General features: G+C 61.8%; 45 protein-coding genes and 3 riboswitches. Of the genes, 14 read left to right on the top strand and 31 right to left on the bottom strand.

Annotated features, from left to right (window positions below; translation table 11 throughout):
- Positions 1 to 897, bottom strand: an 897-nt coding sequence (locus tag ABK249_RS29820) for a cobyrinate a,c-diamide synthase (protein ID WP_348864726.1), incomplete at its 3' end; no start/stop codon positions are given.
- On the bottom strand, positions 894 to 1,679 hold the full coding sequence (gene cobA / locus ABK249_RS29815) for a uroporphyrinogen-III C-methyltransferase (RefSeq protein WP_348864725.1): 786 nt from the start codon (positions 1,677 to 1,679) through the stop codon (positions 894 to 896). The genes cobA and ABK249_RS29820, both read right to left, overlap by 4 nt.
- Positions 1,680 to 1,726: 47 nt before the next feature.
- On the opposite strand from cobA, the gene ABK249_RS29810 reads away from it, so the two are divergent.
- Complete coding sequence (locus ABK249_RS29810; RefSeq protein WP_348864724.1) at positions 1,727 to 2,842, top strand: cobalt-precorrin-5B (C(1))-methyltransferase; 1,116 nt, start codon at positions 1,727 to 1,729, stop codon at positions 2,840 to 2,842.
- Here ABK249_RS29810 and cobM read toward each other — a convergent pair.
- From cobM to cbiE, 3 genes are read right to left on the bottom strand one after another with little or no spacing between them, the layout of a single operon-like run.
- The gene (gene cobM, locus ABK249_RS29805) at positions 2,812 to 3,600 is read right to left on the bottom strand and encodes a precorrin-4 C(11)-methyltransferase (RefSeq protein ID WP_037154260.1); all 789 of its coding nucleotides are present in this window, start codon (positions 3,598 to 3,600) and stop codon (positions 2,812 to 2,814) included. The genes ABK249_RS29810 and cobM overlap by 31 nt on opposite strands.
- Positions 3,597 to 3,983: a cobalamin biosynthesis protein gene (locus ABK249_RS29800; RefSeq protein WP_348864723.1), complete on the bottom strand. Its 387-nt coding sequence runs from the start codon at positions 3,981 to 3,983 to the stop codon at positions 3,597 to 3,599. The genes cobM and ABK249_RS29800 overlap by 4 nt, the downstream gene beginning before the upstream one ends.
- Positions 3,980 to 5,233 (bottom strand): precorrin-6y C5,15-methyltransferase (decarboxylating) subunit CbiE, encoded by a 1,254-nt coding sequence (gene cbiE, locus ABK249_RS29795; protein WP_348864722.1) that lies wholly within the window; start codon positions 5,231 to 5,233, stop codon positions 3,980 to 3,982. The genes ABK249_RS29800 and cbiE overlap by 4 nt, the downstream gene beginning before the upstream one ends.
- A 1-nt stretch (position 5,234) precedes the next feature.
- Between cbiE and ABK249_RS29790 the strand changes: the two genes are divergently transcribed.
- Complete coding sequence (locus ABK249_RS29790; RefSeq protein ID WP_348864721.1) at positions 5,235 to 6,002, top strand: cobalt-precorrin-6A reductase; 768 nt, start codon at positions 5,235 to 5,237, stop codon at positions 6,000 to 6,002.
- Here the strand turns inward: ABK249_RS29790 and ABK249_RS29785 are convergent.
- The 7 genes from ABK249_RS29785 to ABK249_RS29755 all read right to left on the bottom strand — a co-directional run bounded on the left by ABK249_RS29785 (position 5,966) and on the right by ABK249_RS29755 (position 14,201).
- Positions 5,966 to 6,730: a precorrin-3B C(17)-methyltransferase gene (locus tag ABK249_RS29785; protein ID WP_348864720.1), complete on the bottom strand. Its 765-nt coding sequence runs from the start codon at positions 6,728 to 6,730 to the stop codon at positions 5,966 to 5,968. The genes ABK249_RS29790 and ABK249_RS29785 overlap by 37 nt on opposite strands.
- Positions 6,727 to 7,479, bottom strand: a complete 753-nt coding sequence (locus ABK249_RS29780; protein ID WP_348864719.1) for a precorrin-2 C(20)-methyltransferase — start codon at positions 7,477 to 7,479, stop codon at positions 6,727 to 6,729. The genes ABK249_RS29785 and ABK249_RS29780 overlap by 4 nt, the downstream gene beginning before the upstream one ends.
- Positions 7,476 to 8,105, bottom strand: a complete 630-nt coding sequence (locus ABK249_RS29775; RefSeq protein ID WP_348864718.1) for a precorrin-8X methylmutase — start codon at positions 8,103 to 8,105, stop codon at positions 7,476 to 7,478. Before ABK249_RS29775 ends, ABK249_RS29780 begins: the two co-directional genes overlap by 4 nt.
- Positions 8,102 to 9,415, bottom strand: a complete 1,314-nt coding sequence (gene cobG, locus ABK249_RS29770; RefSeq protein WP_348864717.1) for a precorrin-3B synthase — start codon at positions 9,413 to 9,415, stop codon at positions 8,102 to 8,104. The genes ABK249_RS29775 and cobG overlap by 4 nt, the downstream gene beginning before the upstream one ends.
- Positions 9,412 to 12,696 carry a cobaltochelatase subunit CobN gene (gene cobN / locus ABK249_RS29765; RefSeq protein WP_348864716.1) on the bottom strand — a complete coding sequence of 1,095 codons (3,285 nt, stop codon included), beginning with the start codon at positions 12,694 to 12,696 and terminating at the stop codon, positions 9,412 to 9,414. Before cobN ends, cobG begins: the two co-directional genes overlap by 4 nt.
- A gap of 75 nt (positions 12,697 to 12,771) precedes the next feature.
- Positions 12,772 to 13,809: a cobalamin biosynthesis protein CobW gene (cobW, locus tag ABK249_RS29760; RefSeq protein WP_348864715.1), complete on the bottom strand. Its 1,038-nt coding sequence runs from the start codon at positions 13,807 to 13,809 to the stop codon at positions 12,772 to 12,774.
- Complete coding sequence (locus ABK249_RS29755) at positions 13,806 to 14,201, bottom strand: DUF1636 domain-containing protein (protein WP_348864714.1); 396 nt, start codon at positions 14,199 to 14,201, stop codon at positions 13,806 to 13,808. Before ABK249_RS29755 ends, cobW begins: the two co-directional genes overlap by 4 nt.
- A 105-nt stretch (positions 14,202 to 14,306) precedes the next feature.
- Positions 14,307 to 14,510, bottom strand: a riboswitch (cobalamin riboswitch).
- 59 nt (positions 14,511 to 14,569) lie between these two features.
- Positions 14,570 to 14,767: riboswitch (cobalamin riboswitch) on the top strand.
- Between the two features lie 37 nt (positions 14,768 to 14,804).
- Between ABK249_RS29755 and ABK249_RS29750 the strand changes: the two genes are divergently transcribed.
- From ABK249_RS29750 to ABK249_RS29735, 4 genes are read left to right on the top strand one after another with little or no spacing between them, the layout of a single operon-like run.
- Positions 14,805 to 14,981 (top strand): CbtB domain-containing protein, encoded by a 177-nt coding sequence (locus ABK249_RS29750; RefSeq protein WP_037154283.1) that lies wholly within the window; start codon positions 14,805 to 14,807, stop codon positions 14,979 to 14,981.
- Between the two features lie 12 nt (positions 14,982 to 14,993).
- Positions 14,994 to 15,761: a CbtA family protein gene (locus tag ABK249_RS29745; RefSeq protein ID WP_037154286.1), complete on the top strand. Its 768-nt coding sequence runs from the start codon at positions 14,994 to 14,996 to the stop codon at positions 15,759 to 15,761.
- Complete coding sequence (gene cobO / locus ABK249_RS29740; RefSeq protein WP_348864713.1) at positions 15,758 to 16,372, top strand: cob(I)yrinic acid a,c-diamide adenosyltransferase; 615 nt, start codon at positions 15,758 to 15,760, stop codon at positions 16,370 to 16,372. Before ABK249_RS29745 ends, cobO begins: the two co-directional genes overlap by 4 nt.
- A gap of 4 nt (positions 16,373 to 16,376) precedes the next feature.
- Positions 16,377 to 17,834, top strand: coding sequence for a cobyric acid synthase (locus ABK249_RS29735; protein ID WP_348864712.1), 1,458 nt, complete (start codon positions 16,377 to 16,379; stop codon positions 17,832 to 17,834).
- On the opposite strand, the gene cbiB is transcribed toward ABK249_RS29735, so the two are convergent.
- A complete protein-coding gene (cbiB, locus tag ABK249_RS29730) occupies positions 17,818 to 18,783 on the bottom strand; it encodes an adenosylcobinamide-phosphate synthase CbiB (RefSeq protein WP_348864711.1) in 966 nt (321 codons plus the stop codon). The genes ABK249_RS29735 and cbiB overlap by 17 nt on opposite strands.
- Here cbiB and cobD point away from each other — a divergent pair.
- Positions 18,782 to 19,795, top strand: a complete 1,014-nt coding sequence (cobD, locus tag ABK249_RS29725) for a threonine-phosphate decarboxylase CobD (protein ID WP_348864710.1) — start codon at positions 18,782 to 18,784, stop codon at positions 19,793 to 19,795. The two genes, cbiB and cobD, sit on opposite strands and share 2 nt — an antisense overlap.
- On the opposite strand, the gene ABK249_RS29720 is transcribed toward cobD, so the two are convergent.
- Genes ABK249_RS29720 through ABK249_RS29710 form a run of 3 tightly spaced genes read right to left on the bottom strand, consistent with a single transcriptional unit; the run spans position 19,788 to position 23,682 of the window.
- Positions 19,788 to 20,795: a P1 family peptidase gene (locus ABK249_RS29720; RefSeq protein WP_348864727.1), complete on the bottom strand. Its 1,008-nt coding sequence runs from the start codon at positions 20,793 to 20,795 to the stop codon at positions 19,788 to 19,790. The two genes, cobD and ABK249_RS29720, sit on opposite strands and share 8 nt — an antisense overlap.
- 5 nt (positions 20,796 to 20,800) lie before the next feature.
- Entirely contained in the window at positions 20,801 to 22,342 is a 1,542-nt protein-coding gene (gene amaB / locus ABK249_RS29715) for an L-piperidine-6-carboxylate dehydrogenase (RefSeq protein WP_348864708.1), read from the bottom strand.
- 56 nt (positions 22,343 to 22,398) lie between these two features.
- Positions 22,399 to 23,682, bottom strand: a complete 1,284-nt coding sequence (locus ABK249_RS29710) for an NAD(P)/FAD-dependent oxidoreductase (RefSeq protein ID WP_348864707.1) — start codon at positions 23,680 to 23,682, stop codon at positions 22,399 to 22,401.
- 99 nt (positions 23,683 to 23,781) lie between these two features.
- Between ABK249_RS29710 and ABK249_RS29705 the strand changes: the two genes are divergently transcribed.
- Complete coding sequence (locus ABK249_RS29705) at positions 23,782 to 24,705, top strand: LysR family transcriptional regulator (protein ID WP_037154308.1); 924 nt, start codon at positions 23,782 to 23,784, stop codon at positions 24,703 to 24,705.
- Positions 24,706 to 24,759: 54 nt separating this feature from the next.
- Positions 24,760 to 24,996 carry an Lrp/AsnC ligand binding domain-containing protein gene (locus ABK249_RS29700; protein WP_037154402.1) on the top strand — a complete coding sequence of 79 codons (237 nt, stop codon included), beginning with the start codon at positions 24,760 to 24,762 and terminating at the stop codon, positions 24,994 to 24,996.
- A gap of 56 nt (positions 24,997 to 25,052) precedes the next feature.
- Here ABK249_RS29700 and ABK249_RS29695 read toward each other — a convergent pair whose 3' ends face one another.
- The 3 genes from ABK249_RS29695 to purU form a co-directional block, all read right to left on the bottom strand.
- Positions 25,053 to 25,250: a hypothetical protein gene (locus tag ABK249_RS29695; RefSeq protein ID WP_037154310.1), complete on the bottom strand. Its 198-nt coding sequence runs from the start codon at positions 25,248 to 25,250 to the stop codon at positions 25,053 to 25,055.
- 424 nt (positions 25,251 to 25,674) lie between these two features.
- Complete coding sequence (locus ABK249_RS29690; RefSeq protein ID WP_348864706.1) at positions 25,675 to 28,323, bottom strand: aminotransferase class III-fold pyridoxal phosphate-dependent enzyme; 2,649 nt, start codon at positions 28,321 to 28,323, stop codon at positions 25,675 to 25,677.
- A 74-nt stretch (positions 28,324 to 28,397) separates the two neighbouring features.
- Positions 28,398 to 29,282: a formyltetrahydrofolate deformylase gene (purU, locus tag ABK249_RS29685; protein ID WP_227704582.1), complete on the bottom strand. Its 885-nt coding sequence runs from the start codon at positions 29,280 to 29,282 to the stop codon at positions 28,398 to 28,400.
- 437 nt (positions 29,283 to 29,719) lie between these two features.
- Between purU and ABK249_RS29680 the strand changes: the two genes are divergently transcribed.
- Entirely contained in the window at positions 29,720 to 31,555 is a 1,836-nt protein-coding gene (locus ABK249_RS29680) for an alpha/beta hydrolase family protein (RefSeq protein WP_348864705.1), read from the top strand.
- Here the strand turns inward: ABK249_RS29680 and ABK249_RS29675 are convergent.
- From ABK249_RS29675 to ABK249_RS29655, 5 genes are read right to left on the bottom strand one after another with little or no spacing between them, the layout of a single operon-like run.
- Complete coding sequence (locus ABK249_RS29675; RefSeq protein WP_348864704.1) at positions 31,523 to 33,949, bottom strand: glycoside hydrolase family 2 protein; 2,427 nt, start codon at positions 33,947 to 33,949, stop codon at positions 31,523 to 31,525. The two genes, ABK249_RS29680 and ABK249_RS29675, sit on opposite strands and share 33 nt — an antisense overlap.
- Positions 33,946 to 34,929, bottom strand: a complete 984-nt coding sequence (locus ABK249_RS29670; RefSeq protein ID WP_348864703.1) for a DUF1839 family protein — start codon at positions 34,927 to 34,929, stop codon at positions 33,946 to 33,948. The genes ABK249_RS29675 and ABK249_RS29670 overlap by 4 nt, the downstream gene beginning before the upstream one ends.
- 4 nt (positions 34,930 to 34,933) lie before the next feature.
- Complete coding sequence (locus ABK249_RS29665; protein WP_348864702.1) at positions 34,934 to 35,842, bottom strand: amino acid--[acyl-carrier-protein] ligase; 909 nt, start codon at positions 35,840 to 35,842, stop codon at positions 34,934 to 34,936.
- Between the two features lie 54 nt (positions 35,843 to 35,896).
- On the bottom strand, positions 35,897 to 37,078 hold the full coding sequence (locus ABK249_RS29660; protein WP_348864701.1) for an acyl-CoA dehydrogenase family protein: 1,182 nt from the start codon (positions 37,076 to 37,078) through the stop codon (positions 35,897 to 35,899).
- Positions 37,078 to 37,329: an acyl carrier protein gene (locus tag ABK249_RS29655; RefSeq protein WP_037154331.1), complete on the bottom strand. Its 252-nt coding sequence runs from the start codon at positions 37,327 to 37,329 to the stop codon at positions 37,078 to 37,080. Before ABK249_RS29655 ends, ABK249_RS29660 begins: the two co-directional genes overlap by 1 nt.
- A 180-nt stretch (positions 37,330 to 37,509) precedes the next feature.
- A riboswitch (TPP riboswitch) is annotated at positions 37,510 to 37,641 on the top strand.
- 94 nt (positions 37,642 to 37,735) lie between these two features.
- Between ABK249_RS29655 and thiC the strand changes: the two genes are divergently transcribed.
- On the top strand, positions 37,736 to 39,547 hold the full coding sequence (gene thiC / locus ABK249_RS29650; protein ID WP_037154333.1) for a phosphomethylpyrimidine synthase ThiC: 1,812 nt from the start codon (positions 37,736 to 37,738) through the stop codon (positions 39,545 to 39,547).
- Positions 39,548 to 40,345: 798 nt separating this feature from the next.
- Here the strand turns inward: thiC and ABK249_RS29645 are convergent.
- Positions 40,346 to 41,392, bottom strand: a complete 1,047-nt coding sequence (locus tag ABK249_RS29645) for a lysine-2,3-aminomutase-like protein (RefSeq protein ID WP_348864699.1) — start codon at positions 41,390 to 41,392, stop codon at positions 40,346 to 40,348.
- A complete protein-coding gene (gene epmA / locus ABK249_RS29640) occupies positions 41,389 to 42,459 on the bottom strand; it encodes an EF-P lysine aminoacylase EpmA (RefSeq protein WP_348864698.1) in 1,071 nt (356 codons plus the stop codon). Before epmA ends, ABK249_RS29645 begins: the two co-directional genes overlap by 4 nt.
- A 177-nt stretch (positions 42,460 to 42,636) precedes the next feature.
- Here epmA and efp point away from each other — a divergent pair, with 177 nt between their 5' ends.
- The 3 genes from efp to ltrA all read left to right on the top strand — a co-directional run bounded on the left by efp (position 42,637) and on the right by ltrA (position 45,135).
- Positions 42,637 to 43,206, top strand: coding sequence for an elongation factor P (gene efp, locus ABK249_RS29635; protein ID WP_037154339.1), 570 nt, complete (start codon positions 42,637 to 42,639; stop codon positions 43,204 to 43,206).
- Positions 43,207 to 43,537: 331 nt separating this feature from the next.
- Positions 43,538 to 43,669 carry a hypothetical protein gene (locus ABK249_RS29630; RefSeq protein WP_265105677.1) on the top strand — a complete coding sequence of 44 codons (132 nt, stop codon included), beginning with the start codon at positions 43,538 to 43,540 and terminating at the stop codon, positions 43,667 to 43,669.
- Positions 43,670 to 43,875: 206 nt separating this feature from the next.
- Positions 43,876 to 45,135 (top strand): group II intron reverse transcriptase/maturase, encoded by a 1,260-nt coding sequence (ltrA, locus tag ABK249_RS29625; RefSeq protein WP_227702662.1) that lies wholly within the window; start codon positions 43,876 to 43,878, stop codon positions 45,133 to 45,135.
- Between the two features lie 91 nt (positions 45,136 to 45,226).
- Here the strand turns inward: ltrA and ABK249_RS29620 are convergent, their stop codons facing one another.
- The 5 genes from ABK249_RS29620 to ABK249_RS29600 all read right to left on the bottom strand — a co-directional run bounded on the left by ABK249_RS29620 (position 45,227) and on the right by ABK249_RS29600 (position 52,894).
- Positions 45,227 to 46,669: an efflux transporter outer membrane subunit gene (locus tag ABK249_RS29620; protein WP_037146700.1), complete on the bottom strand. Its 1,443-nt coding sequence runs from the start codon at positions 46,667 to 46,669 to the stop codon at positions 45,227 to 45,229.
- A gap of 130 nt (positions 46,670 to 46,799) precedes the next feature.
- Positions 46,800 to 49,898, bottom strand: a complete 3,099-nt coding sequence (locus ABK249_RS29615; protein WP_348864697.1) for an efflux RND transporter permease subunit — start codon at positions 49,896 to 49,898, stop codon at positions 46,800 to 46,802.
- Between the two features lie 44 nt (positions 49,899 to 49,942).
- Positions 49,943 to 51,142: an efflux RND transporter periplasmic adaptor subunit gene (locus ABK249_RS29610; RefSeq protein ID WP_348864696.1), complete on the bottom strand. Its 1,200-nt coding sequence runs from the start codon at positions 51,140 to 51,142 to the stop codon at positions 49,943 to 49,945.
- A gap of 164 nt (positions 51,143 to 51,306) precedes the next feature.
- Positions 51,307 to 51,909, bottom strand: coding sequence for a TetR family transcriptional regulator (locus ABK249_RS29605; protein WP_348864695.1), 603 nt, complete (start codon positions 51,907 to 51,909; stop codon positions 51,307 to 51,309).
- Between the two features lie 34 nt (positions 51,910 to 51,943).
- Complete coding sequence (locus tag ABK249_RS29600; protein WP_227704570.1) at positions 51,944 to 52,894, bottom strand: phosphoribosylaminoimidazolesuccinocarboxamide synthase; 951 nt, start codon at positions 52,892 to 52,894, stop codon at positions 51,944 to 51,946.
- Positions 52,895 to 53,256: the final 362 nt, after the last annotated feature.

Here is a 53,256-nt window from a genome sequence, read left to right as displayed (position 1 = left end):
CGGATAGCGACCTGGCAGCCAGCAGACGTCGCAATCGGTAGAAGGAGCCTCGTCGGCCAATGGTGAGAATGGCACCACCTCTGCGCCGGCTTCACGCCAGCCGCGCATCAGGTGTGGATAGAGAAAGGTGAAGGCAGCATCCCGCGCCAGCGCGATGCGCTGTCCGGGCGGCGGCAGCGCCTTTGCTGGCGAACCAGGCGGGATGTCGAAGGGTTCTGCGGCAGCGTAAATCGCATCGAGATCGAGGGAGGCTTCCATGGCATCGGCAAGCCGTTCGATATGTGCATCCATTTCAGGGTGTTCGCTCGCCTGCACGAGGCCGAGATGCCGTTCCGGCAGGATCAATGTCGGATCGCGCAGGATCGTGCCGACAACCGGCAGGCCGATTGCCTCGATCGCATCGCCGGAGAGCTTCCTGTGCCGCTCGCTGCCGGCACGGTTCAGAATGCAGGCGGCGATCTTCACCTGCGGATCGTAGTGCGTGAAACCATAAGCGATGGCTGCGGCAGTCTGCGACTGGCCGGAGACGTCCAGTACCAGCAGGACCGGCAGACCGAAGAGACGGGCGAGATCGGAAGCCGCGCCGGAGCGGTTTTTCTCGCTAACGATACCGTCGAAAAGGCCCATGGCGCTTTCGATCAACAGCAGTTCCGCATCATCCGCCTGTTGCCGCGCGAGATACCGAAGGAGATCCGGTGCCATGGCCCAGCTATCGAGGTTGAGGCCGGGCACATGAGTTGCAGCCTCATGAAAGCCGGGATCGATATAATCCGGTCCCGTTTTGATGCCGCGCACTTTCACGCCACGGCGGGCAAAGGCGCGCAGCAGGCCGATCGTGACGCTGGTCTTGCCGGAACCAGAGCGCGGCGCGCCGATGATGAGTGCGCGGGCAGTCATCGGTGCTGACCTGAAAGGGCTGTCTGCATCGAGACGATCCTACCGATGACGATCAAAGCCGGTGCGGCAAAGTTCTGGCGCTCAATCTCAGCCTCGACCGTGGCGAGCGTCGCGATCATCGAGCGTTCCCCCGGCATGGTGGCGGCCATCAGCACAGCCACCGGCGTTTCGGATGGCAGACCGCCCTCCATCAGCAGCTGCGCAATCGTGCCGATCGCGCTCACTCCCATATAGACGACGATCGGTTCGCCGGTTTTCGCCAGCGCTTTCCAGTCCAGGTCACCTGGGGTGCCGGCTGCATGTCCTGTAGCAAGCGTGATCGCGCGGCTGATGCCGCGCATGGTGGCGGGGATATTGGCCGCTGCCAGTGCGGCGAGCGCCGAGGTCATGCCGGGCAGGATACGGAAAGAAATGTTCTCCCTGGCGAGCGCTTCCGCTTCTTCGCCGCCACGCCCGAAGACGAAAGGATCACCGCCTTTCAGACGCAGCACGCGTTTTCCTTCCCGCGCGAGCTCGATGAGTTTCGTGGTGATATCGTCCTGCGCCACCGATGGTTTGCCGCCCCGTTTTCCCACAAAGATCAGATCCGCCGTTTTCGCCAGCAACAGCACGTCCTCGGAGACCAGGGCGTCGTGGACGATCACATCCGCCTTGCCGATCGCATCCGCTACTTCCAAAGTCAGGTAGCGCGGATGGCCCGGCCCGGCACCTGCGAGCCAGACATGGCCCGGCTGAAAGACGGGCGCCTCTATGATGGCCTGGATGTTTTCATTCAGATGCATATGCAAACCTTTTGCCGGCATTCGCCGGTCGGGCTATAGAAACGGCCATGGAAACGGATGGCAAGAACCTGCGCCGTGGCTGGACCACGGGAACCTGCGCGGCGGCGGCCAGCAAAGCTGCCTGCCTTGCGCTCGTTTCCGGCAGATTTCCGGACATGGTGGAGGTGACGCTGCCGGGCGGCCAGCGGCCGAGCTTCGCGTTGGCCATGGAGGAGACGGGCGAAGGTTTCGCCAAAGCCGGCATCGTCAAGGACGCCGGCGACGATCCGGACGTCACGCATGGGGCGCTCATCATGAGCACCGTGCGTCGCGGTGCTGCCGGCAGCGGCATTAGCTTCAAGGCTGGCAAAGGCGTGGGAACGGTGACGCGCCCCGGCCTGCCTCTGCCGCCAGGCGAGCCTTCTATCAATCCGGTGCCGCGCAAAATAATCGCCGAGGCGATCGCAGAGGTGGCGGGCGGCGAGACCGATTTCGAGGTGGAGATTTCGGTCGCTGATGGCGAGAAGATCGCGGAAAAGACGTTGAACGGCCGGCTCGGCATTTTGGGCGGTATCTCGATCCTCGGCACGACCGGTATCGTCATTCCCTTTTCCTGTTCGGCCTGGATCCATTCCATCTGGCGCGGCATCGATGTGGCACGGGCGGCGGGTCTCACTCATGTCGCCGGCTCCACCGGCAACACGTCGGAAAAGGCGGTGCAGGCCCATCACGACCTGCCCGAAATCGCGCTGATCGACATGGGCGATTTCGTTGGCGGCATGCTCAAATACCTGCGCGACCATCCCGTGCCGAAAGTCACCATCGCCGGCGGCGTCGCCAAGACGACCAAGCTCGCCCAAGGCATGCTCGACGTCCATTCCAAGCGCGGCCTTGCCGACCTCGAAGCTTTGGCCAAGGTCGCGGCAGAAGCCGGTGCGGCGCCCGAGCTTGTCGAGCGGATTGCGGCTGCGAATACTGTTGCCGAAGCCTTCGCACTCGCGGGCAAAAGTGGATTGCCGCTTGGCGACCGTACCGCGAATCTTGCCTGGAAAACCGCTGCCAAGGTGCTCCGCGATCCGCAGATCGCGCTGGAAATCCTGGTCTATAATCGCGAGGGCCGCTTGGTGGGCCAGGCGCCATTTACACCTTCGGATCATTCGGAATCTCTGCCTTTGTCCGTCTGAGGCCAGCCGGGCCGGAAGCGGCGTACATAGTCGGCGTTGTAAAGCTGGCTTTCGGCAAAATCCGTCGAACCAAGCCCCTTGCCGACGAAAATCAGCGCCGTGCGTTCTGCCGGTTCCTCAGCAAGTTTCGCCTTTATGTCGGCCAGCGTGCCCCGGACGATCCGTTCTTCCGGCCAGGAGGCGCGCACGACGATCGCCACCGGACAGTCCGGCCCATAAAGCGGCATCAGTTCAGCGACGATCTGGTCAAGTGCGTGGATGGCGAGATGGATCGCCAGCGTGGCGCCCGTCGCCCCGAAAGCCGCCAGTGTCTCGCCTTCCGGCATTTTCGACGCACGTCCGGAGACACGAGTCAAAACAAGGCTCTGTGTCACTTCCGGAATGGTCAGCTCGCGCCTGAGCGCTGCTGCCGCCGCAGCAAATGACGGTACGCCGGGCGTCAGCGTGTAGTCGATGCCGTGTTTTTTCAGCCGGCGGATCTGCTCGGCCACCGCGCTCCAGACGGAGAGGTCACCGGAATGCAGCCGTGCCACGTCCTTGCCTGCCTTGTGGGCCGCGACGTATTCCGCCTCGATATCATCGAGCGAGAGGGAGCCTGTGTCGACGATCCGCGCATCCTGCGGGCAATAGTCGAGCAGTTCCTTCGGCATGATCGAACCGGCATAGAGGCAGACCGGCGACCGGGCGAGAATGTCCCTGCCGCGAACGGTGATGAGGTCGGCAGCGCCTGGGCCGGCGCCGATGAAATGGACGGTCATGGATGGTCCTTCGAGCGGGCAAGCGCGCACGTGGCGCCGTTGGCGATCAGCCGAGGCATGATAAGTTCCGAAGTCTCGCCGGCGAGAGCGAGGGCTGCCGCTTCGGAAAGGCTTGGTGTCGCAGTCTGCGCAAGGCTGTGTTTCGACACGGTTTTCGTTCGAGTTTCCGCTTGCTTCAGCGCGTGTTCATCAAGAATATGCATGGGCAGGCCAAGCTTGGTCGCCAGATCAATAATGCCCGGTTCATGCCGCTTGATTTCGCCGGTAGCCAGCGCCGTTACTGATTCACGTGAAATACCAGCCTCGATGCAAGCGGCATCCAGTGCGGAAAGCACAGCTTCCGCTGACGTTCCTTTCCGGCAGCCAAGTCCCGCGACGATCATCTCTGTTCTCCCGGTTTTGTCCATCGCCATTGGGTGACCGGCATGGCGGGCCGCCAGCCGGTCATGCTGCCGATCGGTGCGGCGCGCGATATCTCGATCCGGATCAGCTCGCCAGCCAGGCGGGCATGCGCGGCGAGGAGGACCGCTTCCATTTCCAATGTCACGGCGTTGGCGGCCAGCCGCCCGCCGGGTTTCAATGCATCGATGGCCGCATCGAAGACGCCCACCTCACTACCCCCGCCGCCGATGAAGATCACATCGGGCATGGGAAGACCGGCCAGCGCGGCCGGTGCTTCACCTTCGACAATCTTAAGCCCCGGCACACCGAAGGCAGAAGCATTTCGCTTGATGCGTGCTGCCCGTTCCGGATCGGCTTCGATCGCGATGGCTTGCAGCGAAGGATCGGCCAGCATCCATTCTATACCGATCGAGCCGGAACCGGCACCGATGTCCCAAAGCAGTTCGCCGCGCCGGGGGCTGAGTGCCGAAAGCGTCAGCGCCCGGATTTCCCGCTTGGTGATCTGCCCGTCATGCTCGAAAAGTGCGTCATCCAGTCCGAAGCCGCGCGGCAGAATGCGGGCGCCGGCTTCTGCCTTAACTTCGACCGCGACGACATTGAGAGGATTGATATCCTGCAATGCAAATTCATTTGCGGCTGCAGATCGGATGCGCTCGCCTTCTCCACCCAAAGCCTCCAGCACCGTCAGTCGCGATGGGCCGAAGCCTGTCTCTGTCAGGAGAGAGGCAAGTTCGGTTGGTCCTTTTTCATCCGAGGTCAGCGCAATGACGCGTCGGCCGGGGTGCAGGAGCTGTCGAATCAGGTCGAGAGGGCGTCCATGGAGCGATACAACTTCGATCTCCTGGAGCGGCCAGCCGAGCCGAGATGCCGCCAGCGAAAAGGACGAGGGTGTTGGATAGGTGATGAATTCTTCTGCTGGAACGTGTCGCGAAAGTGTGGCGCCGACTCCGAAAAAGAAAGGATCCCCCGATGCCAGCACACAAACGTTCTGTCCACGCAGTGCCATGACATCGCGCATTGTCGGATCGAAAGGCGCCGGCCACGTGCGCGCCTCGCCGGCGATCAAGGGTGCGGCCAATTCCAGATGCCGTTTGCCGCCGAACACTATCGAGGCGGAAGAAACTGCAGAACGCGCACTCTCGCCGAGACCCTTCACGCCGTCCTCGCCGATGCCGACGATGGACAGCCAGCAGCTTTGGTTTAAAGCTCTACCTGCTGATTCAGGAGGCATAATGAAACACTCCATCCTCATTCTCGGCGGCACGGCGGAGGCCAGAAAACTGGCGGCAGGGCTCGCCGGTGATCCGCGCTTCACGACCGAACTTTCGCTGGCCGGCCGCACGCGCGCACCGGCAGAACAGCCCGTGCCGGTACGGATCGGCGGTTTTGGCGGTGCGGAAGGCCTGGCTGCCTATCTGCGGGACAAGGGTATCACGATCCTGATCGATGCAACCCACCCCTATGCGGCGCAGATCTCCCGTAATGCGGCAGAGGCTGCGAAGCGGGCGGATGTGCCTTTGATTGCGCTCCGCCGTTCTCCCTGGCGCCAGCAGCAGGGTGACCGTTGGATTGAAGTCGCCAGTATTCATGAGGCTGTCACGGCATTGGGCAAAAGCCCGAGAAAAGTCTTCCTCACCCTCGGCCGGCAGGAACTTCTGCCTTTCGAGGCGGCGCCGCAGCATCATTACCTCATCCGCAGCGTCGATCCCGTTGAACCGCCGCTTGCTGTGCCGCATGCGATCTATCTGACGGAGCGCGGCCCGTTTGCCGAAACGGACGAGGCACGGTTGCTGAAAGAGCAGGGTATCGAGGTGATCGTTGCCAAGAACAGCGGCGGGCCTTCGAGCTACGGCAAGATCTGCGCCGCCCGTGCGCTCGGTATCGAGGTGATCCTCGCGCGCCGTCCGGATTTGCCGGATTTGCCGTCGGTGGAGACCGTGGAGGAGATGCTCGCCTGGCTCGATCATGTCTCGGCGCCCTTGAAAGAACGCGGCGAATAAACGATCGGCCGCTGGCCTTCCCGCTCGATGATTCGGGTTTCCGCCGTCCCGACGATCACACAGGTCGCCATGTCGGCCATGCCGCTTTCGGCCTCGGAAAGGGGCACGATCCGGATCGTTTCGTCCGGCCGACCCGCTGCCCGGCCGAAGATTACCGGAACCTCGCCCGGCAAATGCCGGCGCAGCAGGGCGAAGGCGTCGCCGAGCTGGTGCGGCCGTGCCTTGCTGACCGGATTGTAGAAGGCCATGACGAAACCGGCTTCTGCCGCCGCAATCAGTCTCTTCTCGATGATTTCCCAGGGCTTCAGGTTATTGGAGAGCGAGATGGCGCAGAAATCATGTCCCAGCGGCGCGCCGGCCCTGGCTGCTACCGCCAGCATGGCTGTCACCCCCGGCACGACGGAAAAATCGATACTGCGCCATTCGACCGGGCCTTCATCGATCGCTTCGCAAACCGCCGCCGCCATAGCGAAGACGCCGGGATCGCCGCCGGAGATGACACAGACTCTGCCACCTTTGGCGGCCATCTCCAAAGCGGCCCGGGCACGCGCCAGTTCCTCGCGGTTGTCGGATGCATGGCGCCGCTGGTCCGGCCGAAGGTTCAGTCCGTAGATATAGGGAAAATAGCCGAAGAAATCTTCCGCTGCCGCCACGGCTGCCAAAGCTTCCGGCGTCATCTGATCCGGATTGCCTGGCCCAAGGCCGACGACTGTCAGCGAACCGCTCATCGGTCGTCTCCCGGCCGCGCCTTCCAGCCGGGAACCAGCACGATCGAGAAATAGGGCGCCGGGCTCTCGTCACGCTCTTCCAGTTTCTGGGCCGCGCCGTTCGCCATGGTGCCGCGTTCCACGTAGAGCGCGCCGGACAGTTTCCCAACCGACGCGAGCGCACGGCGGATCTTCGGCAAGTTGCGGCCGACCTTCATGATAACAGCGCCGTCCGTATTTGCCAGGCGTTCGGCCAGCTTTTCCTCGGGAAGCGTGCCCGGCAGCACGCTCAAGATGTCGTCGCCTTGAACCAGCGGCAGGCCCGTCATCGACCAGCAGCCGGACATGGCGGTGACGCCTGCCACGACTTCCGCCGGATAGCGGCTCGCCAGCCGCACATGCAGGTGCATGTAGGAGCCGTAGAACAGCGGATCACCTTCGCTGAGCACAGCCACATTTTTCCCAGCGTCGAGATAGGCGGCGATTTCCTCCGCCGAGCGGTCGAAGAAGTCGGAGATCGGACCGCGATACTCCGCCTCATCCTTGCTGGTCTCGGTCGTCACCGGATAGACAAGCGGCAGTTCCAGCGTGCCCGGTCGGACATGGGCTCCTACAATGGCGCGGCCATTGCCCGTGCTGCCCTTCTTGCAGAAGAAGGCGATGACATCCGCCTGGCTGATGGTGCGCGCCGCCTTCAGCGTCAGCAGTTCCGGATCGCCCGGCCCCGTGCCGACGCCGGTGAGCTTGCCTTTGAGGACCACCGCGTTCAAAGGCCTGCCCTCGCAAGCGCGTTGACGCAGGCCGCCGTCATCGCTGAACCGCCCATTCGTCCGCGTACGATAGCGTAAGGGATGTCGAGTGCCGATTCCATCAGCGCTTCCTTGGACTCTGCCGCTCCCACGAAACCGACCGGCATGCCGATGATCGCGGCCGGGCGCGGCGCGCCGGCATCCAGCATTTCGAGCAGGCGGAAGAGCGCCGTCGGCGCATTGCCGATCGCCACCAGCGCGCCTTCCATTTCATCCCAGAGGTCCAATGCGGCAGCCGATCGGGTGTTGCCGATCGTCCTGGCAAGCTCGATCGTGCGGCTGTCTCGCAGCGTGCAGATCACATCGTTATCGGCAGGCAGCCGGGCGCGGGTGATGCCATGCGCAACCATTTCGGCGTCGCAGTAGATCGGCCTGCCGTCATAAAGCGCGCCACGCGCCCGAGCGACGAAATCCTTCGAAAAGTGGAATTGCTGCGCCGCCTCAACAAGCCCGCAGGCATGGATCATGCGCACGGCGATTTCGGCCTGTTCAGCGGAAAAGGCGGAAAGATCGGCTTCCTGGCGGATGATCGCGAAGGACTTTTCGTAGATCGAGTCGCCTTCGCGAATATAGTCATAGTTGTTCATGGTCGTCCTGACGTTACAGCCGCAGCGAGCCGATCAGTTCCGAGTCGGGCTAGGCAGGCGGCGGAATTTTCCCCTTCGCGTCGTTCGATCCGAACGAGATCGGCGATACGGCGAAGAGAGGCGCTGGTATTGGCAAAAGAGACGGAGGCAAAGGGCGGTTCGGCTGCTTTGCCCCGCCCGATCAGGGAAATGCCGTCGGCCGTCCCGCAGAGGGTCAATGCGGAGGGCTCCGGATGGGCGCAGCCTTTCGGGCAGCCCGTAACATGCAGCTTGAATGACCCGTCGAGCAAGTCGGCGCATTCGGCTGCGGCCTCAGACGCAATGTCGTGGGTTGCGATCGTCGCCGACGTACAGGCCGGGCTTCCCGGGCAGGCGGCGATATGTCCCCGCGGGTCGGCGGAGGACGTGATGAAGCCATTCTGAACTGCGAAATCGGAGAGCGCTTCGCAGGCTTCATGCGTTCCGAAGAACAATAGCGAGTGATCCAAGGCGGGTTTCAGGAATTTGATCCCCAGCCGCTCGGCTTCATCGCAGAGTGCGATGAGGTTTTCAGCCTTTGCCTGGCCGAACGCGGGACCGAGGCAGATGGCATGGAAGCCGTTCGAAAAAGCAAACAGGCCGAAGGGCGAGACCGAGGGTTGCGCATCCGCATTCACCGGAAGCCCGTTTGCAAGATCGTGGCCTCGTGCTTTGTTTCCCATCGCTGCGAGCTTCTGAAGCAAAGAAATGGCAGTCGCGATGGCGCCGGCGTCGTCGAGCACTCCGCAAATCTTACCCTTTGTCTCCGGTCCGCCGAGCAGCAGTTTCCAGCGGGTGCTTTCGCCGGATCGAACGGCGACCAGCCGGATATCCGCCAGCAGATGGGAGAGCCGCAATCTGCCATGCCCGTCTACCACGAGGCACATCTTTGGTGCGAGACCCTCGATGCCGCGCGCAGCTTGCCGGATTGCTTCGGCAACCGGTCTCGGATCGACGATTTCGGTTTCATCCAGACCGGCAAAGGGGGGAACCTCGACCGCAAGTCCTTCACGCAAGGGCAGATTCAGCGCCCGGACTTCCGTGTCCAACATCGGAGCGGAGATTTCCGTCAGTCCGCGAGCCTGGAGATTTCCCCGGGCGGAGATATCAAGAATGCCGTTGCCGTGACGCTGTGCCAGCCTGCAGAGTTCAGCCAGTTGCCCCGGCGAAATCGCATCGATCAGCGCGATGCGGGCCAGAAGCCCGTCACCGGTCATCATCGGAGCGGAAAGCGCCGGGCAGGCGCCGCGTCGCATGTCCAAAGCTTTGCGCTCGAGCGAGGGCGCGGTCATGCCGACCTCTTTGTCAACATCTCGAGTTCGGCGTCGATCGCATTCCGGCGCGGGTGCCAAAGGCCGCGGCGGAGCGCCGAGCGGAAACGTTCGCCCATGTAGCGCGCACCTTCGGGGTTCTGCGAGAGCAGGAAATCGCGTACTGCTTCGTCACCGAGATAGGCATCGTAGGTTGCGTCGATCAGCGATTGCGGGATAGCACGGGTGGTCTCGGCAAAGCCGATCAACCGATCGACGGTTTCCACCAGTTCGGCCGCACCACGCGGCCCGTGGCGCATCTGGCCTGCGATGAAGCGCGGATTGACGGCGCGAGCGCGCACCACACGGGTCACGGCTTCCGAGAGCGAACGGGCCTTCGGCTTCTGCGGATCGGTGGTATCGAGCGCGATCACATCCGCCTTGCCGCCAAGTGCCGCGACCGCTGCCGAAAACCCGCCGATGAAAGCAACGTCCGCCGAACCGTCCAAAAGATCACGGCCGGGGTCGTCACCAGTATGGACAAGCAGGTCAGCGCTTCCAACGCGTTCGGCGAAGCGCCCGGGTACGGCCGAAGCCTCACCCTCCGCCCCGCCGAAGGCATGGCTGGTAGCGTCGAGATAGAGGTGGCCGAGTTCCTCGCGCTCATTCCATGTGCCGTCTGCGAGCTTTTCCTCAATGCCGGAACCATATGTGCCGGGGGCAGAACCGAAAATGCGTGGCGGCACATGGCCAAGCCTGCGGGCTTCCTCGGCCAGCGGGTTGTCGCCCGGCGCTTCCTCGCGGGCCGCGATCGCCCGCATGGCGGCGTCCAGCAGCGCGATCAGCGCCGGGAACATGTCGCGAAACAGGCCGGAGATACGGAGCGTCACGTCGACACGCGGACGGCCGAGCGCTGCCGGTGGCAGGACGTCGATGCCGGTCACGCGCCCAGTCGCCGTATCCTGTACCGGCTTTGCGCCCATCAGTGCCAGAGCCTGGGCCACTTCTTCGCCGCCGCTACGCAGGGAAGCGCTGCCCCAGAGATCAAAAACAAGGCTTTTGGGCCAGTCGCCGTGATCCTGCAGGTAACGCCGAAGAATCTCGTCCGCGGCGCGTTTGCCAAGCTCGAAGGCAGTCGGCGTCGGCAGCGTGCGCGGATCGCTGGCAAAGAGGTTGCGGCCGGTCGGCATGACGTCGCGGCGGCCGCGTGCCGGGGCACCGGACGGGCCGGGGCGGATATGTCTGCCGTCAAGCGCGTCGATCAAGGCTTGCCGCTCGGTTTCGGCACTCAGGATCCGTAACGGATCGTTATCATCCTCCGCCGCCTCGCCGAAGACATGCTGGCCGTCCTTGATCGCGAAATCCTTGAGATCGCAGAGAAAGGCGTCGATACGGGTCAGGGCCGTGTCGGGATCGTCGTCGCCGGAAACGCCGGCTTCGGAAGCCAGGCCGGTATTGCGCGCGGTCTCGACGATCAGCTTTGCCAGCCGGTCACGGCGGCGGCGGTCGAGCCCGTCTGCCTGGGCATATTCATCGACCAGCAGTTCGAGCCTCCTTTGTTCGCCGGACAATCCGGCATCGGTCAGTACCGGTGGCAGATGGCCGATGGTGACGGCGGAAATCCGTCGCTTGGCGACCGCTGCCTCGCCCGGGTTGGAAACGATGAAGGGATAGATGACCGGCAGGTCACCGGTCACGATCTCCGGAAAGCAATCCTTCGAAAGGGCAACCGTGTTGCCCGGCAACCATTCCAACGTACCATGGGCACCGACATGCACGATCGCATGCGCGCCGAGCGTCTCGCGCATCCACTGGCCAAAGGCTACCAGCGCATGGCGTGGCGGCAGATCCGGGTCGTGATAATCGGCCCGGCGGTCTGCGTTGCGGCCGCGATCCGGTGCCAGCGCTACGATGATATTGCCGAAAGTCGCTGTACGGAAACGGAAGGCGCCTTCTTCAAGCTCTGCGTCGGGCGGCCCCCAGGCGGTTTCTGCGCCTGGAGCCGGGTGATAGGCGGAGAGCGGATAAGAACCGGCTTCCTGGTTTAGCAGGTCAAGAAGGTCTCGCGCGGTCACCGGTATGTCAGCGACAAAATAGCCGGCTATCGAAAGCTCGCGCAGCATGGACAGCACGCTTTGCGGCACGTCAAGCCCGACGGCATAGCCTGTGCGGCCGGGCGCACTCAGATAGTCCGGCATGAGGATGACGATCTTGCGGGCGGATCGCGGCGTAGATTTCAGGCGCAGGAAGGCACCGATGCGGTCAGCAACCTGCTCGACCCGGTCCGGCTCCGGCCGGTTAAGAAGGTTGGCGGAATCACTGCCGGCCTTGAAAGAGATCGCGCCGGCCAATATGCGCCCGTCGAGTTCCGGCAGGACCACATGCATGGCGAGGTCTGCGGGATTGAGACCGCGGCGGTTTTCCGCCCAGCCCTCGCGTCGGGTCGTAGCGATGACAACTTGAAAAACTGGCACGCCGGTGCGATCGAAGATCGTCTCACCGCTGTCGCTCGCGCCGCTGGCAAAAGCGGTGGTGGCAATGATCGCCGCAGGTTCGAGATCTGCGATCGCTTGTTCAACGAAGTTTATCGCCTCGACATCCTTCAACCCGCTGACGAAGATCGGGATCGGCGCGAAACCGCGTTCAAGCAGCGCTTCGAACAGCGCATCGATCGGTGCGGTGTCGTTCGCGAACAATATGGAGCGGTAGAAGAGGACCGGCAGTCGCAGGGCGTCTGGCGAGAAATCCGCGAGCAGATCGTCCACTCCGACGATTCCGCTGCCTGGCCTGTAATAGCCCATCTTCGACATCGGTGCGGCTTGCGGCAGGACCTCCTGCTCGTCATTCGCCAGCGCGGCCAAACGCTTTGCAAGCAGACGCATATTGCCCGGTCCGCCCTCGCGGAAACAGGCAAGAAAGCCGGCAAGCACCTCTTCGGAAACGGTCGAGGCAGCAGCGAGTCTTTCATCGCGGATACTGCATTCGCCGGGCAGAAGCGCGAGCGCGGTCTTCTTGAGCCGCGCCAGCCGCGAAATCTCTTCGACACCATATGACCAGCGATCATAGCCGCCAAGGATGCGCACGAGAATAACTTTGGCATGTGCCGCCGTCTTTTCGATCCAAAGATCGACAGACATGGGATGCCTGAGATCAGCGAGATTGGTCAATCGCAGGGTCGGCTGACCTTGGCCCCATGCGGCGGAAATGCCGTTCAGATCGCTGCCAGAAAAGGACAGCACCACCACATCGGCCGGCGACTGGTTCAAGTCGACCGGTTCGATCAGGTCATCGAGCGACGACGATGTGGTGGCGAGTATGTGCATCCTTTTCTCTGGGTTTCTGTTTTCCCTCGGCAATTGCCAACGGAAAACCGCTTCACACTTTTCCTGGAATTGCTATCACGCGGCCAGCATCCTTTCGATGGCGGCGCGGTCGATGCCCTTTTCGCCGATTACGACAAGGCGGCTTATCCGCGCCTCACCGGGCGCCCAGGCTCGGTCGAAATAGTGGTTTACGCGGGATCCTACCGCCTGAACCTGCAGGCGCATCGGTTTGTTCGCGACTTCCACGAAGCCTTTTATGCGCAGTACGTTCTCCGCCTCCGCCGTCGCGGAAATGCGGGCAGCCAATTCGTCAGCATCGGAAACAGCCGGGAGATCGACGACAAAGCTGTCGAAATCATCATGATCGTGGTCGAGTTCGTCGTCGTGATGGGTCTTGCGGTTTTCGATATCGTCCTCGACGGCGAGGCCAAGCCCGATCAGCACGGCCGGATCGATCGCGCCATTGGCAGCCGAGACGATCTTCACGGCCCGCGGCAGATACCCTGCGACGCGGTCCCGGGCGGTCGCAATGCCCGCAGCATCGAGGAGATCACTCTTGGTCAGTACGATCATGTCGGCGCAGGCGACCTGATCCTCGAACACTTCCTCGACCGGATCGTCGTGGTCGATGGAGCCATCCGCCTGGCGCTGCGCCTCCAGCGCTTCATGGTCATCGGCAACGCGGCCTTCGGCCAGTGCCACACCATCCACAACGGCGACAACGCCGTCCACCGTGACACGTGCCTTGACGGCCGGCCACTGAAAAGCCTGAACGAGCGGCTTCGGCAGCGCAAGGCCGGAGGTTTCGATCAGGATGTGGTCGACGCGCGGTTCGCGTGAAAGAATCTGATCGATCGCCGGTACGAAGTCATCCGCCACGGTGCAGCAGATGCAGCCGTTGGCAAGCTCGATGACGTTGTCTTCCGGGCAACTCTCGATGCCGCAGCCCTTCAGTATCTCGCCGTCGATGCCGACATCGCCAAATTCGTTGACGATGATCGCCAGCCGCTTGCCGTCAAGCTTCGCGATCAGGTTGCGGATCAGCGTGGTCTTTCCGGCCCCCAGGAACCCGGTGACGACGGTGCAGGGAACGCGGTCGAAGCTGACGCTCATGATGGCATGTCCTCGTGATGATGAAAGGGTGGGATGCGGGCCGTCATGCCCTTGCCGCGCAGACATGTCGGGCGGCCGCGTATAGGAAGGAAACCGCGCTCGTCCTCGGCCAGCATCATCGCGCCGGTGACGATGTCCTCGACATTGTCGAGGGACAGATGGCCGAAGACATAGGACCAACCGTTGCGGTGATTGAAGGCGGCGCTGGGGCTTTTTTCGCAGTTGGCAAGGCAGGTGACTGGCTTGACCGCGAGCGGCTTGCCGTCCGCTGCTTCACGTAGCGCTGCGATCAACGCGATACCCGGCCGAACGTCGCCGTCGGACACATCACGGCAATTGGTACAGACGAAAATCGTCACATCTGCCGGATCATCTGGTCGGTGGTCACTCATCGGTCAGCCGCGTTCCCGCCGGGGTCGAAACAATCGGGGCGCGGAGCAGAGGGCTGAAACCGCCTGCGGTGATCGAGAACTTCCTCCGGAGCACCCCGCCCGGTGAAGCAAAAACATCAGATGGCAGGTCTCCTGGCTTGCGGGTCACCACCATTTGCCTGCCTTCCCGGTTTCCCAGTGGCTTATAGGCAATGGCTCGCCGCTTACAGTTGCGGGGGCAGCCGCGGCATTGATCGCGAAAGGGATCTCACCGCATTCTCTCTTAGCCCTCCCCGTTGCCGGAAAGGGACCATCTCTTTTCAAGTAAGCCCGGTCGCATGCTTATGTCAATGCGTCGCAAAGGCGATTGCCGTGAGGCCGATTTCGTCTATAGTGAGCCAGCCTATGGTGCCCCGAAAGGGTATTTGAGGGAATGCGGTGCGACGGATCTGCTGTCAAACCCGCGGCTGCCCCCGCAACTGTAAGCGGAAAGTCTTCGTCCATGATGCCACTGGAGCAATCCGGGAAGGCGGGCGCAAGATGCCTGATCCGCGAGCCAGGAGACCTGCCAGAGGCGAGGAAAAACTTCAACGGCCCTCGGGTGGAGGGCGAAAGGACAAGGCAATGGCAACGAAAACCGCTTCGACGGCAGTCGGTATTTCCTCCTCGAAGATCATCCCGCTCAGCATGACGGCCCTGCTGGGGCTTTTCGTCGTCGGTTTCGTCGGCTTCTCGCATATGGAAGTCGTGCACAATGCCGCGCACGATTCGCGTCATTCCTTCGCTTTCCCCTGCCACTGAGGGGAGTTTCCCATGTCGTTGTTTCGTAACATCGTCTTCACGGCGGTGATCGCCGGGCTGTTGTCCGGACTGCTGCTCACCGTCATGCAGAGCTTTTCCACTGTCCCGCTGATCCTGCAAGCGGAGAGCTACGAGAATGCCGGCGGCGGAGAGGTCGGCCACAGCCACAGCCATGAGGCCGCTCCCGCCGGCAATGCCGCAGCGCCTGCGGACCATCATCACGACGAAGAAGCATGGATGCCGGCAGACGGTTTCGAGCGCTTCATTTATACGGCCGCCGCCGACATGCTGGCCGCGATCGGTTTCGGTCTTATTCTGATCGCGGTTTCAGAAGCCCAGGGCGGTCTCAAAGGCTGGCGCAGCGGACTGATGTTCGGTATTGCCGGCTTCCTGACCGTCAGCTTGGCTCCAGGGCTCGGCCTCCCCCCGGAACTTCCGGGCATGCCGGCTGCTGAGCTTGGTCCCCGTCAGGTCTGGTGGATTTCGACCGCAGTCTGCACTGCAGCGGGCCTTGGCCTCCTCGCCTATACGCGCTCAGCCGTATTCGCCGCGCTGGCGATCGTTCTGCTGATCGCGCCACATATCGTCGGCGCGCCGCTGCCGCCCGGGCATGAAACGGCTGTGCCGCTGGAACTCTACGCCCGCTTCGTGAATGCCGTCTACGCCACGAACCTGGTATTCTGGGCTGTACTCGGTGCGTTGGCCGGGATGATCCGCGAACGCTTCCGTGCAGGGGAAGAGATCACGGCGCGGTCTGATGGGGAGTTCGTATCGCGGTGAAGGAGATCGACGAGGCATCGGTCGAACGTCATCGCGCCAAGATGGTGAACCGCAAGGCAGTGCAGGACAAGGAAGTCGCCGGGAAGACCGTCGAAAAGGGGCTTCTCATCGTCCATACCGGTCCCGGCAAGGGAAAATCCACCGCCGCCTTCGGCCTGGCTTTGCGTATGCTCGGCAACAATCGCCGGGTCGGCGTCGTGCAGTTCATCAAGGGTGCCTGGTCGACAGGCGAGCAGCCGGCGCTGGCCGTTTTCGGCGATCGGCTCGTCTGGCACACGATGGGCGAAGGCTTCACCTGGGAAACTCAGGATCTGACGCGGGATATCGCGGCCGCCGAAAAGGCCTGGGCAAAGGCTCTCGACCTGATGGCGGACGAGACGATCGGACTCATCATTCTCGACGAACTCAACATCGCGCTTCGTTACGATTATCTCGATCTCGACAAGGTGGTCGCAGCACTTCAGGCGCGGCGGCCGGACCTTCACGTGGTCGTCACCGGTCGCAACGCCAAGCCGGCGCTGATCGAGGCGGCGGATATGGTCACAGAGATGACGCTGGTCAAGCATCACTTCAAGGCGGGCGTGAAGGCCCAGGCCGGCATCGAGTTTTAACGGTATGACCGCTCGCGCGCTGATGTTTCAGGGTACGGGTTCGGATGTGGGCAAGTCGCTGGTGGTGGCCGGGCTTGCCCGCGCCTTTACGCTGCGTGGGCTGAAGATCATGCCGTTCAAGCCGCAGAACATGTCGAACAACGCGGCAGTCACGGAGGATGGCGGCGAGATCGGACGGGCGCAGGCCTTGCAGGCGCGTGCGGCCGGGGTCCCGCTCAGCGTACATATGAATCCTGTGCTTCTGAAGCCTCAGAGCGACGTCGGCGCGCAGGTCGTGGTGCAGGGCAAGGTCGAAGGCAATGCCAAGGCCGCCGAATACCAGGGCCTCAAGCGGAAGCTGATGCCGCGGGTGCAGGAAAGTTTCGACCTTCTCCGCAACCAGGCCGATCTGGTGCTGGTGGAAGGCGCCGGCAGCGCTTCGGAAATCAATCTCCGCCGCAATGACATTGCCAATATGGGGTTTGCGCGGGCGGCGGATGTGCCCGTCGTGCTGATCGGCGATATCGACCGCGGCGGCGTGATTGCCAGCCTTGCCGGCACGAAACTTGTGCTCGATCCAGAAGATGCGGCGATGATCCGCGGGTTCATCGTCAACCGCTTTCGGGGCGATCCGGCCTTGTTTGCCGAAGGCATGCGGATGATTGAAGAACTGACCGGCTGGCGATCGATCGGGCTTTTGCCGCATTTCGCGGATGCAGTGTTTCTGCCGGCGGAGGATGCGCTCGGGCTCAACCAGTCCTTCGCTCGCAAGTCCGGCGCAAGAATCCGCATCGCAGTGCCGATCCTGCCGCATATCTCCAATTTCGACGATCTTGACCCGCTGGAAGCGGAGCCGGAGGTCGATCTCATCCGTGTCAGGCGCGGTGAGGCCATTCCGGGGGATTGCGACCTCGTGCTGCTGGTCGGCTCGAAAGCAACCGTCTCCGATCTGGCTGCACTTCGCGAGGCTGGTTTTGACGTGGATATCGCCGCTCACGTTCGTCGCGGCGGGCGCGTGCTCGGCCTTTGCGGCGGTTATCAGATGCTGGGCAAACGGATCTCCGATCCGGATGGCATCGAAGGATCACCCGCTTCGGTCGAAGGGCTGGGCCTGCTGGATGTCGAGACTATCCTGTCCGCCGATAAGCGGCTGGAAGCAGTTTCGGGCGAAAGCTTCGATGGAGTTCCCTTATCCGGCTATGAGATGCATATCGGCCGGACATCCGGGGCCGATTGCCGACGCCCGTTCTCGGTGATCGACGGTAACCCGGATGGTGCGATATCGGCGGATGGCCGGGTCTGGGGCACCTATCTTCATGGGCTTTTTTCGGATGACCGGCAGAGGTCGGCCTGGTTGACACGGCTTGGCGGCGCGGTGTCGGTCCTGGACTATCAGACCGGGGTGGACAATGTGCTCGACCGGCTGGCCGCCCATATGGAACGGCATCTCGATCTCGATGGATTGCTCACGCTTGCCAGATGATCCATGCCAGGAAGCCGAAAAGGCCGATAAGGAGCGCGTCCGCGACGCGGGCGAGCTTCAATGCGCGGCGGATATCGACTTGGGTGAGTTCCGAGCGCCCGCCTTCGCCCATAAAACGCGCCTCGATCATCTGTCCGCCATAGCTCCGCGGCCCCGCCAGCGCTATGCCGAGTGCGCCGGCCATCGCCGCTTCCGGCCAACCGGCATTCGGAGAGCGATGGTGGCGTGCGTCGCGGAAGATGGCCTTGATTGCATTCCGAGGCGAAGCCTTGTCGACGAAAAAGGCAGCCAGCACGAACAGAAAAGCGCTCAGCCGCGAGGCCGGCAGGTTAATGAGGTCGTCGAAACGTGCGGCCGCCCAGCCGAAGGCTTCGTGTCGCTGATTGCGGTGGCCGATCATGCTGTCGGCGGTATTGGCTGCCTTGTAGGCCGCGCCGCCCGCGAGGCCGCCGACGCCCATCCAGAAAGCCGGCGCCACCACGCCGTCGGAGAAATTCTCCGCCAGGCTTTCGATCGCCGCACGGCAGACGGCGGCCTCGTCGAGCTTTTCCGGATCGCGGCCGACGATCATCGAGACGGCCTTGCGCCCGGCGTCGAGCCCGCCATACTTCATCGCGTCGGCAACCGCTTCGACATGCTTTTCAAGGCTTTTCTGAGCCGGGAGGCTGGCGGCTATCAGAATCGGCAGGACCGCTCCCAGAGGGATCGTCAGAAGCCCGTATTCGATCACAAACGCCACGGCGATTGTCACGCCGAGCAGCGTCAACAGAGCAAGCACGCCCATGCGTTTGCGCGTATCGAAATCGTCGGCCTCGCGGTTCCAGCCGTTGTCGAGCCGGGATATCAGCCGGCCCATCCAGGTGACCGGGTGGCCGATCGTCCGGAAGAGCCAGTCCGGATAACCGAAGATGCGCTCTATGATCAGGGCGAAAAATGCGAGAAGGAACATGCCGGTGACTGCATCTGAGATTGGTGGTCCGATAGCGCATGGCGGCAATCTGTCCCGTGCACGGGCGCTGTTTCCGCACGCGCCTGAACCCTGGATCGATCTTTCCACCGGTATCAATCCTTATTCCTATCCGCATTCTCCCTTGCCCGACAATGCCTTTGCACGCCTGCCGGACCCCGCACTGGCAGAAAGGCTGAAGGCGATCGCAGCGGAAGCCTATGGCGCGCCCTCGGCTGCCCATGTGGCGGCGGGGCCGGGCACGCAGATCCTGTTGCCGATCCTTGCGAGCCTGCTTGGGCAAGGTAAGGCTACGATCCTTTCGCCGACCTATGCCGAACACGCCCGCGCTGCGCGGATCGCCGGTTTTGAGGTGACCGAGACCGACGATCTGGATCGGCTGGCTTCCGCAGATCTCGCAGTCGTCGTCAATCCGAACAATCCGACCGGCCGAATCGTCCCGAAGAGTGATCTTCTGGCGCTTGCAGCCATCATGCGAGCAAAAGGCGGATTGCTGGTCGTCGATGAAGCCTTCGTTGACGTCTCGGAAGCGGCGAGCGCAGCGGATGCGGTCGATGCCGGCGGACTTATCGTGCTGCGGTCCTTCGGCAAGTTTTACGGCATGGCGGGCCTGAGGCTCGGATTTGCGATCTCTCGTCCGGATATCGCCCGAAGGATCGAGGACCAGCTCGGCCCTTGGGCCGTTTCCGGTCCGGCGTTGCATATCGCCAGCGAAGCGCTGGCCGACGGTTGGTGGCAGGCGATGATGCGACAACGATTGCGCGATGATGCCGCGAATCTTGATATCTTCCTGATCGGCGCTGGCATTCCAGTCTTCGGCGGTACATCGCTATTCCGCTTCGTTCGGGACGCGCGCGCGCAGGCGATTTTCCAGCATTTGGGGGAGCGCGGCATCGTCACCCGCCGCTTCGAAGAACGGCCGGCTGATCTCAGGATAGGGCTTCCCGACAAAAATGGCTGGCCAAGACTGGAAGACGCTCTGAAAACTATTTAGCCGGCGAATCGAATTTGTCGCGCCATGCGGCCTGTGCGTTCGGCACGGGTAAGGCGGTTGCCTCATAGACGCCGCGGGCCACGGCTCGGGCCGTCACGATTGTCGTCAGGTGGCAGAGTTCGGCAAAGGCCGCCATGTCGTCCAGCGGTTTTGCCCCCGTCGCGGCGGAAAAGATCGTATCGCCATCGCATGGTAGGTGCGCCGGCAGAACAGCGCGTGCCAATCCGTCATGCGCCATGATCGAAAGCCGATGCGCCTGCGCTTTCGTCAGGAAGGCATCGGTCACGACGACGCCGATCGTCGTGGCCTTCAGGTTGACGCCTTTAAGCCGCAGGGCCGAATGGCTTTCGGTGAACTTTTGCGGCAGGCCGAAGCCACCGAATTCCTCGTCCTGCTCAAATGGAGCTGCCCAGAAATGCGGGCCTTCGGCGACAGTCGCCGAACCCATGGCGTTAACCGCGAGCAGGGCTGCGATCGTGTGGCCGGCTGTCGTCCTTGCGCTCGCCGAACCGAGCCCACCTTTGAATGTCGCAGTCGTGGCGCCGGTGCCTGCTCCTACAGTTCCGAGCGCAAAAGCGCCTTTCGCAGTGGCCTTGAAGGCGTCGTAGCCCATCTCCCGATAGGGCGAGTGAAGTCCCCAGTCCTTGTTGCCGCCGTTCAGGAGATCCATCAGGATTGCCTGCGGTACGATCGGTACACGGACGTTGCCGACTTGGAAGCCACGGCCGATTTCACGAAGCCCCGCCTGCACTCCGCCCGCGGCGTCCAGTCCGAAGGCCGAACCGCCGGACAGCACGAAGGCGTCGACCGCCTGCACGGTCATCGACGGGTCGAGCAGTGCAGTATCCCGGCCGCCCGGCGCGCCACCGAGCACCGAGCCGGAAGCGACCGCCGGTTCGTCGAAGACGATCGCCGTCACGCCCGAACCCAGTGCGGGATCGGTGGCATGGCCGACGGCGACGCCTTCGATGTCGGTCAAGAGGTTCAGCGGCCCGATCATAGGCTTCATTCGATGTCGAACTTGACGCCCTGCGCCAGCGGCAGGGTGCGGCCATAGTTCAGCGTGTTGGTGGCGCGGCGCATATAGGCCTTCCACGCATCGGAGCCGGATTCGCGGCCGCCGCCGGTTTCTTTTTCACCACCGAAGGCACCGCCGATCTCGGCGCCCGAAGGACCGATATTGACGTTGGCGATGCCGCAATCCGAACCGCGTGCGGAGACGAAGGTCTCGGCCTCACGCATGTCATTGGTGAAGATCGAGGAGGAGAGGCCCTGCGGCACATCGTTATGCAGGTCCAGTGCCTCTTCGAAACTCGAATATTTCATCACATAGAGAATCGGCGCGAAAGTCTCGTCCTTGACCGGACCCGTCTGGGCCGGCATTTCGACAATCGCGGGGCGGACATAATAGGCGTCGGCCGCCTCGTTCCCAAGCACGCGCTCGCCTCCGGTCACCTTGCCGCCTTCGGATTTCGCTGCTTCCAGGGCTTTCTGCATCTTCTCGTAGGCCGCCTTGTCGATCAGCGGGCCGACAAGTGTGCCGTTCTCCAGCGGGCTGCCGATCGTAACGGACAGATAGGCCTTCGTCAGGCGAGGCACCAGCGCGTCGTAGACGCTTTCATGCACGAAGAGACGGCGCAGCGTCGTGCAGCGCTGGCCGGCCGTGCCCATGGCAGCGAAAGCGACGCCGCGGAGCGTGAGGTCGAGATCGGCCGTCGGGGCGACGATAGCGGCATTGTTGCCGCCGAGTTCGAGGATCGAGCGGGCGAAACGCTGTGCCAGCCGCAGGCCGACCGTGCGGCCCATAGCGGTCGAGCCGGTGGCGGAGACGAGCGGCACTTTCTTGTGGTCGACGAGAATCTCGCCGATCTCGCGGCCGCCGATCAGAAGCGTCGAAAGATTCTTCGGAGCGCTATAACCTTCGGCGACATAGCGGGTGAGCGCCCTGTCGAAGATCGCCTGGGTGGCGAGCGCGGTCAACGGGGTCTTCTCCGACGGTTTCCAGACGGTGGAGTTGCCGCAGACGATGGCGAGCGCAGCGTTCCAGGACCAGACGGCGACGGGGAAGTTGAAGGCGGAAATGATGCCGATCGCGCCCAGCGGATGCCAGGTTTCCATCATGCGGTGGTCGGCGCGTTCGGTGGCGATGGTGAGGCCGTAGAGTTGGCGGGAGAGGCCGACCGCGAAATCGCAGATGTCGATCATTTCCTGCACTTCGCCCAGGCCTTCGGAAATCACCTTGCCCACTTCGATCGAAACCAGCCGGCCCAGCGCGGTCTTGGCTGCGCGCAATTCCTCGCCGAGGAGACGTATCAGTTCGCCGCGCTTCGGAGCCGGCACCAGCCGCCATTCGAGGAAAGCCTCATGGGCGGCTTTGATGGCTTGTCTTGCGCCGGCAGGTGTCTCTTCCGGCAGCTTGCCGATTTCGGCGCCGGTGATCGGCGAACGGACGGCAAGGGTGCCGCCGGTATAGTTTTCGGCTTTCACGCCGAGATCGCCCAGGATGGCTTTCACCTCGGCAGCGAGATCGAGAGTGGCAAGGGTCATGTCGGTCTCCGGAATCGAATTTCGGTCAATCTTAGAAATCGGCGGCGGTTTAGCAATCAGAACCGTTCGCCGGTGAAATGGGCGATTTGTGCGCCCGCCTCGTAATAGGCTTCCTTCAGCGCGCGAAAGCCCGGTTCTTTCGGCTCCGTCAGCGGCAGCGGGAGGTCGGCTTCGGAAACCTCGCCGAGAATATGCCGGGCAAGCAGCTTTCCGAAGGTGGTGCCGGGCGCGATGCCGCGGCCATTGTAGCCGGAAAAACCGATCACGTTACGGCCGAATTTGTGAAAGCGCGGCAGCGCATTGTCGGTCATGCCAATCTGTCCGTACCATTCCGCCTCGAACTCCACCTCACCGATCTGCGGGAAGAGGCGAGCGAGCGAACGCTTCGCCCATGCCTTGTGAACGGCGATGCCGGTGCCGCGCAGCGCGCCGACCGAGCCGAAGACCAGCCGGCCGGCCTGATCCATGCGGAAGGAGGAGAGGATTTCCCTGGTGTCCCAGCAGCCTTCGCGGCCGGGCAGAATGGAGCGGCGAAGATTGTCGCTGAGTGGCGTGGTAGCGAGATTGAAATAGGGCAGATGCACCTGCTCACGGCGCACCTGTTCCCAGGGGCCGGTGCTGTAGGCGTCGGTCGCCACGATGATCCAATCGGCGGATACCTCACCCCGTTCAGTCTTGAGGATCTTCCTGCCGTTCGCCTCGCCGGTATTGATAACGGCGCTGCCGGTATGGAGCTTCGCACCGGCTTTCACCGCCGCATGCGCCAATCCCCGTGCATAGGCGAGCGGTTGCAGCGTGCCGGCGCGCATATCAAGGAGCGATCCGGCATAGGCTTTCGTGCCGATGCGCCGTTCCGTCTCGGTAGCATCGAGCAGGATCACCGGCGCGCCGCGTTTCTGCCATTGCCGGGCGCGTTCCTCCAGCTCCTTCATTCCTTCCGGCCCCACGGCGCAATGCAATGTACCGTTCTTTTCCAGTTCGCAGGCGATGCCGTGCCTCTCGATCAGGTCCCGAACGAGGTAGGGACCGTCGCCAAGCAGTTCGAGCGCCCTGTCGCCATAGGCAGGCCCGAGTTCCTTCAAAAAGTCGTCCGGCATGACCCACATGCCGGCATTGATAAGGCCGACATTGCGACCCGCTCCGCCAAAACCAATCTCGGTTGCCTCGAGCAGCCGGACATTCACTCCAGCCTCGGCCAGATGCAGCGCAGCCGAGAGGCCGGTATAGCCGCCACCGACAATCGCCACGTCGGTGGAGAGGGCTTCTTCCAGCCGCGGGGTCAGGGGTGGATAGGGCGCGGTCTTTTCCCAGAGGCCGTGAGAGCGGGGATCGTTCAGCATGATGGATTGTCCGGAGGCGTCACTCACCCTCTCTTTACAGAGAGCTGTTATCGATGAATATCGACATGTTCTCAACAGGTCATTCGCTGGAGGAATGACATGCTGCCGCCTCGGCGCTTCCTTCCCTCATTTTCGCTGCTTTCGGCTTTTGAAGCAGCAGCGCGTACCGGCAGCGTGACGGCGGCGGCGAACGAACTCGGCCTCACCCAGAGTGCCGTCAGCCGCCAGATCTCGGCCTTGGAAAATCAGCTCGGCGTGGCGCTTTTCCTGCGCGAACGGCAGACGATCCGGCTGACGCTCGCAGGCGACGGCTATGCCCGCGAGGTGCGGGAGGCGTTGAGGCGCATTTCCAATGCCTCGCTCAATCTCAAGGCCAACCCTTCCGGCGGAACGCTGAACCTCGCCATCCTGCCGTTCTTCGGTACGCGCTGGCTGACGCCCCGGATCAAGCATTTTCTCGACGCGCATCCGGGCATTGTCGTGAATCTCATTACCCGGCTGGAGCCGTTCGATTTTCGCTTCGATACGCTCGATGCTGCCATCCATTTCGGCGCCGCCCGCTGGCCGGGCGCGGCGCTCACCTTCCTGATGGAAGAAGAAGTGCTGCCGGCCTGCAGCCCTGATTTCAAGATGCGGCATAATCTGAAAGCTCCGGCGGATGTGCTGAAGGCGCCGCTCCTGCATCTCAATACGCGGCCGGATGCCTGGGAGCTGTGGTTCACGAGAAACAAGGTCCCGTTCGATGCGCTGCATGGCATGCTGCTCGACCAGTTCATGACCATGGTCGAAGCGGCCGCCGCGGGGCTTGGCGCAGCGCTCCTGCCGCGTTTCCTGATCAGCCGGGAACTGGATCAGGGGCTGCTGGTACCGGCTGTGGAAGGACAGGTCATGGAAACCGGGCAATACCATCTTGCCTATCCGCCCGATCGCGCCACTTATCCGCCGCTTGCTGCCTTCCGGGATTGGATCGTCCAGGAGGTCGAGCAGGATATGCTTGCGAACGGCGGACGCATCGGCCAATAGTCGGGTATGTCCATCATTGATCGCGCAGGCGATCCGACCGACGGGAAGACGTCCATGAAACCCATTTTCGTCCAGCTTCGCTGCAAGCCCGGCAAGACCTATGAAGTCGCCGATGCCATCTACAAGACCGAACTCGTTTCCGAACTCTATTCGACCAGCGGCGATTGGGACCTGCTTCTGAAGATCTACATCAAGGACAGTGACGAGATCGGCCGGTTCGTCAACGAAAAGATCGCATCCATTCCCGGCATCGAACGTTCGCTTACGACGATCACCTTCACTGCTTTCTGATAGGGAAACGAAAAAGCCGCCCGAAGGCGGCTTTTTGCGGAAATATCAATAGGATCTCAGACATGTGCCGTTGGCGCCAAGTTGCGCGAACGGACAAGATCGCGAATCGCGAGGCGCACTTCGTCCGCAGAATTGAATCGCTGCTCATCGAGATCGATGACGTGAAATTTCACGGCGATGAACTTCAGCCGATCCTCATCCGGAATGACGATACCGACGGGTTCCCCGCCGAACTCAATAACTTGCTTCTGCATGGCAGACTCCCGCAGTGGCTGCTTAAATACAGCTCTGGCGAATGAAAATTTTCAGGAACGATTGAACCGAAAGCGTTACATTCGACAGCACGGAAGGGAGCGGCGATCCGTGCCGATCATTTTGGACGCACCTTCACCCAAGGCGGCGACGAAAACAGGTATAAGCATGTCACTCTCCCTTTTGGTGTTGCGTGAAAAACCGATCAGGCTCAACCGACCGGATGATGACTGACTGTAGGTGAGTCCCACAGCGCTATCAACAAAAATCAGTGTAACTAGAATTTTTTTCCGACTCATGACAGGAAAAGGGCGGAATTGTGAAATTTCATTCGCAAGTCCACGGCCATCGTCCGTCACGGTTTAAATAGGGAGCCTTCCGGCTCACGCAAGAACCGGGTGCAGGAATTTCCGGTCTGCGAAAGGCTCAACTTTCCGAGAGGAGCGCCTTCAGACGGGCAACCAGGAGATCGGCACTTTCGCGGCTGAAGCACAGCGGCGGCGCTATCACGAGTTCGTCGCGACCGTTCGAAGCGATCAGAATGCCGTCTTTTCTCAAGCCTTGGCGGATTGCCTTGGCCTTGGTGTCATCCTCGAATACAAGGGCCAGGCACAACCCCATGCCGTGCACCGCGCGAATCGCCGGATGACGGGCGGCGAGTTCCTGCAGCGCCGATTTCAGATGATCGCCGACAAGCCGGGCGTTTTCGCGAAGCGCCTCTTGCTCGCTGATCTCGACAGCCGTTGCGGCCGTCGTGCAGGCGACCGGACTGACCCGGCCCGCCGTGAGTTCCAGGGACGCGGCGATCGACTCGCGCATGAAAAGAACCGCGATATCTTCTCCGGGAAGGCCGGCAATGACGAGGTCGGGCCGGAGGCCGGATGCTTCAAAACCCCAAGCATGGTGGCCCAACCTTCCCCAGCCCGTGCTGGTCTCATCGATGACGAGGAGGCCTTCGTTGCGGGCCAGTGCGTTCAATATTTCCGAGAGGCTGTCGGCCGGATGGGGAAAGCCGGTCAGCAGCAGCCCGGCCTTGCCGTCCTCTCCCAGCGCCGCCGCGGCTTCTTCCCTGCTGCTGGTACAAAGGACCATCGCATCGTCAGCGACCTTCGGCACCAGGCCGACGACACCGACGAGGTCGTGCCTGCCGGTATGGGCACGGGCTACGTTCAGAGCGTGATCGAGCGCATCGCGATGGCTGGGCAGAACAAGCACGGTCGCGAGCCCTTCAGGCGCCAGATCCTCAAGGCGCTGGGAGAGATGCTGTTCTGCTTCCGACGGGCCGGAGGGCGGGGTGTTCAGCAGCAGGAGCTGCCGGTAGGCTGCGGCCGCGATGCCCGGATGACCGTGACCGATCAAAGGGGCGTTGCCGGTGAGGTCCAGCAGACTACGCCCGGTGCCATCGAAGAGATACTCCTTCCAGCCGCGGACGGGCCGGTCTGGATGCTTCGGGTCCGGCGCATCGGCATCGACGCCGAGCAAGGCCGCCGGGGACGGGCATAGATGGGACCATGTTCCCGCCTCGCCGGGAATACAGAAGTGCGGCGGCACAAGATCCGGATCGCGGCAGAAGCGCAGACGTACCCCGCCGACGGAATTTTCCGCCCCGGCAACCATTCCAAGCGGTTCGCCTGCCTCAAGCTTGGTCTCTTCGGCAATTTCGCATTCGAGTCCTTCGACATGCAGTGTCAGCTCGCGACCGGCAAAGACAAGCCGCGTGCCGGCGCGCTTCACCGTTCCCGTGAAAGGTGCCACCGCTGTCGTCCCGGTCGGTACGCAGGCGTCGATATGGAGCGCGAAGCTCTCCGGTTCCTGCAGAGGGTCGGCTGAACTCTTCGAAAGGCGATATTCGCCGTAACGCGTGCTTCCACGGCCGGTTTCCCACGCGACGCGTGCCAGCAGTTTCCAATCGTTTTCCGGATCGGTCCAGTTACCGCCATAAAGCAGCGGGCTTGTGACGCTGAGGTCGACGAGCCGGAGCGTATCCGGATCGATGTCCGGCAGAAGGCGGCCGATCTCCGGCAGAGGTTTCGTCATCTTCGTCACATCGAGGATGGCTGCGAACATCCATGCTGGGGAGACGGTGGTCGCCGCATGGAGAACGGTGCGGCGGCTTTCCGCATCCTCTTGCACCTGTTGATCGTCCGGGGATTGTACCCGCCTATTCTCGGCTTTGGCTGAAAGGATTCCGGTCCGGGCGACGATGAGCGGCCAGAGCGCCTCAAGCTCTGCGAGCGTCAGTGGATAGATGTCATGATAGGCGCGGATTGCCGGCAGGAGGGCAGAGGAGTCACCGTCGCGGTTTGCGAGCATATAGGCGCAGCTATTGGCGAGGCCGGCGACGAGCCAGCCGTTGGAAAGACCGGTGAAGTCCGTCAGACCTGTCGGAAGCCAGATGCCATCGGTCACCTCGCCGATGACGGCATCGGCGTCGAGGTTCTGGTGTGTGACAGCGGTGCGCAAACCCGGAGCGAGCGGCTGTATGCGCCGCAATGCCGTCACCATGGCTTTGGCGATGATGTCGCGTGTCTCCTGGTCGGCGACTGCTGACAAGAGCGATACAGTCTGCGGACCTGCCTTGCGCAGGTCGCTTTCCGGCTCCTGTTCCAGAATCGAATGTTCGAAGTCTTCGAGGCTTTTTGCTAGCGAGGCGGACATCGCACCGAAGGCCGCAATCGCCTCGTCCGACAGTTTCTCGTCTGCCTGTGGTGAGGTGCCATCGAGAAAGGTCAGGAGGCGGATGCGTCGATCCTCGCCGGCAAGCGGCAGGACGATCGTGTCGTTTCCATCCTTGGTGGACACGGGCTCGGGAACATGCGGCCCGTCCGGCTCGCGCAGGATATGGCGCATCAGGGCATGTTCGGTCTCGATCTTATCAAGAGGCCAGTCAGCGGGTGCCACCTTCAGGAGGTAGCGCATGTGGCCGTTGTCGATCAGAAAGTAAGGATTCTTCCTCCCCTCGATCGGAAAAACCTGTCCTGAAAGGCCATATTGCTCGCGGAGGATCTCCTCCACCGCATCGATCGACGGACCGGTTGACGAAACATCGATGAGGTCGGGCATGACGTCGGACATGAACCTCTCCGGAAATGGCTCTTCCGAAGAGGATAGTGCGGTAGAACCGCACGTCCATAGGGCTTTATCCGAGCTTATCCCATGCGCTCGGATGCATAGGAGCCTGGGCTTGGCGGAAAGACGACGGTGCGGTTGCCGTTGATGAAGGTGCGGTGGTGGATATGGGCATGGATGGCGCGGGCCAGTACCTGGCTTTCGACGTCCCGACCGAGCGACACATAGTCGTCCGGCGACTGCGCATGGGTGATGCGCACCGTGTCCTGCTCGATGATCGGACCTTCGTCGAGATCGGCGGTGACATAATGGGCCGTCGCGCCGATCAGCTTCACGCCGCGCTGGTAGGCCTGCTTATAAGGGTTGGCGCCCTTGAAGGACGGCAGGAAGGAATGGTGGATGTTGATGATCCTGCCCGACATCTTGCTGCACAGACTGTCCGAAAGCACCTGCATGTAGCGGGCGAGTACGATCAGCTCGGTGCCGCTCGACTCTACCACGTCCATCAACTGCGCTTCCGCCTGCGGCTTGTTCTCCTTCGTCACCTTGATGTGGTGGAAGGGGATGTCGTTGTTGACCACCAGTTTCTGGTAGTCGAAATGGTTCGACACGACGCCGACGATGTCGATCGGCAGCGCCCCGATCTTCCAGCGGTAGAGCAGGTCGTTGAGGCAATGGCCGAAGCGGGAGACCATCAGCAGCACCTTCATGCGGTCCTCGGCATCGAAGATGTCCCAGTCCATCGCGAACCTGTCGGCAACCGACTTGAACTCCTCGATGAGGGCCGGCCGTTCAGCCCCCTCTTCGGAAAGGAAACTGACGCGCATGAAGAACTTGCCGGTGTCGAGGTCGTCGAACTGCGAACTGTCGATGATGTTGCAACCCTTTTCGGCAAGGAAACCGGATATCGCAGCAACAATCCCGCGCGTGGATCTGCAGGTGACCGTCAGGACATAGTTCTTCATCTAAAATCTCCCTCCTCCGTCATCGGTGGCCAATTCGTGTATACATAAAGGCGGCGCAGGACAATACCCAGCCCAGAACGAAAGGGAAAAATGCCCAAATTAGCTGACGCTCGATGTCTTTGTGTGTACAGAGGCCGCTTCATCCGTTCCATGGCTCGGCTTTTTTCATAGCGTTTTTCATAACGCCGACCTTAGGGACAGCTGATCAAAATTCCATTCCCTTTGCGCCGTCCGAGCGCGTATTGTCGCCGCCTGAACGTATTCGGAGAGCTATTGACTGTGCTGAAGGCCACGTGAGCAAGCCGCGGACGCCTGCTCGACAGCCTCTTTTCGGCACATTCCGTCGGCAATCGATAAAATTGCAAGAAATTCCTTAAGGCTTCGCGAGGGAGGTTCAGCGTATTGCTGTCGGCAGTGATTCAATTACCGGCACGACCATGACGGACGCTCGACTGAAATCCCGGCCTGTTCGGGAAGCATCAGGTCTCATTCCACGCCCAGCCTCCGAGCCGCTGACCTTCGGCGGCACGATCGGGCTTTTCGCGCCTGCTTGCGCCGGCACCAAGCCGTCCGGTCTCGCCGTGCTCTTCGCCAGCCCTTGGGGATTGGAGGAAATGTGCACGCGCAAGTTCTGGCGGATCATCTCCGAAAAGCTTGCCGATCGCGGTATCCCCAGCCTTCGCTTCGACTATCCCGGCACGGGTGACGCGCTGGATGGCGTGGATTTTAAGAATGGTCTTGGCGTCTGGTCCGACAGCCTCGTCGCGGCGGGCGCTCATCTGAAGGCCCTTTCCGGATGCGAGCGCATTGCCGTCGTTTCGCAAGGTCTCGGTGCAGTCGTCGCCGCGAAGGCCGCTGAAAAGATCGAAGGTCTCGAAGCCATTGCCTATCTTGCGCCGGTCGTGTCCGGTCGGTTGCATGTCCGCGAACTTGCCGTCTGGTCCAGGGTGGTGGACGAGAATCTGAGCCTTCCCGAGGAGCAGCGACAGAAGGCGAGCGTCTCGATTGCGTCGCTGACGATGCCGGCCGAGGTCGCCGAGGAGGTTCGCAAGGTCAATCTGATGACGGCTGACCGGGTGCCGGCCCTGCGGACACTGGTTGTCGGAAGGGCCGATCGGCCCGCGGATCACGACTTCGCGACACATCTTCGCGGGCTCGGCGCCGATGTGACGGAGCAGGTATTCCAAGGTTACGAGAGACTGGTCTCCAATCCGGCGATTTCTAAACTACCGCTGCCGGTTGCGGAGAACCTGGTCGACTGGATCGCCGCGCTTCCCGTCGAGCCGCATTCCGTCAGAGAAAGCCAAAGGGCGGCAATTGCGCCGCTTGCCGGCGACGGCTTTGCCGAAACGCCCGTCCGGTTCGGCTCCAACAGCCGGCTATCCGGGGTTCTTTGCGAGCCGCTGCACGGGCGTGCGGGCGCGACGGTACTCTTTCTCACCTCGGCCTATGACCGGCATGCCGGCTGGGGGCGCACGACCGTAACAATGGCGCGGGCGCTTGCCCGGGCGGGTATCGCGTCATTGCGTTTCGATACTGCCGGTGCGGGCGACAGCCCGCCCGTGTCCGGACGGCCGGAACAGGTGCTCTATCATTCAAGCCAGAATGCCGATGTATCGGAAGCGATCGATTTCCTCGAAGCCCGCAGGTTGACGCCGGTGGTTACATCCGGCCGCTGCAGCGGCGCCTATCTCGGTTTCCAGGCATCGCTTGTCGAGCCGCGTATCGCCGGCGATGTCTCGGTCAATCCGGCTGTCTTCCGCTGGCGTCCCGGCCGGTCGGTCGAGGATGCGATCATCAACGGTACGCGCAGCCTCGACGATTACGGCAAGCGCGCCCTCAGGGTAGAGACGTTCAAGCGGATTTTGAAGGGCGAGGTCGATGTCCTCGCCGCAGTCCGCAACATCGTCAAGGGTATCGGCAGCCGGATCAGGAACAAGCTCCTACACGTTTTCCGCGCCGTTCTCCCCGAGGGGCGGGCGATCTATGGCGCTTTTCGTGCGCTTCACCAGCGTGGCATGCCGGTTTCACTGATCTACAGTGAGAACGATCTTGGCCTCGAACAATACGATTTCTATTTCGGTCGTGACGGGTCGGGTCTCTCGCGCTTTCCGAATGTATCGTCGACGATCATTCCTGACGCGGATCATAACCTGACGCCGGATCACGCTCGCGAGATTTATCTCGACACGTTGAGGAAGATGGCTTTTCGCTTCGCTCCGGCGGTCGATACCAACCGGTCAGAAACGCGCGACGCGGTTGCTGCCGAGTGAACGAACCGTGCCGCCCGGCCGCCCGGCGGCTCCGGGCAAGGCTTCAAGCTGCACCCGTTTCGGTGCGTTCGGCGCAAGATGGAACCAGTTGTCGCCGGCACGGTAGCCCAGGGCATCGATACTGACCGACTGTGCAAAACAATCCGTCGAAAGCTGCAGCCAGAAGGCACCGTCATCCTCCTCCAGCGATGTTGAAAAGCCGGCATCATGCAGCGCCTTCGCGCGTCCCAGCGGAAAATGAAAGGCCTCGGCGATCAATTCGCTTGTTTCGGCATGTTTGAGCCGGGCAACGGTCACATCATGAGAGGGCGGGCCGAAACGATAGGCATAATTGGCATCGAAGAAAGCGCCGAAGAGATCGACACAGGCAAGGCTTTCGCTGCCGCGGGCGGGAAGTGTCAGTTCACGGCGGCCGGAAACCACCGGTATCCTGCCGTCGCGCAGGCAGGTGACTTCGAGCACGACCGGCAGGGTACCGCCGGTTTCGTTCAACAGGTGCAGGTCCAGCCCGTTGGTGCCCTCGTCGGCGAAGATGATCTGTACCGGCCGGAAGGCGCGTTTCAGCGCATGCCAGGCGGATTTCGGCCGTCCGTCGACGTCGACCACGCCCCAACCCGGTCCTTGCATGACGTCCTGGAGGGTGAAGACGAGCGCGCCGTTGCAGGTGGAACCCGGCCGTCGCCATTCGGCAAAGGTCGCCTCCATCACCTCGCCGGTCACGGCGCGGGAAAGGGCAAGATAGCGACCGAAGTCACCATTCCGAAGCTCTTGGGGATCGACGCCATAGAACTCGCCGAGGTAATGATCGCGTACATCCTCGAAATCCCAGTCGACGCCGGCATCGCGCGGAATGCCGGCCTTGCTGCCCTGGAGCGTTTCCGTGGCGGAAAGATTGGAGAAGGCGAGGCATTCGGCCGCGAAACGGACATTTGCCCGGCGTGCATCTTCAATCGGGCGCTTGTAGGCACCGACGCCGTAATAGTGCGCCACACCCGCATTGGGATAGAAGGGCAGTGCGCCGCCGGACGGAGAATTGGCAATGTATGGCAGATCGGGTCTATGTTCGCCGGCGAGGCCCGCCAGGGTTTCTTCGCAAAGCGGGCCTTTCCAGATGCGTTCCGGCAGTCCCAGCATCGCACCCTGCTGATAGATTTCGCTGCCGCCACAGAGGACCACGAGCGACGGCGACACCTGCGTCGCAGCCAGGAATTGCTCCACTTCCTTTTTCACGTGAATCACAAAATCCGGATCGGCAGCCGGATAATCGAAATTGGCGAACATGAAGTCCTGCCAGACCATCAATCCCAATTCGTCGCAAAGCGCGAAGAAATCCGGGCTTTCGTAGGTGGCGATACCGGGAATGCGGATCATGTTCATGCCCGCGTCCTTGGCGAGCCTGAGCCAAGGCTCATAGCTTTCGCGGTCGCCCGGCAGTTTCACGATATCCGCAGACGTCCAGACCGCGCCGCGGCAGAAGATTTTCTCTCCATTGACGATCAGTGCGAAGTCGTTGCCGTCTTCGCCGCGATCGACGGAAACAGTCCGGAAACCGGTCCGGGCAAGCGGAAATCTCTCGCCGTCAATCCGCAGCGTCACGTCATGCAGCGCAGGCTCGCCATGGGTATGCGGCCACCAGGGTTTTATGTCGGGCAGGCGCAGTTCGGCGGAATATTTTCCTTCAGCAAACCCGAAGGATACTTCCTGCCCGTCGCAGACCAGACGGAAATCGCGAGCCGGACCCTCGTACGCGCAGCAGACTTTGAGAACGCCTTCTCCACCCCGGAGCGTGGCTGAGAAGCGGAGATCGGAAATCCGCTTTCTGACTGCTCTGATCAATGAAACCGGTCGCCATGGACCGGCCGCCTGCACGTCCGGGCACCAGCCGGACATGAAGCCGAGCGCGGTGGTGCGGATGAGGCGAAGGCCCTGGTTGTTCATCAGCCGCGGCCGCCAGCGGGCGCGGGGGCCGCTCATTTCCAGATGCGGTTTCAGCGCCCGAAAACAGATCGACAGCGTTTCGCGGCCAGCGAGGTTCACGGGCACGTCGTGGCTTTCGAACATGCTTTTGGAAGACAGGATCAGGCGATCGTCGAGAAAAACCTCGGCCACCGTCGCAAGCCCGGCGAAGCGCAAAATTACCGGCCCCGGTGTTTCTCCCGCCAGGGAGCGGCGATACCAGACGTCACTGTCGATCAGGGGTTCGGGATCGTCGCGGTCGAAACGGCCGGCCGCCTCCAACGCTGCGGCCACCGTGCCGGGCACGATTGCCGGAATGTTCTCAGGCATCGAAGGGAGATCGCTTGGCAGGGCGTAGGCACCGGGTTCGGTCAAAACCAATGACCAGTCCTCGTTAAGAAGGCTGGTCTCAACACCGATCAGCGAAAGAGCTCTCACGCCGCCTCGCGGTTCTCGGTTGCCGTCAGCGCCAGGTCGGCCATCAGCACGTCCCAGGCCTCGATAGCCGGGTCGAGCGCGGTTGCCAGCGGCGAGAATTTCTTCCGGGTCACCGCGCGGGCAAGCTGGAACTGGGTCGATTTCGCGACTTCCGCGATCTTCAGCGCCTGTTGCCGGGCTTCCGCAAAGGCCCGACCGTTCAGCCAGGCAAGATGGCTGGCCAGCAGCTCGAAATTCGCACCGACCTGCCTCAGGGTGTTGAAGGCGTATTTGTGGAAGAAGCCGAAATCCCGCTCCGCCACACGCTCCACCTGCGCCGGGAAGACATCCGCGAAGGCGCGGATAGGGTTTTCCTCGGGTTGCCGGGCGTAGTGATGGCGCAGCAGCTTCCACGCCGTCTCGCGGATATCCCGGATATCGGGGTAGGCCGCGGGAAACTTGGCAAATTCCGTGTAGGGCAGGAAGGGGAGTGCGTCAGTCCCGGCATCCATCTGGAACAGGCCTTCGAAATCCTCGCCGCCGAGCGTGAAGAAGCCGCCATTGTGGAAATAGTCGAGCTCATGCTTTTCGAGATCGAGCCGGTTGATCGCCACTGTCGTCTTGCCGTGTTCCTGGCGGTAGGTCACGCCGCGCGTATCCGGCAGGTAATAGCTGTCGAGTTCCATCAGCGCGAGCCTACCTCTGGCAATCTGCTCCGCTACATGCCGCTCCGGCCGGTCGAAGATCGCCAGCTCGGTTACCCGTATGCCGTAGAGCGTTTCAAGGTCCTCCAGCGGCACCTTGAAGAAGGTGAACTGGTCGCCCTCGAAATCCTGGGTCAAGGTGAAGCCCAGCATGGCTTCCGGCGGAAGGTTCTGTGCCGAAAGCACCTCGATCCAGAGATCGACATAGCAATTGGTTTCCGGCCACATGCGTTCCGCCGAGTGGAGCACATGCGGCATGTAGCTGGCCGGATCGAGGCCGGGGAAGACCGATGTCATGGCATCAGCCCCACAGGACGGCGCGAACGCTTTCCGGCCACGCCTTCACGTCGAGGCCGTGGGTGTGGAAGAGCGCCAGCGCGATGCGCTCCAGGCCGAAGCCGACGCAGGCGGTGTGCGCCGTCGAGCCGTCTTCCAGGTAGAGGCCCCATTTCGTGCCGAACGCGTCCTGATGGTAGTTGAAGCTCATGCAGGCGGTCGGTTTGGCGGTCGAGGTGATCGGGATCAGCAACTCGAACTTCAGGTTCTGATCGCGCTGGTTATTCACCAGCATTTTCCCCGCACGCCCGAAGAACGGATCGTTGGCCACGTCGATCGTCACGTCGAGACCGACCGACGTCATCATCTCGACGCCGCGGTCCATCCAGCGCTGGCGGAAGTCCGTCACATGCTGTTCGGTCCCCATGCAGACATATTCGCGCATGCGGAAAAGCTGCTGGCGGGCCGGATCCTTCGAAGGTTCATGGCGGAAGCAATAGCTCTGCAGGTCGTAGAGGCCGCCGGATTTCGGCAGCTTGCCGCGGCGTGCGACCGTCGGGTAGAGCGGGTAGCAGGCGGCCGGCGTCAGTACGATATCGGTCGCCTCCTGGCCTTTGGTCCAGTCTTCGCCCACTTCCATGCATTTCAGGAGGCTCATGTGGTCGAGCTCGCTGCCGCAGAAGGAATGCACCGTGCCGGCAAGCTGCGGGAAGCTCTTCATATAGCCGCTGGTTTCGAAGAATTCGCGGTTCATGCCCGGCGGAAAACGCATGGCCTCGGCACCATCGGCGCCGCCCACCCTGTCGATCAGTCGCTCGAAAGCGGCGATGACGTCCTCGAACTGGCCGCTTCGGCCGTAAAGACCGTCGACGCCGGTCTCGATCAGAAGGCCTGCATCGAACAGGCGGTCGAGAAAGGAAACTTGCATGTCCATTGGCTTCACCTCAATCAATTCATTTGAAGGGCAATTCATTTGACGAAGTGGGCGTCAGCCGAGAAGGCTGGTGTCCGGTTTCTGCACGAGCAACATGGTCGACGTGTTGCCGAGGATGCGGTCGTTGGAGATCATCAACTGGGCGGAATGGGCATCGCGCAGGTGCCTGCCGAGGCTGTAGGGCGTGCCGTTCTTGTAGCCCATGATGCCGCAGATGATCATCGCCTGGTTGATGATCGTCAGGATCGTCTCGGAGGAGGCGAGCTTGACGTTGTTCATGGCGATCGAGAACGCCATGGAGGAAAGCTGGTCCGGATCCGCCTTGGCATCCTCGTAGGCCCTGAGGCCCGAGAGGATGTTGGCCTTCAGGAGCTGCAGCAGGTTCGAGGCCTCGGCCAGCCGCAACGCGCCGGGCGGCTGCGAGCCGCCCGCCTTGCGGGCGGCGGCGCGCACGAAGGCCTGGGCGCGAAGCACCGCATCGGCGGCGATACCGTACCAGACGGCGCTCCACAGCAGGTGGGAGCTTGCGAGCATGGACTGTGCGGCGATTTCGGCGAAAGGCTTCGGGAAGACCTGTGCCGCGGGCGCCTCGCCCTTGAAGATGAAACCATCCGAGCAGGTGCCGCGCATGCCGAGCGTATCCCAGTCGACGGTCTTTTCGAGCATATACTGGCTCTTCCTGAAGACGGTCATCACCTGATCGCCCGGAGCCGCGTCCGCACGGGCGCGGGAGGTGACCATGATCGCGTCGGCGTGCTCCCCGTAGGAAATCACCGTCGCATCCTTGGTCAGCCGGCAGGTGTCGCCGTCGATCTCGATGGCGCAGATGGAATTGCGCAGGTTTCCGCCGATGCCGGCCTCCGTCGTCGCCGAGGCGACGAGAAGCTGGCGAGCGCAAAGCTCGCGCATGAAATCCCTGTGCCATTCGCTCTCGGCACCGTGCTCGACAAGGCTCGAAACCTTGATCTGGTGCATGGCGAAGACCATGGCGCTCGCGGCACAGGCCTGTCCCAGAATGGAGCAGATCTCCGCGAGCTCCTGCGTCGTCGCACTCTCGCCGCCGAAGGCTGCGGGGATCTGGATGCCGAGCAGGCCTTCGGCCTTCATGGCATCGACGGCTTCCTTCGGGAAGCGGCCTTCGCGGTCGACGGAATCGGCGAAATCGGCGGCCACCCTCGCCACGCGATGGGCGCGTGCGCCGAGGCTCATATCGGTTGCGACAGCGGCAAGGCTCATCACGCGGCCTCTTTGGCTTTCAGGATGTGGGATACCGTCTGCTCGATCGCCGAGATGCTGGCAAAGGACTTGCGGTTCAACAGGTTGTCCGGAAACTCGATGTCGAAGGCCTCTTCGAGGCCCAGCATGAGCTGCACGGATGCAAAGGAAGAAAGGCCCGCCGCATAAAGATCGGCGCCATCTTCCAGCTCGGTCACGGCGACCGGCAGATTGCCCAGTTTCGCCAGCAGTTCGCGAATGGTCTCGTTCATCTCGACGTCTCCCGATAATTGGAACTCAAGCGTTCATCGCTGGCGGGATGTTTAGGCCGGAAAGCATAAGATTCCGGTAAGAAACATGCTGAAAATCGGGCTGCGGGATTCGCTAAAATCCAATCGATCGGCATCTGTCCGAACTGGCTTGACAGGAGGGCTGCTCCGGTTTCTGATGTCCGGATTCACCAGGGGGGTCCCGGCAAGGGGCTGAGATACTGCTGGGCAATACGGCTTTGCCGATTGTGGCGCAGTGACCCGTTGAACCTGATCCAGTTCATACTGGCGTAGGGACGGTGCGGATGCTCACGGCTCAATGGCGGGATTCCCGCTCCGGCTCAAGGCGTTCTTCCATCATTCCAACACCGGACTGGGTCTCCAAACGTCAAACCTTGGAGCCTCAACCATGAATATCGCGACCACCAAGCTTACCCCGGTCGTCACCACCGGCCCGCTTCCCGCCTCGAAGAAGGTCCTGAAGCCCGGAGTCCTTCATCCCGACATCCGCGTGCCGATGCGCGAGATCGCGCTGCACCCGACCTCCGGCGAACCGCCGGTGACGGTCTATGACTCATCCGGTCCCTATACGGCCGAAGGCGCGACGATCAGCATTGAATCCGGCCTGCCGCGTCTTCGCGAAAGCTGGATCAAGGCCCGCGGCGACGTGGAGACCTATGAGGGACGCATCGTCAAGCCGGAGGACAACGGCTTCGTCACCGGCGATCGCCTGACGCCGGAATTCCCGGTCCGCAATGCTCCGTTGAAGGCGAAAGCAGGCCTGGCCGTCACCCAGCTCGCCTATGCGCGGGCCGGGATCATAACACCGGAAATGGAGTTCATCGCCATCCGCGAAAATCTCGGACGGCAGGCCGCCAAGGAAGCACTTGCCCGCGATGGCGAAAGTTTTGGTGCGCACGTGCCAGACTTTGTGACACCGGAATTCGTGCGCCAGGAAGTCGCCGCAGGCCGGGCGATCATCCCCGCCAATATCAACCACCCGGAGACCGAACCGATGATCATCGGCCGGAACTTCCTGGTGAAGATCAACGCCAATATCGGCAATTCGGCCGTCACCTCGTCGATGGCGGAAGAGGTCGAGAAAATGGTCTGGGCGATCCGCTGGGGCGCCGACACGGTGATGGACCTCTCGACCGGCCGCAACATCCACAATATCCGCGAATGGATCATCCGCAATTCACCGGTCCCGATCGGCACCGTGCCGCTCTACCAGGCGCTCGAAAAGGTGAACGGCATTGCCGAGGATCTCACCTGGGAAGTTTTCCGCGACACGCTGATCGAGCAGGCCGAGCAGGGCGTCGACTATTTCACGATCCATGCCGGCGTCCGGCTTGCCTACATTCCGCTCACCGTCGACCGCGTCACCGGCATCGTCTCGCGCGGCGGATCGATCATGGCCAAGTGGTGTCTGCATCACCACAAGGAGAGCTTTCTCTACGAGCACTTTGAAGAGATCTGCGACATCTGCCGCGCCTATGACGTCTCCTTCTCGCTCGGCGACGGGCTGCGCCCCGGCTCGATCGCCGACGCCAACGATGCGGCGCAGTTCGCGGAGCTGGAAACGCTCGGCGAATTGACGCAGATCGCCTGGGCGAAGGACTGCCAGGTGATGATTGAAGGCCCCGGCCATGTGCCGATGCACAAGATCAAGGAAAACATGGACAAGCAGCTGAAGGTCTGCGGCGAAGCGCCGTTCTATACGCTTGGGCCACTGACGACCGATATCGCGCCGGGCTATGACCACATCACGTCCGGCATTGGTGCGGCGATGATCGGCTGGTTCGGCACGGCCATGCTCTGCTACGTCACGCCGAAGGAACATCTCGGCCTGCCGGACCGCGACGACGTCAAGGTCGGCGTCGTCACCTACAAGATCGCCGCGCATGCGGCCGATCTTGCCAAAGGGCATCCCGCCGCTCGCATCCGCGACGATGCGCTGTCGCGCGCCCGGTTCGAGTTCCGCTGGGAGGACCAGTTCAACCTGTCGCTCGATCCGGAAACGGCGCGCAATTTCCATGACGAGACGCTGCCGAAGGAGGCACACAAGGTGGCGCATTTCTGCTCCATGTGCGGTCCGAAATTCTGCTCCATGCGGATTTCGCACGACATCCGTGCCGAAGCGCAGAAGGAGGGGCTGGAGGCGATGGCCGCGAAATACCGCGACGGCGGCGACCTCTACATGCCGGTCGGAAAGGATTGATGCATCAAAGCCTCCGCCGATCTTCCGGCGGAGGTATTCCTCATTGCTGTGCTTGACCTGAGGATTCAAGCACATGCCCGCCCCCTCTTGGCCTCATTTAGCGTTTGCTGGGCAGCAGGCCGTCGATCTAACCGAAGCGGGCTTGTTTGAGGAAGCCGGTGCGTCGATCCGATCTCCCCCACTTGAGGGGAGGGCTATCGCATATGGGAATCGAGCATGCTGCCCGCTTCATCATTCCACGGAAGCCATAGCATGTTTGTCATATGCAATTCCCCTGCACTTGAGGGGGAGATGCTCGGCAGGGCAGAGGGGGGTGTGGTGAGGCAAATCAAGGCATTGACAGAAGCCGGCAGAGAAAATCACTCCCTTTCATCCCCGCCTTCTTGCGTCATGCCTAGAATTGCCCCGCTTCCGTTGCCGGAGTGTTTCGCGAGACGTTCGCGGGCAGGCGGGAGCCGGCGCTTCCATCGGAACCGTAACGTGCGGGAAAGGTGGAAGAGGTGAAAGCCATGGAGCGCATGTCGAAAGGCGGTTGCTCCTATCAAGCCTCCCCCTGGCCGCCGGGTCAGGTTCGGTTGAGCCGTGCAAGTGGTGAGCCTGTCCCGAAAAGACGGGCGTGAACGAGACCACGCAGCGAGGCGAGATGATCATCTGTAGGGGCTGGACACCCCGAGAGAACGCCGAAGGCCACGCGAATGCGGAGCCACTTTATACAATTCCAATGAGGTTCCGCATTCGTGTGGGCTCTCCGAGATCTCAAGACACGGGCAGAATCAGTCGCGTGAGGGATGAGCCGTGTCATTTCGGAGGATAGATATGCTCCTCGCCGCGGAAATCGCTGACGGAGTAGCAGCCGCCTTCGCGGCGGATCGCGCTTTCGCCGATTGCCGCCTTGCCGTGGCCGCCCGGAATGTCGAGCACATAGGTCGGCTGGCAGAGGCCGGAGATTTTCCCACGTAAGGCCGAGACGATTTTCTGGCCTTCCTCAATGTCCAGCCGAAAATGGCCCGTGCCCGGCGCCAGATCGGGATGATGCAGGTAATAAGGTTTGACCCGCGCTTCGACGAAGGCTTTCATCAACTCGCCCAGGACCGCCGGATCGTCGTTGACGCCGCGCAGAAGCACCGTCTGGCTTACCATCGGGAAACCTGCATCGACCAGCCGCGCGCAGGCGGCGCGGGCGGTCTGCGTCATCTCGCGCGGATGATTGGCATGCAGCGCCACATAGACCACCTTGCCGCTGTCCTTCAGCGCTTCGATCAGTTCCCCGTCCACGCGGTCCGGTTCGACAACCGGTACGCGGGTGTGGAAGCGCACGATCTTCACATGCGCAATGTCCGCAAGCCCCCGCATGATGGCGACAAGCCGGCGCGGCGAAAGCACCAGCGGGTCGCCGCCGGTGAGGATCACTTCCCAGATTTCCGGATGCTCGCGGATATAGGTGAGCGCGGCGGCCAACTCTTTCGGCGAAAGCGTGCCGTCGCCCTCGGGACCGACCATTTCACGGCGGAAGCAGAAGCGGCAATAGACCGGGCAGATATGCACCGCCTTCAGGAGCACACGGTCCGGATAGCGATGCACGATACCCTTGACGGGGCTGTGCGCGTGATCGCCGATCGGGTCGGCGCGTTCGTCCGGCGTCGCGAGCAATTCGTCGGGATCGGGGACGAACTGCCGGGCAATCGGATCGTTCGGATCACCCCTGTCGATCAGCGATACAACGGTTGGCGTCAGCGCGATTGCGTAGCGGTCCGCAACGGCGCGGATGACGTCGAGCTTTCCGGGCTCGACCAGGCCGGCGGCTATCAACTCTTCCGGCGTTTTCAATGAGCGGGCTGCTGTCACGAAAAGACCTCCGCGACCGGCGCCCACATCACCTGTTCGACGCGGGAGGCACCCGTCGCCAGCATGGCGAGCCGGTCGAAGCCGAGGGCCGCGCCGCTTGCATCCGGCATGGCCGCAAGTGCTGCGAGAAAATCCTCGTCGATCGGATAGCGCTCGCCATAGATGCGGGACTTCTCGGCCATCTCGTGCTCGAAGCGGCGGCGCTGTTCGCCGGCATCGGTCAGTTCGCCGAAGGCATTGGCAAGCTCGACACCGCAGGCATAGAGTTCGAAACGTTCCGCCACGCGCGGATCACGGGCGGAGGGGCGGGCGAGGGCCGCTTCCGAAACCGGGTATTCGCAAAGGATTGTCGCACGGCTCTGTCCCAGATGCGGTTCGATCTTCTCCACCAGCACCTTGCTGAAGAGATCGGCCCAGGTGTCGTCTTCGGCAAAGCGAATTCCGGTCCGCTTCAAGCCAGCCGCCAGCAGATCGCGGTCGGTTTCGCCATTTGCGGCGACGGAGGCGAGGAGGTCGATGCCCGCATATCGTTCGAACGCCTCCGCGAGCGACAGGCGCTCTGGCTCGGCAAAGGGATCGACCTCCATGCCCCGGAAGATGAAACGATCCGTCCCGGTGGTCTCCGCGGCAAGCGCCAGCATGTCGGCGCAGTCGGCCATGAGCTGTTCATAGCTCTCGCCGGCGCGATACCATTCCAGCATGGTGAATTCCGGGTGATGCAAGGCCCCACGCTCGCGGTTACGGTAGACATGCGCAAAGGTGAAGATCCGCTTCTCGCCGGCCGCCAACAGCTTCTTGCAAGCGAATTCGGGCGAGGTGTGCAGGTAGATCCATGCCCGTGCGCCGTCGATCGCGATTGCCTCCGTGGCAAAAGCATGCAGATGTGTCTCGTTGCCTGGCGAGACCTGCAGCGTGGCCGTATCGACTTCGACGAAATCCCGTTCGCCGAAAAATCCGCGCAGCGCCGCCTGGATCGCATTGCGTCCCATCAGGAAGGGCCGGCGGTCCGCGTGGTTTGCCTGCGTCCACCAGGGCGAGCGGGATATGGCGGGTCTGGATGAGCTCATTTACGGCTTTCTTCGCCGGTTCTTCCCGGCAAGGCTTCCACTTTGCGCGGTTTTGGAGTAGTTCCGGCCGGAAAACAGATACTCGATCACGAGGGCCGTCTTGCGGGCTGGTTACCGCCCGGTCCTCTACGATGCATTTTCGGCAGTTACAAGCCAGTACGCACCATAAGGAATATCATGGTCAAGGTCATCGCCTCCTCCGTCCGCAAGGGCAACGTCCTCGAAGTCGACGGCAAGCTCTATGTCGTTCTCACCGCCCAGAACTTCCATCCCGGCAAGGGCACGCCCGTCACCCAGGTCGACATGCGCCGCATCGTCGACGGCGTGAAGGTGTCGGAGCGCTGGCGGACCACCGAGCAGGTCGAGCGCGCCTTCGTGGAAGACGTGAACTTCCAGTATCTCTACGAAGACGGCGAAGGCTTCCACTTCATGAACCCGGAGAGCTACGACCAGGTCGTGGTCGATGCGGAGACGATGGGCGATCAGAAAGCCTATCTTCAGGAAGGCATGACCTGCATCCTTTCCATGCATGAAGGTGTGGCGCTGGCTCTGCAGCTGCCGCGCCACGTCACGCTCGAGATTGTTGAAACCGAGCCGGTCGTGAAGGGTCAGACGGCCTCGTCGTCCTATAAGCCGGCCATTCTTTCCAACGGCGTCCGTACCATGGTCCCGCCGCATATCGATGCCGGCACCCGCGTGGTCATCGCGACGGAAGACAATTCCTACGTCGAACGCGCCAAGAGCTGATCGTCCCCGGCCCGTCGGCCCATGATAAAAAACCTCCGGAGCGGCTGCTCCGGAGGTTTTTTGTTGGTGCGCCAGGCATGGCGCGTGGTGCGAGAGCACCGTTTGGCCGGGCTGGTATCCGGCCGATGACTTTGAGGTGCAAGTCCTCTGCAGGCCCTGGTGATGGGAACTGTTAGCTGAACAGCAAGGGCGTTGCCGCGAGGTAGGGTCTGAAGGAAGCTGCAAGCAAAATGCCGGCCTGACGAACAGGAAGCGCATATGAGGCGTCCGCATCCGGGCGAGGGAGCCAACAGACCCGAAGCCCGATATCACCCGGAGGATGCGGCCGTAGATGCGACAGGTATATGGCATGAAGGTCACGCGTCTTACCCTGGGAGACCTGTCGATCTGCCCCTGGAAACAGGTGGGCTACCGGCGTCGAGAGGCGTCGGGATGGGGCGGCAGGGGACAGCAGAAGCCGTAGTAGCCGGACCAAGCGGCGAAGGGCTGAACATGGAGTGCGGGACGGAGATCGGTCTTTCGATGGTGAGAACAGGTGCAGAAGTTGGGGCTGAGATGCCCTGTGCCCAAGCTGAGAGTAGCGGCCGGAAGCCGCGAGGGCAGGCATTGGGTGCATCCGACACCACGGCAGGACTGTTAGCCTCTCGACCGGAGGCGAATGAGCGACTGATGGAGACGATCCTCAGCCGCGAGAACATGATGGCGGCTTACCGTCGGGTGGTGGCGAACAAGGGTGCGCCGGGCATCGATAAGATGTCTGTCGAACAACTGAAGCCATACCTTGCGGAGCATTGGCCGCGTATCAGGGAAGACTTGCTGGCGGACTGTTACAGGCCGGCGCCGGTGCGCGGGGTGGAAATCCCCAAGCCCGGCGGCAAAGGAATGCGTCAACTAGGCATTCCGACCTGCCTCGATAGGCTGCTCCAGCAGGCGATGCATCAGGTGCTGATGCCGATCTTCGACCCGGACTTCTCGGCCTCCTCCTACGGCTTCCGGCCGGGGCGGAGCGCTCACGACGCGGTGCTCGCCGCCCGGTCACATGTGGCCGGTGGTCGCCGTTTTGTGGTCGATCTTGATCTGGAGAAGTTCTTCGACCGAGTAAACCACGATGCTCTGATGGCACGCGTGGCACGCAAGGTCACCGACAAGCGGGTGCTGCGACTGGTCCGCCGCTACCTGCAGGCTGGGTTGATGACGGGTGGGATCGAAACGGTACGCAGCGAAGGGACCCCGCAAGGCGGTCCGCTTTCGCCGCTGATGTCGAACATTCTGCTCGATGACCTCGACAAGGAACTGGAGCGACGCGGCCATGCCTTCTGCCGCTACGCCGACGACTGTAACGTCTATGTGCAGTCGCAGCGTGCCGGCGAGCGGGTTATGGCCTCGCTCACCCGCTTCCTTGCCGAACGGCTGAAGCTCACGGTCAACGGTGCCAAAAGCGCCGTGGACCGACCGTGGAAGCGCACGTTCCTTGGCTACACCATGACCTTCCACAGGGCGCCGCGTCTACGGATCGCGGCGTCCAGCGTGGCGCGGTTCAGGGGGAAGCTGAAGGCTGCCTTTCGTGCCGGGCGCGGTCGCGCCCTCGGCGCCACCGTCAAAGACCTCACCCCGATCCTGCGCGGCTGGATGGCCTATTTCCGGCTGACCGAAGGCAAGGGGATCCTGGAGGAGCTTGATGGTTGGTTGCGGCGCAGGTTGCGCTGTATCCTATGGCGGCAATGGAAACGGCCACGTACTCGGTGCATGCGGTTGGTGCAGCGCGGCCTGACGGAGCAACGGGCACGTGACTCGACCAGTAATGGTCACGGTCCTTGGTGGAATGCCGGGGCCAGCCACATGAACGATGCCTTCCGTAAGGCCCTCTTCGACCAACTCGGGCTGATTTCTTTACAACGGGAACTGCACCGCCTAAACCACGCTTCATGAACCGCCGTGTACGGAACCGTACGCACGGTGGTGTGGGAGGAGGGATGCCGTAAGGCCCCTCCTACCCGATTCATCAGTATATCAGCGGAATCTATTTCTTCACGACAACAGAGGCGACCTTGGCATCCGTCTTGCCGAAGGCATAGCCGCCGCCGATCGCGACGTTGAGGGTGACATAGTCCTGTGCGACCTGCTGCACAGCCTGGGCAAGGCTCGCCTGCGCGGTCGAGACCTCGCGCTGCGCGTCGAGCACGTCGAGCAGCGAGGATGCGCCGTCACGATAGCTTGCAGTCGCGAGCTGCAACGCTTCCTGATAGGACTTCACCGTCGCCTGGTAGGCTTCGACCGTGCGGCGGTCGCGAGCCACGGCGGCAAGCGCGTTCTCGACCTCTTCGACTGCATCGAGAACGGTCTGCTTCCAGGCAAGATAGGATTCTCGTGCCGACGATTCGGCAATCTTCACATTGCCCCTCAGGCGGCCGCCGTCAAAGATCGGCAGGCTGAGCTGCGGACCGAAGGACCAGCCGAGAACGCCGCTCTCACCGGCAGAGATTCTGGTGTAGGACGGCGTGATCGAACCGCCGAGCGTGATGGACGGATAAAGCTGCGCTTCGGCCACGCCGATCTCGGCAACGGCCGAGGCGAGTTGCCGTTCGGCAGCGCGAATGTCCGGGCGGTTGCGGATAAGATCAGCGGGGATGCCTGCTCTTGCATTGAAGCGGGCGACCGGCTGGCGGGCACCTTTTTGAAGTTCAGCAACGAGGGAGGATGCCGGCAATCCAAGCAACGTGGCGATGCGATGGGTGGCGCGGCGGAACTGGGTCTCGAGGCCCGGAATTTCCGCGATCGTTGAATTGACGAGACCTTCCGACTGGACGACGTCGAGTCTGGAGGCCGCCCCAGCTTCGAGCTGAAGCTTGGTGAGGTTCAATGTTTCCCGCCGCGAATCGAGGTTCTGCCGAGCGATCGCGAGGCGCTCCTGATAATAGCGGACGTCGATATAGGCAGACGCGACCTGTGACAGAAGCGTCAGCCTCGCCACGTCTGCGCTGGCATAGGCAGCGTCGAGACTTGCGAGCGCCGATTCCTTGGAGCGGCGATAAAGGCCGAAAAGATCGAGGAACCAGGACGCAGTCAAATCGCCGCTGGCCGTCGTCTGAGGACCGGACGACGACGGGCTCAGCGGCCCTCCAATGTCCTCACTGCCGCTTCGGCTTGCAGAGGCTCCAAGGTCCAGGGCAGGCAGCCCGCCGGCACCTGCAACGATGACATTGGCCTGTGCGGCATTGATTCGTTCCAGAGCCTGGAGAACGTCGAGGTTCTGCCCAAGGCCCGTCTGGATATAGCCATTCAGGCGGCTGTCATTGAAGGCGGTCCACCAGGCAACCTGCGACACGTCACCGTTGCTGGCAGCGCCGGCCTCGCCGAACTTTCCCGGCAGGGAGATTTCCGGCGGCGTGTGATCGGGACCGACGACGCAACCCGAAAGCAGAAGCGCGGTGATAAGAGGAGCAACAACTCGAGTGGATAGCATTTTTCTGTCCCAGTGCCCTAAACGCTTGGAAGTCAGACATTCATGCCGCTTCCGATTGCTCCGTCAGGAGCGATTCGATTGTTCCTGACGGTATTAGAAGACTAAATCCGTTAACGACGTAATCCTTATGCTACGCTTTTTCACGGTTTGATAACCGTCTAACGACAACAAAGAAGGAGGGAACGAAGAAAATTCCGAGGAGTGTTGCAGAAAGCATACCACCCAGCACTCCGACGCCGATCGCGTTCTGCGCCGAGGAGCCGGCTCCCGTGGCTATGGCGAGCGGAACAACACCCAGAATGAAAGCAAGCGACGTCATGATGATCGGCCTCAGACGCAGGCGAGCCGCTTCGAGTGTCGCTTCCACAAGGCCCATGCCCCCCTGCTGTCGATCCTTGGCAAATTCGACGATCAGAATCGCATTCTTCGCCGCCAGACCGATGGTCGTCAGAAGGCCGACCTTGAAGTAAACGTCGTTCGACTGCCCGAGAAAGTGCGCCGCGGTCAGTGCCCCGAGCACGCCGATGGGAACCGCGAGGATAACCGAGAAGGGGATCGACCAGCTTTCGTAGAGCGCTGCGAGGCACAGAAAGACGATCAGGACCGACAGCGCGTAAAGCATCGGCGCCTGCGAGCCAGAAAGCCGCTCCTGATAGGAAATTCCCTGCCATGCTACCGAATAGCCGCCCCCCATCTCGGATACCAGGCGTTCCACTTCGTTCATGGCGTCGCCCGAGCTCACACCTGGTGCGGCCGACCCCTCCATGGAGAAACCCGTGACGGCGTTGAAGGCAGAAATGGAAGGCAGGCCGTTGATCCAGGTTGCTTCCGTGAAGGAGGAAAACGGAACCATCTCGTTGTCGGAATTGCGGGCATCCCAGTATTTCAGATCCTCCGCCTGCATGCGGTAAGGCGCATCCGCCTGCACATAGACCTTCTTAATCTTGTTGTTCAGCGTGAAGTCGTTCACCCGGCTGCCGGCGAAAATGGTCGTCAGCATGGAATTGACGTCGGAAATCGAAACTCCCATGGCGCTCAGCTTCTCCTGGTCCAGCAACAGCTTTACCTGGCTTTCCTGATCGCGGTCGTTGCTGCGCATGGCGGTGATCTTGTTGCCGCTGTTGGCGGCCTGCACGAGTTGTTTGGACGCCGTCACGAGGGCTTGCGAGCCGTGATTGCCGCTATCGACCAGATACATGGAGAAACCGCTGGAGTTGCCCATGCCCTGAATTGCCGGAGGAAGCAGCGGGAAGACCTGGGCTTCGCGGATCGTGAAGAAATAGCCCATGGCGCGCTGAACGATGGCGCCTGCAGCGAGCTTCGGGTCCTGACGTTCGTCGAAATCCCGAAGGCTCGCAAAAACAAGGGCGTTGTTCTGGCCGGAGCCCGTGAAGCTGAAGCCGTTTACCGCGAAGACGTCCTGGACGCCTTCCTTTTCCTGGTCGAGATAATAGTTTTCGACCTTCTCGATCACCTCGGCCGTCTGGGCACTGGTTGCGCCATTCGGCAGCTGGATGATTGTCATCAACACGCCCTGGTCTTCCTGCGGGAGGAAGGAGGAGGGAAGTCGCGTGAAGAACCAGGCACATCCCCCGATCACGATGGCGAACATGATCATCACGCGCAGCGGACGCTTCAGGAGGTAACCCACGGAGCCCACGTAGCCATGCGTGGTCCGGTCGAAACCCCGGTTGAACCAGGCGCCGATCCCTCGCCCCTTCTTATCATGGTCGATCGGTTTCAGCATCGTCGCGCAGAGGGCGGGCGTGAGCACAATGGCGACCACAGCCGACAGGAGCATCGCCGACACGATCGTCACGGAGAACTGCCGGTAGATGATGCCGGTGGAACCGCCGAAAAATGCCATGGGAATGAAGACGGCGGTCAGCACGAGCGCAATGCCTATGATCGCGCCGGTGATTTCCCCCATCGATTTCTCGGTGGCTTCGAGCGGTCCGAGTCCTTCCTGCGCCATGATTCGTTCGACGTTTTCCACCACCACGATGGCGTCGTCCACCAGAAGACCGATGGCGAGGACCATGGCAAACATGGTCAAGGTATTGATCGAGTATCCCGTCAACGCCAGAATGCCGAAGGTTCCCAGCAAGACGACCGGTACAGCGATCATCGGAATGAAGGTTGCCCGGAGATTCTGCAGAAATACCAGTAGGACCACGAAGACGAGCACAATGGCCTCGATCAGCGTGTGGACCACCTTTTCAATGGACAGCGATACGAAAGGCGTGGTGTCGTAGGGATAGATGATCTTCACGCTTTGCGGGAGGGCCGGTGCGATCTCGGCGAGCTTGGCCTTGACGCGGTCCGCCGTATCAAGCGCATTCGCGCCCGTTGCCAGGTTGACTGCGAAACCCGAAGCGGGCTGGCGATTGGAGCGGGAACTGGAGGAATAGCTCTCCTGGCCGATCTCGACGCGCGCCACATCGCTGAGGCGCACGTTGGCGCCACTGGTGTCGACCTTGAGGATGATTCGTTCGAATTCCGGCACGGTGGTCAGCTGGCTCTGGGCCGTCATGGTGACGTTGATCTGCTGGCCTTCGACGGACGGCAGGCCGCCTACCGACCCTACCGAGACCTGAGTGTTCTGGATCTGGATGGCCGATGTGACGTCTGCGGGTGTCAGCTGGAATTTTCTGAGCTTGAACGGGTCGAGCCAGATTCGCATCGAATAGGCCGAACCAAAGGAGTTGATGCTGCCGACGCCTTCCAGGCGTTTCACCTGATCTTCGATCTGGGTCGAGAAGATGTCGCCCAAATCGGCGGAAGATCGCTTGCCATCGGTGGAAACGAGTGCACCGACGAGCAGAATGCTGGATGTCGATTTGGTGACCTCGATACCCAGATCCTGGACGATGGACGGCAGTTGCGACGTCACGAGCTGCAGCTTGTTCTGGACCTGCACCTGGGCAATGTCGGCATCGACACTGTTGTCGAAGGTCAGCGAGATGCTGGCCTGCCCGGTCGTGGAGGAGGAGGTCATATAGGTGAGGCCATCCAGGCCAGTCATGCCGTCCTCGATGATCTGCGTCACCGTTTTCTTAACCGTGTCGGCACTGGCGCCCGTATAGGAAGCGGAGATGCGCACGGTTGGCGGGGCGATTTCCGGATATTGTGAAATCGACAAGGTATTGATGGCGAGAACGCCGCCGAGCATGATGACGATGGAGATGACCCATGCGAAGATCGGCCGCCGAATGAAAAAAAGGGACATGATCTAGTTCCTGATCCCGATGTTGCCGAACAAGCCGCGAGACATCACGACTTCGGCGTCGGGGCATCGCCGACGACCGGTTTCTCTATGACGAAGCCCTTGGAATCAATCTCCGCAGGAACGGGATTGACGGTGGCGTTATCGGTGATCCACTGGAGGCCATCAACGATGAGTTTGTCTCCGTCGCTCACGCCGTCGGTGACCAGCCAGTTGTTGCCGGAAAGCTGGCTGCTGCGGAAAGTGCGCGTTTCGACCTTGTTGTCGGCGGTCACGAACTGCGCCGTGAGTTCGCCATTGGCGTTCCGGCTGGCCGCGCGCTGGGGAATGAGATAACCCGTTTCCCTGCCAACGGTGATGGTGGCGCGCACAAACATGCCCGGCAGGATGAGATTGTCGGGATTGTCGAACAGGGTGCGGATGGAAACGGTGCCGGTGGTCGTGCTGACCGCCATTTCGGACATATCGAGCTTGCCGATGTGGGGATAATCGGAGCCGTCCTCCAAGGTGAGGCGGATTTGGGTTATCTCGTCATTTTCCTTGCGGTCAAGGTTTCCGGCAGCGATGGTCGTCCTCAGACGCCGCAGATTCACGCTTGATTCGTTCAGCTCTATATAGATCGGGTTGATCTGGCGCAGGGTCATCAAAGCATCGGTCTGGCTTGCTGTGACGACGTTGCCGACCGAGAATCGGGTGGCCGAGGTGACCCCGTCGAAAGGCGCACGGACTTCGGTCAGGCCGAGATTGATCTGAGCTGTCTGCAGAGCCGCGCGAGCCTCTGAAACAGAGGCCCTGGCTTGAAGCAGTGTCGTGCGAGCGTCCTCATATTCCTTTTGCGAGGCGCCGCTATTGGCCAGCCGCTCGTAACGTTGAAGATTGGCCTCGGCCGCCGGCACGCTCACCTCCGAACGCTCCAATGCGGCCTGGGCCTCGGCTACCGAGGCGAGATAGGTGTCGTCCTCGATCTTGTAGAGAAGATCGCCGGCTTTCACGAAGCTGCCTTCCTTCACCGCAATCTGCTTGATCACCCCGCCGACGCGCGGCCGGATGTCGGCCGACTGGAAGGCTGCCGCACGGCCGGAAAGAACCGTCGTGAGCGGCTGTTCGGATTTCTGCAGGGTCACGACGCTGACCGGCTGCGGCGGTCGTTGCGGAGCTCCGCCTGCGGATTGCTGTTGGCCAGAATCGCTGCAAGCCGCAAGAGCTGCAGAAAACAGCAGTGGTAGAATCAGTTTGCGTCCGATCATGGCGTCATCCAAGGCAAGGCGTTTGGGTAATCGCCACGGCAGACGATATGTGCCGGGGCGAAGGACGGAGAAGGTACCCCGTCTTGAGTGGTCAGAACAGTGGTGGTCGAAAGAAGAATTCGGCCAACGGTCTGCGGTGGGGAAGTGACGTAAGTTAAAAATCGTCACTTTACAAGCGGATTTTGCAACGCAGCATTCACAAGTCCAGTGAGGCCGTCACATCGGTCATAAAGTTCGGCCTCGTCGGACTTGGCCAGAAGAACAGGATGGAGCACGCTCGCAAAAGCGGCTGCGACATGCCGACTTATCGCGTGCGGGTTGGTACATTTGTACGCACCGCTCGCTACGCCCTGGCGGATGAGATCGGTAAAGAGGGACTCGATCAGTTCCTTGTAATGCTGCCCGCTCGGCAGATCGGCTTCGGACATCAGAAAGATCATCTCGAAGAGGAAAGGGTTTTCGCGGATGTCCTGAAGATGTGCCTCCATCAGCTTGCGCACGACGATCGCAAGCCGCTCGGGCGCCGGAGCGGGTTCGTCAAGCGTCCCGAATCGCCCGATCATGCGGCTGATATGCCGGTCACAGATGGCATCCGCCAGCGCTGCCTTCGAGTGAAAATGCTTGAAGATATTGGCCGGCGACATCGAAAGCGCCTGGGCGACATCGGCGATCGAGCATTTGGCGATGCCGCGTTCGCGGAAAAGGATTTCCGCCGTGTTGAGGATGTCCTCCCGCGTCTCTTCCGCTTTGCGCCTTGGCCTTCGCACTCTCACCTCTTTAAAAATCGGACGGATTTCCCGATCAACGCGTGCTGAAATAGGGCTCCAGGTTCTTCCGGACCCGATCAAGCACTGTCGCACTGCCGGTGTCCGCAACGAAGGTGTTTCCCGTGATCGTCTCGTAAGCTGAGCGGTAGACCCTGGCGGTCTCCTCGATCAGTTCCGGCGGTATCGGCGGGATCTCGTCCTTGTAGGGATCGCAACGCTCGACCACCCAGGCCCGGATAAAGTCCTTGTCGAAACTCTTTGGCCGGGTGCCTTTCTCAAAAGCCTCCCGATAGCTGTCGGCGATCCAGTAGCGGCTCGAGTCCGGCGTATGGATCTCATCGGCGAGGATGATGTTGCCGTCGGCATCCGTGCCGAATTCGTATTTGGTGTCGACGAGGATGAGGCCGTGTTTTTCCGCCAGTTCCTGGCCGCGGGCGAAGAGCGCAAGCGCGTATCGAGACAGAGTTTCCCATTGCTCCGCCGTCAGAAGACCGCGGTCGACGACTTCCTTCGGCGTCAGTGGTTCGTCATGGCCACCGTCAAAGGCCTTGCTGGTCGGCGTGATCACCGGTTCAGGAAGAACCTGATTATCCTTCAATCCGTCCGGAAGGTGGAGCCCGTACATGGCTCGCTCACCTTTCTTGTAGAGGGTGAGGAGCGACGTGCCCGTTGTGCCGGCAAGATAGCCCCGGACGACGATCTCGACCGGCAGGATATCGAGCCGTTTGCCCACGACCACATTCGGATCGGGGTAGGTGAGCACATGATTCGGGCAGATGTCGCCAGTCGCCTCGAACCAGTAGCGTGCGGTCTGGGTCAGCACCTGGCCCTTGTCGGGGATCGATGTCAGGATGCGATCGAAAGCGCTTAGGCGATCCGTGGCGATGATGATGCGGCGGCCGTCCGGCAGATCGTAATTCTCCCGAACCTTGCCGCGGTAATGGTTCGGCAGTTCGGGAATGAAGGCATCGGTAAGAACGCGCACGGGAAACCACTTTCCTGAGAGTTTTCGCAGTTCTTTTGCTATCGCATGTTTTGACGCGGCCGCACAAGAACGGTCGGACGTGGCAGCTTGCCGCTTCGATTTCTCCATCCAGCGAGGGGTGCGTTCCGCTGCCAGACTGTTAACTTCCGTTAACGGTTGGAATGAGGCTCAACTTTCTAATTCTCCAGATTTTTCAGTGTGTTGTAAGATTTTTCAATTTTTCCGATTCAATTCAGTTGACTTCATCTTGGGTGAGCTTCTATAAGCCGTGTCACTGACGAGGGCGGCGGCGCTGCTGGCGACGAAGTCCTTTGTTCTGGAGAAATCCTTAAGCATTGGCGACTGCTGATTGTGGGCCGGGT

Origin of the sequence: Neorhizobium phenanthreniclasticum, assembly GCF_040066075.1 — a bacterium.
Lineage (GTDB): Bacteria > Pseudomonadota > Alphaproteobacteria > Rhizobiales > Rhizobiaceae > Neorhizobium > Neorhizobium petrolearium.
This window is presented reverse-complemented; position numbering and strand designations above follow the sequence as displayed.

Bases quoted from the DNA above. Each gene is read 5' to 3' on its own strand.
- ABK249_RS29670 (WP_348864703.1), bottom strand. From the start codon at position 34,929: ATGACATCGGTCTTCCCCGGCCTCGATCCGGCCAGCTACATGCCGCAT.
- ABK249_RS29695 (WP_037154310.1), bottom strand. From the start codon at position 25,250: ATGCAGAAGCAAGTTATTGAGTTCGGCGGGGAACCCGTCGGTATCGTC.
- ABK249_RS29810 (WP_348864724.1), top strand. From the start codon at position 1,727: ATGGAAACGGATGGCAAGAACCTGCGCCGTGGCTGGACCACGGGAACC.
- ABK249_RS29755 (WP_348864714.1), bottom strand. From the start codon at position 14,201: ATGAGTGACCACCGACCAGATGATCCGGCAGATGTGACGATTTTCGTC.
- cobA (WP_348864725.1), bottom strand. From the start codon at position 1,679: ATGCATCTGAATGAAAACATCCAGGCCATCATAGAGGCGCCCGTCTTT.
- ABK249_RS29665 (WP_348864702.1), bottom strand. From the start codon at position 35,842: ATGGACATGCAAGTTTCCTTTCTCGACCGCCTGTTCGATGCAGGCCTT.
- ABK249_RS29750 (WP_037154283.1), top strand. From the start codon at position 14,805: ATGGCAACGAAAACCGCTTCGACGGCAGTCGGTATTTCCTCCTCGAAG.
- ABK249_RS29630 (WP_265105677.1), top strand. From the start codon at position 43,538: ATGCGACAGGTATATGGCATGAAGGTCACGCGTCTTACCCTGGGAGAC.
- ABK249_RS29735 (WP_348864712.1), top strand. From the start codon at position 16,377: ATGACCGCTCGCGCGCTGATGTTTCAGGGTACGGGTTCGGATGTGGGC.
- amaB (WP_348864708.1), bottom strand. From the start codon at position 22,342: ATGACCCTTGCCACTCTCGATCTCGCTGCCGAGGTGAAAGCCATCCTG.
- ABK249_RS29655 (WP_037154331.1), bottom strand. From the start codon at position 37,329: ATGAACGAGACCATTCGCGAACTGCTGGCGAAACTGGGCAATCTGCCG.
- ABK249_RS29720 (WP_348864727.1), bottom strand. From the start codon at position 20,795: ATGATCGGGCCGCTGAACCTCTTGACCGACATCGAAGGCGTCGCCGTC.
- cbiE (WP_348864722.1), bottom strand. From the start codon at position 5,233: ATGCCTCCTGAATCAGCAGGTAGAGCTTTAAACCAAAGCTGCTGGCTG.
- ltrA (WP_227702662.1), top strand. From the start codon at position 43,876: ATGGAGACGATCCTCAGCCGCGAGAACATGATGGCGGCTTACCGTCGG.
- cobD (WP_348864710.1), top strand. From the start codon at position 18,782: ATGCCGGTGACTGCATCTGAGATTGGTGGTCCGATAGCGCATGGCGGC.
- ABK249_RS29615 (WP_348864697.1), bottom strand. From the start codon at position 49,898: ATGTCCCTTTTTTTCATTCGGCGGCCGATCTTCGCATGGGTCATCTCC.
- ABK249_RS29790 (WP_348864721.1), top strand. From the start codon at position 5,235: ATGAAACACTCCATCCTCATTCTCGGCGGCACGGCGGAGGCCAGAAAA.
- ABK249_RS29745 (WP_037154286.1), top strand. From the start codon at position 14,994: ATGTCGTTGTTTCGTAACATCGTCTTCACGGCGGTGATCGCCGGGCTG.
- cobN (WP_348864716.1), bottom strand. From the start codon at position 12,696: ATGCACATACTCGCCACCACATCGTCGTCGCTCGATGACCTGATCGAA.
- thiC (WP_037154333.1), top strand. From the start codon at position 37,736: ATGAATATCGCGACCACCAAGCTTACCCCGGTCGTCACCACCGGCCCG.
- ABK249_RS29620 (WP_037146700.1), bottom strand. From the start codon at position 46,669: ATGCTATCCACTCGAGTTGTTGCTCCTCTTATCACCGCGCTTCTGCTT.
- ABK249_RS29610 (WP_348864696.1), bottom strand. From the start codon at position 51,142: ATGATCGGACGCAAACTGATTCTACCACTGCTGTTTTCTGCAGCTCTT.
- ABK249_RS29690 (WP_348864706.1), bottom strand. From the start codon at position 28,323: ATGTCCGACGTCATGCCCGACCTCATCGATGTTTCGTCAACCGGTCCG.
- epmA (WP_348864698.1), bottom strand. From the start codon at position 42,459: ATGAGCTCATCCAGACCCGCCATATCCCGCTCGCCCTGGTGGACGCAG.
- ABK249_RS29660 (WP_348864701.1), bottom strand. From the start codon at position 37,078: ATGAGCCTTGCCGCTGTCGCAACCGATATGAGCCTCGGCGCACGCGCC.
- cobM (WP_037154260.1), bottom strand. From the start codon at position 3,600: ATGACCGTCCATTTCATCGGCGCCGGCCCAGGCGCTGCCGACCTCATC.
- cbiB (WP_348864711.1), bottom strand. From the start codon at position 18,783: ATGTTCCTTCTCGCATTTTTCGCCCTGATCATAGAGCGCATCTTCGGT.
- ABK249_RS29680 (WP_348864705.1), top strand. From the start codon at position 29,720: ATGACGGACGCTCGACTGAAATCCCGGCCTGTTCGGGAAGCATCAGGT.
- cobW (WP_348864715.1), bottom strand. From the start codon at position 13,809: ATGAGCGTCAGCTTCGACCGCGTTCCCTGCACCGTCGTCACCGGGTTC.
- purU (WP_227704582.1), bottom strand. From the start codon at position 29,282: ATGAAGAACTATGTCCTGACGGTCACCTGCAGATCCACGCGCGGGATT.
- ABK249_RS29785 (WP_348864720.1), bottom strand. From the start codon at position 6,730: ATGAGCGGTTCGCTGACAGTCGTCGGCCTTGGGCCAGGCAATCCGGAT.
- ABK249_RS29775 (WP_348864718.1), bottom strand. From the start codon at position 8,105: ATGAACAACTATGACTATATTCGCGAAGGCGACTCGATCTACGAAAAG.
- ABK249_RS29705 (WP_037154308.1), top strand. From the start codon at position 23,782: ATGCTGCCGCCTCGGCGCTTCCTTCCCTCATTTTCGCTGCTTTCGGCT.
- ABK249_RS29710 (WP_348864707.1), bottom strand. From the start codon at position 23,682: ATGCTGAACGATCCCCGCTCTCACGGCCTCTGGGAAAAGACCGCGCCC.
- efp (WP_037154339.1), top strand. From the start codon at position 42,637: ATGGTCAAGGTCATCGCCTCCTCCGTCCGCAAGGGCAACGTCCTCGAA.
- ABK249_RS29800 (WP_348864723.1), bottom strand. From the start codon at position 3,983: ATGATCGTCGCGGGACTTGGCTGCCGGAAAGGAACGTCAGCGGAAGCT.
- cobG (WP_348864717.1), bottom strand. From the start codon at position 9,415: ATGACCGCGCCCTCGCTCGAGCGCAAAGCTTTGGACATGCGACGCGGC.
- ABK249_RS29700 (WP_037154402.1), top strand. From the start codon at position 24,760: ATGAAACCCATTTTCGTCCAGCTTCGCTGCAAGCCCGGCAAGACCTAT.